Source organism: Vibrio sp. 1F255, from assembly GCF_041439145.1.
Lineage (GTDB): Bacteria > Pseudomonadota > Gammaproteobacteria > Enterobacterales > Vibrionaceae > Vibrio > Vibrio crassostreae_C.
Map to the genome: position 1 here is coordinate 1 of NZ_JBGONQ010000039.1, position 40383 is coordinate 40383.

General features: G+C 44.4%; 33 protein-coding genes. 22 read left to right on the forward strand and 11 right to left on the reverse strand.

What is annotated here, in order from left to right:
- Positions 1-1330 precede the first annotated feature (1330 nt).
- The 3 genes from ACED41_RS18705 (at position 1331) to nspC (ending at position 6871) form a co-directional block, all read left to right on the forward strand.
- A complete protein-coding gene (locus tag ACED41_RS18705) occupies positions 1331-4270 on the forward strand; it encodes a pyridoxal phosphate-dependent class III aminotransferase (RefSeq protein WP_371725451.1) in 2940 nt (979 codons plus the stop codon).
- Positions 4271-4278: 8 nt separating this feature from the next.
- Positions 4279-5532, forward strand: coding sequence for a carboxynorspermidine synthase (locus ACED41_RS18710; RefSeq protein ID WP_017061002.1), 1254 nt, complete (start codon positions 4279-4281; stop codon positions 5530-5532).
- A gap of 199 nt (positions 5533-5731) precedes the next feature.
- A complete protein-coding gene (gene nspC / locus ACED41_RS18715; RefSeq protein ID WP_017063550.1) occupies positions 5732-6871 on the forward strand; it encodes a carboxynorspermidine decarboxylase in 1140 nt (379 codons plus the stop codon).
- A 73-nt stretch (positions 6872-6944) separates the two neighbouring features.
- On the opposite strand, the gene ACED41_RS18720 is transcribed toward nspC, so the two are convergent.
- Positions 6945-7457 (reverse strand): glycine cleavage system protein R, encoded by a 513-nt coding sequence (locus tag ACED41_RS18720; protein ID WP_017061000.1) that lies wholly within the window; start codon positions 7455-7457, stop codon positions 6945-6947.
- A gap of 267 nt (positions 7458-7724) precedes the next feature.
- Positions 7725-8633: a DUF3943 domain-containing protein gene (locus ACED41_RS18725; protein WP_017069173.1), complete on the reverse strand. Its 909-nt coding sequence runs from the start codon at positions 8631-8633 to the stop codon at positions 7725-7727.
- Between the two features lie 210 nt (positions 8634-8843).
- On the opposite strand from ACED41_RS18725, the gene ACED41_RS18730 reads away from it, so the two are divergent.
- Entirely contained in the window at positions 8844-10082 is a 1239-nt protein-coding gene (locus ACED41_RS18730; protein WP_017069172.1) for a CinA family nicotinamide mononucleotide deamidase-related protein, read from the forward strand.
- Between the two features lie 174 nt (positions 10083-10256).
- On the opposite strand, the gene ACED41_RS18735 is transcribed toward ACED41_RS18730, so the two are convergent.
- From ACED41_RS18735 to ACED41_RS18745, 3 genes are read right to left on the reverse strand one after another with little or no spacing between them, the layout of a single operon-like run.
- Positions 10257-11102, reverse strand: coding sequence for a DmsC/YnfH family molybdoenzyme membrane anchor subunit (locus ACED41_RS18735; protein WP_017060997.1), 846 nt, complete (start codon positions 11100-11102; stop codon positions 10257-10259).
- A gap of 1 nt (position 11103) precedes the next feature.
- Entirely contained in the window at positions 11104-11724 is a 621-nt protein-coding gene (locus ACED41_RS18740; RefSeq protein WP_004733360.1) for a DMSO/selenate family reductase complex B subunit, read from the reverse strand.
- 11 nt (positions 11725-11735) lie between these two features.
- Positions 11736-14174: a DmsA/YnfE/YnfF family dimethyl sulfoxide reductase gene (locus ACED41_RS18745; protein ID WP_102333643.1), complete on the reverse strand. Its 2439-nt coding sequence runs from the start codon at positions 14172-14174 to the stop codon at positions 11736-11738.
- Between the two features lie 198 nt (positions 14175-14372).
- On the opposite strand from ACED41_RS18745, the gene ACED41_RS18750 reads away from it, so the two are divergent.
- Both ACED41_RS18750 and napF read left to right on the forward strand, forming a co-directional pair.
- Positions 14373-14939: a molecular chaperone TorD family protein gene (locus tag ACED41_RS18750; protein ID WP_371725452.1), complete on the forward strand. Its 567-nt coding sequence runs from the start codon at positions 14373-14375 to the stop codon at positions 14937-14939.
- On the forward strand, positions 14939-15454 hold the full coding sequence (gene napF / locus ACED41_RS18755; protein ID WP_017060994.1) for a ferredoxin-type protein NapF: 516 nt from the start codon (positions 14939-14941) through the stop codon (positions 15452-15454). Before ACED41_RS18750 ends, napF begins: the two co-directional genes overlap by 1 nt.
- A 172-nt stretch (positions 15455-15626) precedes the next feature.
- Here napF and yfaE read toward each other — a convergent pair whose 3' ends face one another.
- From yfaE to ubiG, 4 genes are all read right to left on the reverse strand, one after another.
- Positions 15627-15905, reverse strand: a complete 279-nt coding sequence (yfaE, locus tag ACED41_RS18760; protein WP_010438115.1) for a class I ribonucleotide reductase maintenance protein YfaE — start codon at positions 15903-15905, stop codon at positions 15627-15629.
- Positions 15905-17038, reverse strand: coding sequence for a class Ia ribonucleoside-diphosphate reductase subunit beta (gene nrdB / locus ACED41_RS18765; RefSeq protein WP_017063554.1), 1134 nt, complete (start codon positions 17036-17038; stop codon positions 15905-15907). Before nrdB ends, yfaE begins: the two co-directional genes overlap by 1 nt.
- A gap of 103 nt (positions 17039-17141) precedes the next feature.
- Positions 17142-19424 carry a class 1a ribonucleoside-diphosphate reductase subunit alpha gene (gene nrdA, locus ACED41_RS18770; RefSeq protein WP_017060992.1) on the reverse strand — a complete coding sequence of 761 codons (2283 nt, stop codon included), beginning with the start codon at positions 19422-19424 and terminating at the stop codon, positions 17142-17144.
- Positions 19425-19932: 508 nt separating this feature from the next.
- Positions 19933-20676, reverse strand: a complete 744-nt coding sequence (gene ubiG / locus ACED41_RS18775; RefSeq protein ID WP_017063556.1) for a bifunctional 2-polyprenyl-6-hydroxyphenol methylase/3-demethylubiquinol 3-O-methyltransferase UbiG — start codon at positions 20674-20676, stop codon at positions 19933-19935.
- A 258-nt stretch (positions 20677-20934) separates the two neighbouring features.
- Here ubiG and gyrA point away from each other — a divergent pair, with 258 nt between their 5' ends.
- Together gyrA and ACED41_RS18785 are read left to right on the forward strand one after the other, a co-directional pair.
- Complete coding sequence (gene gyrA / locus ACED41_RS18780) at positions 20935-23577, forward strand: DNA topoisomerase (ATP-hydrolyzing) subunit A (RefSeq protein ID WP_017072500.1); 2643 nt, start codon at positions 20935-20937, stop codon at positions 23575-23577.
- A 169-nt stretch (positions 23578-23746) separates the two neighbouring features.
- Entirely contained in the window at positions 23747-24376 is a 630-nt protein-coding gene (locus ACED41_RS18785; protein WP_017066842.1) for a tetratricopeptide repeat protein, read from the forward strand.
- A gap of 25 nt (positions 24377-24401) precedes the next feature.
- Here the strand turns inward: ACED41_RS18785 and ACED41_RS18790 are convergent, their stop codons facing one another.
- Both ACED41_RS18790 and nrfA read right to left on the reverse strand, forming a co-directional pair.
- Positions 24402-24746, reverse strand: a complete 345-nt coding sequence (locus ACED41_RS18790) for a rhodanese-like domain-containing protein (protein ID WP_017063559.1) — start codon at positions 24744-24746, stop codon at positions 24402-24404.
- A 125-nt stretch (positions 24747-24871) separates the two neighbouring features.
- On the reverse strand, positions 24872-26302 hold the full coding sequence (gene nrfA, locus ACED41_RS18795; protein ID WP_029235145.1) for an ammonia-forming nitrite reductase cytochrome c552 subunit: 1431 nt from the start codon (positions 26300-26302) through the stop codon (positions 24872-24874).
- 482 nt (positions 26303-26784) lie between these two features.
- Here nrfA and nrfB point away from each other — a divergent pair, with 482 nt between their 5' ends.
- From nrfB to ACED41_RS18865, 14 genes are all read left to right on the forward strand, one after another.
- A complete protein-coding gene (nrfB, locus tag ACED41_RS18800; RefSeq protein ID WP_371725453.1) occupies positions 26785-27369 on the forward strand; it encodes a cytochrome c nitrite reductase pentaheme subunit in 585 nt (194 codons plus the stop codon).
- Between the two features lie 3 nt (positions 27370-27372).
- Positions 27373-28059, forward strand: a complete 687-nt coding sequence (gene nrfC / locus ACED41_RS18805; protein WP_371725454.1) for a cytochrome c nitrite reductase Fe-S protein — start codon at positions 27373-27375, stop codon at positions 28057-28059.
- 2 nt (positions 28060-28061) lie between these two features.
- The gene (nrfD, locus tag ACED41_RS18810; RefSeq protein ID WP_371725455.1) at positions 28062-29036 is read left to right on the forward strand and encodes a cytochrome c nitrite reductase subunit NrfD; all 975 of its coding nucleotides are present in this window, start codon (positions 28062-28064) and stop codon (positions 29034-29036) included.
- 167 nt (positions 29037-29203) lie between these two features.
- On the forward strand, positions 29204-31108 hold the full coding sequence (locus ACED41_RS18815) for a heme lyase CcmF/NrfE family subunit (protein ID WP_371725456.1): 1905 nt from the start codon (positions 29204-29206) through the stop codon (positions 31106-31108).
- Positions 31101-31655 carry a DsbE family thiol:disulfide interchange protein gene (locus tag ACED41_RS18820; protein WP_102332079.1) on the forward strand — a complete coding sequence of 185 codons (555 nt, stop codon included), beginning with the start codon at positions 31101-31103 and terminating at the stop codon, positions 31653-31655. Before ACED41_RS18815 ends, ACED41_RS18820 begins: the two co-directional genes overlap by 8 nt.
- Entirely contained in the window at positions 31652-32092 is a 441-nt protein-coding gene (gene nrfF, locus ACED41_RS18825) for a heme lyase NrfEFG subunit NrfF (protein WP_017063564.1), read from the forward strand. The genes ACED41_RS18820 and nrfF overlap by 4 nt, the downstream gene beginning before the upstream one ends.
- An 89-nt stretch (positions 32093-32181) precedes the next feature.
- On the forward strand, positions 32182-32358 hold the full coding sequence (locus ACED41_RS18830; RefSeq protein WP_017063565.1) for a hypothetical protein: 177 nt from the start codon (positions 32182-32184) through the stop codon (positions 32356-32358).
- A gap of 249 nt (positions 32359-32607) precedes the next feature.
- Entirely contained in the window at positions 32608-33204 is a 597-nt protein-coding gene (ribA, locus tag ACED41_RS18835) for a GTP cyclohydrolase II (protein WP_009848836.1), read from the forward strand.
- 176 nt (positions 33205-33380) lie between these two features.
- Positions 33381-34640, forward strand: a complete 1260-nt coding sequence (locus tag ACED41_RS18840; RefSeq protein ID WP_371725457.1) for an imelysin family protein — start codon at positions 33381-33383, stop codon at positions 34638-34640.
- A 110-nt stretch (positions 34641-34750) separates the two neighbouring features.
- Positions 34751-36139, forward strand: a complete 1389-nt coding sequence (locus ACED41_RS18845) for a di-heme oxidoredictase family protein (protein ID WP_371725458.1) — start codon at positions 34751-34753, stop codon at positions 36137-36139.
- Between the two features lie 158 nt (positions 36140-36297).
- Entirely contained in the window at positions 36298-37359 is a 1062-nt protein-coding gene (locus ACED41_RS18850) for an imelysin family protein (RefSeq protein ID WP_243583450.1), read from the forward strand.
- The gene (locus ACED41_RS18855) at positions 37349-38437 is read left to right on the forward strand and encodes a DUF1513 domain-containing protein (RefSeq protein ID WP_371725459.1); all 1089 of its coding nucleotides are present in this window, start codon (positions 37349-37351) and stop codon (positions 38435-38437) included. Before ACED41_RS18850 ends, ACED41_RS18855 begins: the two co-directional genes overlap by 11 nt.
- A gap of 80 nt (positions 38438-38517) precedes the next feature.
- Positions 38518-40056 (forward strand): murein L,D-transpeptidase, encoded by a 1539-nt coding sequence (locus ACED41_RS18860; protein ID WP_371725460.1) that lies wholly within the window; start codon positions 38518-38520, stop codon positions 40054-40056.
- Positions 40057-40209: 153 nt separating this feature from the next.
- A partial coding sequence (locus tag ACED41_RS18865; RefSeq protein WP_371725461.1) for a twin-arginine translocation signal domain-containing protein occupies positions 40210-40383 on the forward strand: 174 nt, incomplete at its 3' end.

Consider the following 40383-nt stretch of genomic DNA (forward strand, 5'->3'; position numbering starts at 1 on the left):
GCAACCTTGCCAAGGTTGAGGTCATCGGTTCGAACCCGATGTATCGCTCCAAATTAAGAAGCCCGAACAGAAATGTTCGGGCTTTTTGGTTTCTGACGTTTAGCTTTTACGTTTAAGAACTCTTCTTGTTCGAATCCGCACTCAACATTCATTTCTATCTCTGTTTCAAATTTTGCAATCAAGTTAGTTTTTAAAAGCGAGATTCCCTATGAACTTGTTCCTCGTGCTAGGGAATGACGGAAAGACGGTATGACCTCAAAGTCTCTCTAGTAACGTTTATAAATCCACGTCGTCATCCTCGGGCGTGAGGAACGAGCGAACCGGGGAGCTCTTGCCGCTTGCTGATTAACTTCAGTTTAATCTATTGCATCAGATAGTTTCTGAATAAAACAATACATCGACATGTTGTAAGGGACTCCCAATGAACTCATTCTTCAGGCTAAGGAATGACGGAAAGGCGCCACAGCCTCAAAGCCATCACTAACACCGCCTGTACACCCACGTCGTCATCCTCGGGTGTGAGGAACGAATGAACCGGGGATCTCTTGCCGCTTGCTGATTAACTTCAGTTTAATCTATTGCATCAGATAGTTTCTTGAATAAAGCAATACAATGACATGTTGTAAGGGGTTCTCTATGAATTCATACCTCGCTCTAGGGAGTGACGCCATGACCTAAAAGCTTCTCTAGCAACGTTTATAACCCCACGTCGTCATCCTCGGGTATGAGGAACGAATGAACCGGGGATCTCTTTCCCAAACGATAGTGTGACGATATTTACAGCAATTGCTTAGCCACCGCTGCTATTTATCAAGCTATTACTAAAAACTATTGATCGTTCATTTCACTTTATGTTACTTTCCCGCGCAATCTCGGAATGAAAATGTTCAAGAAGAGCAACGATTGCTTCTGGGGGATACGCGTAGTGACCATTCTTGCTGATTGGGACATTACGTAGGGTAGGTATTGGCTAGTCCTTTAGCTGATAGACGGGATACTTATGGCGCAGTTCGTCATGTTAATGGGAAACCCAACATTGAACACACTAATTACAACATTGCTAATCAGCTCTGCATTTCCAAAGGGACCAGCTCCTCATAGCTGCCCGATCCTGCAAAAATGTCCAATTCTTCAAAACAGTAGCATTACTGAACCTTGAGCTCACGCTAACAATTTATCGCTGTCTTAAGACGGCTTAATTTCGTATTCGTCATTTGACTTATGCGAGCGTACAGCTATATCTCATTTCTAGACAATACGTGTACTTCACTATGAACTCTCTCCAAATTTAACGAGAGTTGGTGGGTAATTGCGTCTGATGGAGGTGAGTATGAACACATTCAAGGGGACTTTTATGACTACCGCCTTTGAAGTCGATATCAATACTATCGCAAATTCATTTTCAACTATGGTTCCTATCTTAGAGGGAACGTACGACCTAACACCTGACGCTATTTTGCTAGAGCAAGAACAGCATGAGTCGGATGTTCGCTCTTACCCAAGACGCCTGCCTATTGCTATTAAACGAGCATGTGGCGCTTTAGTTGAAGATACTCGTGGCCAACTCTTTCTCGATTGCTTAGCCGGTGCAGGTACACTTTCTCTGGGTTACAATCACCCTGAGATTAACCAAGCACTTAAAGACCAACTCGATTCTGGTTTGCCATACCAAACACTTGATATCACGACTCAAGCAAAAGAGACGTTTATCAAGCGAGTTAAAGCTTTTCTTCCTCAAGACTTTTCAAATAACTCGGTTCTTCAATTCTGTGGCCCATCTGGCGCTGACGCTGTGGAAGCGGCGATCAAGCTCGCCAAGCAAACCACAGGTCGCAACACCATGTTTGCTTTCCGTGGTGCTTACCATGGTATGACGAACGGCACCATGGGTATGATGGGTAACCTCGGCACTAAAGAGCGTCGTAGCGGCTTGATGTCTGATGTGCACTTCATGCCTTTCCCATACAACCTACGCTGCCCGTTTGGTATTGGTGGTGAAGCGGGTGCTAACGCGAGCATTCGTTACATCGAACGTATGTTGAATGATGACGAGTCTGGCATCATGAAACCGGCGGCGATGATCGTTGAGCCTGTGCAAGGTGAGGGCGGTGTGATTCCTGCTCCAGCATCTTGGTTACAAGGCCTACGTCGCATCTGTGATGAGCACGGCATCCTACTGATTTTTGATGAGATTCAGTGTGGTGTGGGCAAAACTGGCCATCGATTTGCGTTTGAAGAGTCTGGTGTTAATCCAGATATCTTATGTTTATCTAAAGCGATTGGTGGCGGACTGCCTATGTCGCTGCTTGTGTTCGATAAGAGCATTGATACATGGAAAGCGGGTGAGCACACCGGTACATTCCGTGGTAACCAATTAGCAATGGTCTCTGGCGCTAAGGCGTTGGAGATCATCGAACGAGATGGCTTAGTTGAGCACGCGAACATCGCAGGCCAATATTTACGTCACGGGCTTGAGAAGATTCAATCACGCGTTAGCTGTATTGCTGAAGTTCGTGGTAAAGGCCTGATGCTCGGTGCTGAGATCAAACAACCAAATGGTGAGCTTAACAAGTTTGGCGAACCACAATCAGACGGCGAACTAACCCTAGCGATTCAACGAGCAGCGTTAGAGCGTGGCTTGATGGTTGAAAAGGGTGGTCGTGATGGCTCGGTAATTCGTTTCCTTCCGCCAATGATTATCTCTTTTGAGCAGATTGACTTTGCACTCCGCGTAATGGAAGAAGCGATCATCGCAGCTGGTGGTGGCTTACAACAAGACCCAACTTCAAGCGAACAAGCAAACCAAGAATGGAACAAGCATTTCATCCATACAGGTTTAGGCGGTAGCGACGAATTTGCTAACGTGATGAACCAAACCACTCAAGCGATGAAAGCGGTTTTTGAACAGGTTGAAACCCCTTATTCGGGTTTAGATCCAAAAGTGCTAGAAGCAGCTATCAATGCTGTCGACCTTGATAACAATCAACACGCTTTGGTTGATGTTGTAGATAGTACTGCAGACCTTGTCGCTGAAAACTCCATCTTCGTGCAACACCCAGATTGCATTGCACACCTTCACACTCCTCCTCTTATGGCTTCGGTAGCAGCGGAATCGATTATCGCGGCGTTGAATCAATCAATGGATTCATGGGACCAAGCATCGGCTGCGACTTATGTTGAGCAGCGCGTTGTGGATTGGATGTGTGACAAATACCAACTTGGCGCACAAGCTGACGGTGTTTTCACTAGCGGAGGCACGCAAAGTAACCTAATGGGTTTATTGCTTGCGAGAGACTGGGTTGCGGATAAGCACAATGGTCATTCTATCCAAAAGCTTGGCTTACCAGAATACGCGAGCAAGCTGCGTATCTTATGTTCAAAGAAATCTCACTTCACGGTTCAAAAGTCAGCCTCTCTACTAGGGCTAGGCGAAGCGGCAGTGTGCTGTGTTGATACCAATGCAAACGGCACTATCAAGCCTGACTTGCTAGACGCAGAAGTGAAAGCACTGAAAGCACAAGGTCTGATTCCTTTTGCTGTGATTGGTACTGCGGGCACAACCGATCATGGTGCTATCGATGACCTTGATGCGATTGCAGAAATCGCAAGTCAGCAAGATCTTTGGTTCCATGTCGACAGTGCATACGGTGGCGCGCTTATCTTGAGTAGCCACAAGGCTCGCTTACAAGGCATCGAAAAAGCGGACTCTGTGAGTGTCGATTTCCACAAATTGTTCTATCAAACAATCAGCTGCGGCGCGGTATTGTTGAAAGACAAAGCGAACTTTAAGTACCTTCTACATCACGCAGATTACCTAAACCGCGAACACGATGAACTGCCAAATCTAGTCGATAAGTCTATTGCGACCACCAAGCGTTTCGATGCATTGAAAGTCTTCATGACGATGCAAAGCGTTGGACCAAAGCAGTTGGGTGATATGTACGACCATCTTCTTGAGCAAACGCTAGAAGTGGCAGACCTGATTCAAAACCAAGCCGACTTAGAGCTACTCGCAGAGCCGTCACTATCAACAGTGCTGTTCCGATCTAAGCCGTCAGCAAACGGCGAGCTAGATTTAGACAAATTGAATCAAACGCTAAGACTGGAAGCGCTGACTCGTGGTGTTGCAGTACTCGGTGAAACGGTCGTGGATGGTAAGAGTGCGCTTAAATTCACTATCTTGAATCCGTGCCTAAAGACATCAGATTTCAAATCTCTAATTAACAAAATTCAAACTCTAGCCACTGAGCTAGCAGAACAACAAGGGTAATTAATACTATGGCTATTCTACAAATTGGTGCAGGCGGCGTTGGTTGGGTTGTTGCACACAAAGCAGCACAAAATAACGAAGTACTGGGTGATATCACAATCGCTTCTCGCACAATCGCGAAGTGTGAAAAAATCATCGAATCTATCAAGGGCAAAAACAACCTTAAAGATTCAACTAAGAAACTAGAAGCACGTTCAGTAGACGCTGATGATGTTGATGCGCTTGTTGCTTTGATTAAAGAAGTTCAGCCGGATCTAGTGATCAACGCTGGTCCTCCTTGGGTAAACATGGCAATCATGGAAGCATGTTACCAATCTAAAGTTTCTTATTTAGATACATCGGTAGCGGTTGACCTATGTTCTGAAGGCCAACAAGTACCACAAGCTTACGATTGGCAGTGGGGCTACCGTGAGAAGTTCGCTGAAGCAGGCATCACAGGTATTCTTGGTGCTGGTTTCGATCCAGGTGTGGTATCAATCTTTGCTGCATACGCGGTTAAGCACTTGTTCGATGAGATTGACTCAATTGATGTAATGGATGTGAATGCTGGTGACCACGGCAAGAAGTTTGCGACAAACTTTGACCCAGAAACCAACATGCTTGAGATCCAAGGCGATTCTTTCTACTGGGAAAATGAAGAGTGGAAACAAGTACCTTGTCACTCTCGTATGCTTGAGTTTGAATTCCCGAACTGTGGTTCTCACAAAGTTTACTCAATGGCGCATGATGAAGTTCGTTCAATGAAAGAGTTCATCCCAGCTAAGCGTATCGAATTTTGGATGGGCTTTGGTGATGCATACTTGAACTACTTCAACTGCATGCGTGATATCGGTCTTCTTAGCCCAGATCCGCTAACACTGCACGATGGTACTGTGGTTCAGCCTCTGCATGTTCTTAAAGCACTACTACCGGATCCAACATCTCTAGCTCCGGGTTACACTGGTTTAACGTGTATCGGTACTTGGGTTCAAGGTAAGAAAGATGGTAAAGAGCGTAGCGTATTCATCTACAATAACGCAGACCACGAAGTGGCTTACGAAGACGTAGAGCACCAAGCGATCTCTTACACAACTGGTGTTCCAGCGATTACCGCTGCACTTCAGTTCTTCCGTGGCGAATGGGCTGATAAAGGCGTGTTCAACATGGAACAGCTAAATCCAGATCCGTTCCTAGCAACTATGCCGGAAATTGGTCTAGATTGGCATGTTCAAGAGCTTGAAGCAGGCCAAGGTCTTCCAGTGATTCATGAGCTGAAAAAATAAGAACTGATTTCTTGTTTTGATTGCTAATTAAAGGGGACATGGATTGTTCCCTTTTCGATGATGATAGCCTTGAAGCTTTGGTATCATTTATTTTGATTTTGTAACTCACTGCGCTCGGACAGGACAAAATCAAAATAAATCACACCAAAATTGTTAATTTACCTTTCCATCTATAGATGCTGCTTGAGTGTTTACAAAAATGACGTTTAAGAAAGAAGAACTAAAAACCCCATATTTCATGATCAACGAAGACAAGTTGATTGCGAACTTAGAAAAAGCCAAGCAACTGAAAGAGATTTCAGGTGTGAAATTGGTACTTGCGCTTAAGTGCTTCTCGACTTGGGGCGTGTTTGACATCATCAAACCGTACCTAGACGGTACTACTAGTTCTGGCCCTTATGAAGTGAAATTAGGTCACGAAACTTTTGGCGGTGAAACTCATGCTTACAGTGTGGGCTACAGTGAAGATGACGTGAGAGAGGTTGCTGACATCTGCGACAAGATGATCTTCAACTCTCAAAGCCAACTTGCTGCTTACCGTCATATTGTTGAAGGTAAAGCTTCACTGGGTTTACGTTTAAATCCGGGCGTGAGCTACGCAGGGCAAGACTTGGCGAATCCAGCACGTCAATTCTCGCGTTTGGGCGTGCAAGCTGACCACATCAAACCAGAAATTTTCGATGAGATTAATGGTGTGATGTTCCACATGAACTGTGAGAACAAAGACGTCGATGCGTTTATCGGCCTGCTTGATTCAATCTCAGAACAGTTTGGTGAGCACTTAGATAAGTTGGACTGGGTGAGCATGGGCGGAGGTGTGTTCTTCACATGGCCTGGCTATGACATCGAAAAACTCGGTCTTGCGCTGAAAGCCTTCTCTGAAAAGCACGGTGTGCAGATGTATCTTGAGCCGGGTGAAGCGATCATCACTAAAACAACCGACCTAGTTGTGACAGTGGTCGATATTGTTGAGAACGTGAAGAAAACAGCGATTGTGGATTCAGCGACTGAGGCGCACCGCCTTGACACGCTTATCTACAATGAGCCCGCATCAGTATTGGAAGCATCAGAAACAGGCAGCCATGACTACGTGATTGGTTCGTGTTCATGTCTTGCGGGCGATCAGTTCTGCGAAGCGAGCTTTGATGAGCCACTTAAGATTGGTCAAAAGCTGCATCTGTTAGACAGCGCGGGTTACACAATGGTGAAATTGAACTGGTTCAATGGCCTTAAAATGCCTTCAATCTACTGTGAACGTAGCAGTGGTGAAGTTCAGAAGCTAAATGAATTCGGCTATGAAGACTTCAAACGCTCATTATCACAATGGTCAGTTAAGTAACTGAATCACAAGTTCAGAGCAATACAAAGAGCAGCTAATGAGCTGCTCTTTTTTGTTCTTTAATTTTGTTTATTTAGCTTTCAATCATCACACGAGTATCTTCACTGAGCGTTTCGAGTTCATTAACTACGTCGTCGATCTGTACTTCGATTGGCAGCTTAACGGCGATTTTTGATGTGAATAGACTTGAGCTAACACCGCCGCCACCAGCGATAAAGACGCGGTGACAATCCATATCGAGAATACTGATTCCTTGTCTATCCAATACATGAGTCACTTCGTTGACGATACCTGCTCGGTCGTTAGAGTCGAGTCTCAAGTGATGGACCGTGTCTTGAACATTGTGTGTATGATCGGAATCGACAAACTGCACGATGAGATCTGGATTGGCGCTGAACGCTTCTTTTACAATCGATTCGTTGATGGCTGGAAGTTGAACCTTTAGTACGCCTGCGACTTGGTCTTCAATAAAGTTCACTTTACTGATGAGCCATTTGCCGTCGTTTTCGTGAGTAACCGCAGCAAGCTGTTTGATTGTTGCTGGTGATGCTTTTCCGATAAAGTTTACGATAAATGTACTGTTCATATCAGCCCCCAAGGTTTCAATTATTCTTTGCTAATTAAATGTTTGATATCACGCGATAAAGTTCTTTAATTTCAGTGTAGAAGGTTACATCGAACAATGTTTGACCTAGGTCAATTTTTGAAACTAAGCTTCGATGCAAAAAAAGAGAATGAAGAGTAGGGCACAAAAAAAGCGGCTAGAGAGCCGCTTTTTAGAAGAGTTGTCACTGTGATTGATGATTCAGCAACTTATATTCAATAACTTATATTGAGTAGTACTAGAGACGAATTAGAACGTTACTTTGAAGTTCATACCAACAAACTGAGAGTCGTATGGTGCGCCAGCATCGTAAGCAAAACGTGCAGCGTCTTGGTTATCCCACCAAGGGTTAGTATTCAGGTTAACTTCTGCATCACCGCCCCATGCGTCACTTACCCAGTAGTGAATGTGTCCAACAGGGTTAAGGAAGAATAGCGAGACATCACCCATGGTTTGAGAGCCCATCACTTCGCCACCTGAAGCAATGATATCCTGCTCTGCTTCTAGCATCATTTCACCGACAACCGCACCGAAGAAAGGTGTGATGAAGAGATCTTGCCATGAAGGTACTTCTGCAAACGCTTCTACGCCGTATTCCCAGAAGAACGTCGACATAGTCCAAGAGTATAAGAATGACTCAAACTCGTCGTAACCTGCGTGTCGAGCTGCGGTGTAGTAAACACCACCGAAATATGGGTGCATTACGTAGTTTAGGAAGTGTTCGTCACGGTCCCATGTTGGACCAGCAGAAACGTTATCTTTCCACTTTTTACCTAATGAGCTGATATCACGTTGGTCATCATCCCACTTAGTAATACTTTCAGGGAGCAGAGTCATTAGACCCACTGTCGCGACACTCAAGCCAAGAATGGTGTAGGTTTGACCCATTAGGTAATCCCAATCTTTCTCCTGACTCACCAACATGTGTTTTGGTTGTTGGATTGAGAAGTCGTACTCATCACTCGATTCGCTCAGTGCGTAATTGGTACTAGGCTTGTAGGTGTACAAGTTGTCATTAAAACAGTAATCTTGAGCACATTCATCCGAGTAAGAAAGGTTGATTGGCTGGTCGAAGTCGTATTGGCTTGCAACCGAGTTAACTGACATTAGCATTGAAAATGCGGCAGTAACCTTTGCTAGTAACGGTGATTTGGCCACAAGGGTCTCCATGAGAAAGTTTGGAATTGATCAGGATCACAATTATCTATTAAATGCCTGATTTAGGGAACTAATAATTTATAGCTTTTCCTAAGAAAACCTTAGGTTTAACATTATTAATATTAGTGAAAAGGCGAATTGCTCCAAATTCAACCATAGACCAGTTTGTAAATAATGCAGTGTCTTTTTATGACAACAAGGGATAGAAATATGACGAAAATCGCAATGTTAAGCACAGGTGAAGAAGTTCTTCATGGAGACATTGTAGATACAAACGCAGCTTGGATGTCTGCTGAGTTTTATCAGCATGGTTTTGCGCTTGCTAAGCGCTCAACTGTGGGTGATCAAATGAATGCTCTTGTTGAAGAATTGCTGATGCTGAGCTTTAACTATGATGTGGTTATCGTTAATGGTGGTTTAGGCCCGACAACCGATGATATGAGTGCTGCCGCCGCTGCAGCTGCTTCCGAGCAGAAACTCGTCATGTTCCCTGAATGGCTTGCTCGTATGGAAGAGATGTTCTCTGGACGTGGCATGCCAATGCCAGACAGCAACCTTAAACAAGCTTTGTTACCTGCGAGTTCAGAGATTGTCGATAACCCTGTGGGGACGGCTTGTGGCTTCAAACTGAAAATTAACGATGCGACTTTCTATTTCACGCCGGGTGTACCAAGTGAATTCAAGCGCATGGTGACGTTTGAGATTCTTCCTGACTTGTCGTGTACCTACCCTCAAGTGGTTGCCTCTGAATGCAGTCGACTGTTTACGTTTGGTTTGTCTGAGTCCGGTATCTCTGATGTTTTGGATCAACTAAAGCTGCCAGAAGGTTATGAACTTGGTTATCGCTCTTATCTGCCGTTCATTGAGGTCAAACTGTTTGGTCCTAAGGCAGACTTAGAAACTCGCGTTAAGCTTCTGCAGATGGTTTACAAGCTGCTAGAGAGTAATGTCGTTAGTGTTGATGAGCCGATGATTGACCATATTGGACACATCATGGCGGAAAAAAAGAAGACGTTATCTGTGTCTGAAGTGTCGACCAAAGGTTCACTGTCAGCGTGGCTGCAATTGAATGAGCAGATAGAAGATTGCTTCGGACACTCATGGGTGATGGCTGAGCCAAAAGAGAGCGAACTTGAAAAGAGCGATCCATTAGCCGCGACCTTTGCGCTGGCTGGAGCAACAAGAGATAAGTGCGGAACTGAATTGGCTTTGGTGACTGGTAAGCTGGAAGGCAACACATTCAGCGTTGCATTGTCGACTGAAGCAGGCGAGTGGGGGCAGGTACTTGAGTTTTATCGTCAGTACTCGCGTGAAGACCAACGCAACGTGATTAAGACCGTTGCCGCCGATATGCTGAGAAGGCATTTAGATAACAAACCGATGTTTGGTACTTATTCTTCGGTTAAGCGATTAAAAGACATGTTTATTCCAGCGGCTATCATTAAGTAGCTATGTAAGCTAACGATGTAAGCGAACTCGCTAAGTCTGTATTAAAAACGCTAGAAAAAACGAAATAAAAAGGCCCAACATCTAAATAGGTGTTGGGCCTTTTGTTTATCTAGCCTTCTAGATAACCAAACAAGCAGCGATGTTTACACGCAACTTATGTCTGTAAGAACTCGATTACAAACCGCTTGTCATATGTAGGCTGTAGAACAAACCACGGCCGATTAACTCTGAAGCCAAGAACAATACTAGTGCTAAGCCAAGGTTAACTGGGTTCACTTTTGCTTTGTTCAGCATAGGTAGAATCCAAATCAACAAGCTTGCCATTAGCAGTGCCACTTGAAGAATCACATAGCTACCTAAACCATCGACTAACTCAGACGCTTTTGCCGCTGAAGTTTGGATGTCTCCGATTAGGTTCAGTTTTCCTACTGTCACAAGCAAGCTGATAGCAACAGCGATAACAGCCAACATGGTGATGTTACGGTCAACCGTAAAGCGGCTGTCGTTTGCGAATACAATCACGAACTGAGATAACAGCAAGCCACCCACAACCATCGTCATGATGAAGCTCAGTGGTGTGTAGATGTTGTCCCACGTCGGTACTGTGTTGATCATGTATACGTTGATCATCGCGTACATGAAGATAACACCCAGTACCATCGCGCCAACCATCAGTGCTTTCTGGATAGCAACGCCACCTTTCTTGACTACCGACAGTAACCATTGCAGGCCACCGACAGCGAAGAATGCCGCACCGAAGAACACTTCGTTAGACAACCAAGCCGAACCTAGCTGATTAAAAGCGTTAAACGCGCGCAGTGGAGAGCCAAGGTGCGTTGTCGAGAACATGAAGCCAAGACCCATCAGTACCCATAGGATAAACATTGGAACCTTGTAGCTGTTCAGCTTCTCTTCGTCATGACCAAGTACCAGTGCACGTGCGCCAATCAGTAAGTAACCACCAACCGCAGTTTGCGCCAGCACCGTAAAGAAGATTAAAGACCACTCATGAAAAATCATCTTACACCTCCTTCGGGTTTGCTAGGTGACCGCTGGTATCGCCAGTCGGCTTCGCGTTTTTGTTCAGCTTAATCACGATGTTTGGTAGCGTTTCTGTTGAAGATGGCAGTGGAGCCACATCCGCACCAGAGCCGTACTTCTCACGAAGTGTATTGATTTCACCAAACTCCAATGCACGAAGTGGGCAAGACTCAACACAGATAGGCTGTTTGCCTTCAGAAACACGTTGGTAACAACCATCGCATTTCGTCATATGACCTTTCTTAGCATTGTATTGTGGTGCGCCGTAAGGACACGCATTGCTACAGTGCTGACAACCAATACATACGCTCTCATCAACCACAACCAAACCGTCTTCATCACGTTTGTGCATTGCGCCCGAAGGACACACTTTCACACACGCTGGGTTAGTACAGTGGTTACAAGCGATAGATAGGTAGTAAGAAAAGACATCTTTCTGAACCCAGGTATCACCATCTTGAGTGAAGCCACCACCGGCATATTCGTATACGCGACGGTAGTTCGTTTTGATGTCTAGATCGTTATAATCTTTACAAGCAAGCTGACAGGTTTTACAACCCGTGCATTTACTTGAATCAATGTAAAAGCCGTATTGTTTCATTCCAACCTACCTTATGCTTTCTTTAGCGCTTTGATTTGAACTAGGTTTGTATGCTGAGGGTTACCCTTAGCAAGTGGGCTCGGGCGCTGAGTCGTCAGCACGTTGATAGAGCCTGCATGGTCGATCTTCTGACCATCTGGTGCGTACCATGCACCTTCGCCTAGTGCGACAACTCGAGGAAGAATCCTAGGTGTCACTTTCGCTGGAATATGTACTTCGCCACGGTCGTTGAAAATACTCACCATGTCGCCGCTATCAATACCACGTTCTTTTGCATCGATTGGGTTGATCCACAACTCTTGCGGTGCTGCTGCTTTGATTTCTGCAACGTTGCCGTAAGTCGAGTGAGTACGAGCCTTGTAGTGGAAACCGGTTAGCTGAAGTGGGTACTTCTCTGCTAGTGGGTCGTTATGACCTTCGAAAGAGTCCGCGTAAATCGGAAGTGGGTGAATCACTTCGTCTTCTTTCAGCTTCCAAGTCTTCGCGATATCAGCCAGTTGCTCTGAGTAGATCTCGATCTTGCCACTTGGTGTGGTCAGTGGGTTCGCTTCAGGATCTTTACGGAAATCTTCATAAGCGATGTAGTGGTGGTCGTAGCTACGTTTGTAGATACCCAGCTCTTTCATCTCTTCGAAGGTTGGCAGTGTTGGATCGTTCTTACGAGTTTCTGCGTAAAGGTGCTCAATCCATTGCTCTTGAGTACGGCCTTCGGTGAACTCTTTTTCTACGCCCATTCGTTTCGCAAGCTGAGTACACATCTCGTAGATAGATTTTGCTTCAAACTGAGGCTCAATCGCTTTCTGCGCGTAGATGAAGTAAGGCATGTTCGCCGCTTTACCGTCCATACACCAGTCGTCTTGCTCAGACGTTGTTAAGTCTGGCAGGATGATATCGGCGTATTTCGCTGAAGAAGTCATATGGTTATCAACCACGACAATCATTTCACACGCACTTTCATCTTGAAGAATCGCGTGAGTCTTGTTGATGTCTGAGTGTTGGTTGATGATGCAGTTACCTGCGTAGTTCCAGATCATCTTGATTGGGTTCTTAAGGCGCTCTGCACCACGAACACCATCAGTGATGTCGGTCATTTCATGGTGACGGTAAATTGCATCTGTCCACATGAACATTGAAATTGAAGTTTCAACTGGGTTTGGCACAGTAGGGAAGCGAACAAACGGAATGTTGATGTCACTTTCACGAGCACCTGTTGAACCGCCAGATACACCCACAGAACCGGTGAGTAATGACAGCATTGCGATTGCACGACACGCTAGCTCACCATTCGCAGTGCGTTGTAAGCCCCAGCCTTGGTGAATCGCACATGGTTTCGCCGTACCCATCTCGCGACCAAGCTTGACGATAGTATCAACGGGAATACCGGTGATCTTAGAAGCCCATTCTGGCGTTTTCTCTACGCCATCTTCACCTAAACCTAGGATGTAAGATTTGTAGTCGCTGTTTTTAGGCGCCGATGCCGGCAGTGTCTTCTCGTCGTAACCGACGCAGTATTTGTCTAGGAACGGTTGATCGACAAGGTCTTCAGTGATCATCACGTGCGCAAGACCCGCTACCAATGCCGCATCTGTAGAAGGACGGATTGGGATCCATTGATCTTCACGACCACCGGCAGTATCGGTGTAGCGAGGGTCGATGATGATCGTTCTTGCGTTCGATTTGTTTTTGCTCTCTACGTAGTGGTGGATCAGACCGCCACCAGACATACGTGTCTCAGCAGGGTTGTTACCAAACTGAATGTTAAGTTTAGTGTTCTCTAAATCAGAGAAAGAGTTGTTGTTTGCCCAACCACCGTAGGTGTAGCTCAAGCCTTTCGCGATTTGCGCTGTTGAGTAGTCACCGTAATGGTTTAGGTAACCACCACTTAAGTTCATTAGACGAGCAATCAGCGTTTGAGCTGGTGGCCAAGACTTAGTTACTGTACCGCCCAGCGTACCAGTACCGTAGTTTAGGTAGATGGTGTCGTTACCGTAGTCTTTGATAAGGCGTTGCATGGTGCCAGCGACTTCATCATAAGCCTCTTCCCAGCTAATACGCTTAAACTTACCTTCACCACGTTTACCCACACGTTTCATTGGGTACTTTAGGCGATCTGGGTTATAAACACGGCGGCGCATCGAGCGACCACGTAGACACGCACGAACTTGGTGATGACCGTATTCGTCAGTGCCTGTGTTGTCTGTTTCTACGTATTTGATTTCACCGTTTTGTACATGCATACGCAGTGGGCAGCGAGAGCCACAGTTTACTGTACATGCACTCCACACGATTTTCTCATCCACATTCTCAGCAACCGCAGCCGCTACTGGTTTGGATTTGAAAGGTAAAGCGATACCGCCCGCAAGTGCAGCTGCACTACCTACTGCAGAGGAAGCTTTCATGAAGCCTCTTCGAGTAAGATTCATTACCCCAGATTCTTTCTTATTCGTCATTCTAAGATGCCTTTTACTATTGATAGCTAGCACTTTATAGGTAGTTTGTTCTTTATGTATTTATTTCGAATTATTGATTGATTGGCATCAAATAAGTGTGGAATTTAAAGTTTATGAATTGAATGTATAAAATAGATCAAAGAATGAAATGAGTTAATTAATATAATTATCTTTAAACCTATAACGGTATAAATAATAATGATTATCGATACGCATAAATTATTGGGTTCGCTATTTTATCAAGCGACAAGTAAAGAACAGTTAATCACCATTGTCGAAGCTTTGGTTGAGAGCGAAGTACTCTCTGAAGAATGCTTGCAGGCATTAAGAAGCGAAGACGAAGATGCGCTCGCAGCAGAATTCAGCCGCCTGTTTGAAGGCGTTGGAGACATGCCAGCTCCGCCTTGGGGTTCTGTGTACCTAGATAAAGACCGCGTTGTGTTTGGTGCTTCTACGGTTGAGTATCGCCAGTTTTTAGAATTGAATCAGATTGAATTAGACACTGGGTTAAGAGAGCCGGAAGATCAATTTGGTTTAATGTTATTCGCTCATGCGTATTTGTTAGAAAATAATAATATTAATTCGGCTGGTGAATTACTTGATGGTCACTTATTAACTTGGTCTTCTGTTTATTTAGAAAAACTAAATAAAGCATCAGAGTTATCTTTTTATAAAAAGCTATCGGTTGATGTAATAGATTGGTTTAAGTACTTAATATCTGAATATAATTTAAACGTTGCTACTAAAAAGTTATATATCGACTAATGTCTGAACAAATAAATTCAAATAGACGCGGTTTCTTAACTCGACTTTCTAAACCGGTTAAAGCAGCCGCGAATTATGAAGAGATATCACAGCGCTTGCATGCAAGACCGCCAAGAGCGGTCGATGAGGTGCTGTTTGAGCGTCTTTGCGACGGTTGTGGATTGTGTGAACAATCGTGTCCAAATAGCGTTATTGAGATGCTAGAGGGCAGTGCGCTGCTGAATTTGGATTACAACAGTTGTTCTATGTGTAACAAATGCACTGAAGTGTGTCCGACCGGCGCACTTCATCCAACGGTCACGCCTTATATCGACCTCAAGCCGAGCTTTGCGGATAGCTGCAATAATTACATGCAAATGGACTGTTCAGCATGCCAAACGGCGTGTTCAGCTGGTGCAATACACATCGAAGTAGGAGAGTTGCCTACAGTGGACAAAGATAAGTGTAACGGCTGTGGAGAGTGCCGAAGCGCTTGTTATATTGGCTCTGTGACTCTTAACCTGACTCAGCAATAAACGTTTGGCTTTGTATGACACAAGCCAACAGGAAGATTTGGTTGAGTGATAGACGAGTCGCTTTAGATACCTAAAGACATAAATAGAAAAGGGTCCGCATTCCTAAAGGAAGCGGACCCTTTTTTGATTCTTATTGACGATATTCGAACAAAGTGACCTAAAGCCAGCTGGCTTATGCGCGTTTTTGCTTGTTTCTATGAATAACGTTACTCAGCGATAGCTCAGTCTTTGCTTTACAGATACAAGGCAATATCTCATTACCTTGCGTGTAAGCCATAGCAAAACCAACGTACTCGACCTCACCAGAATCCAACGTGCAGCGGCAAGCGCCACAGTGACCATCTCGGCAGTTGTATTCTGGCTCTAACCCAGCTTGTTCCATTGTTTCCAACAGAGTGTTTGAAGGGTTAGATTCAATTGAAGTCAGTTTGTTGATTTTGATTGTTGGCATTACAGCTCAAATCCTTCAAAGTCGTCAGCTTTTACTTCGTTGTCGATTTGGCCAACTAGGTAAGAACTGATTTCTGCTTCTTGTGGAGCAACTTGAACGTTATCTGAAGACAACCAAGCGTTGATCCATGGAATTGGGTTCGACGTTGCTGCTGGGTAAGCCGTACCTAGGCCAACCGCTTGCATACGAATGTTGGTAATGTACTCAACGTATTGGCAAAGAATATCTTTGTTCAGACCAATCATAGAGCCGTCTTTGAATAGGTATTCTGCCCACTCTTTCTCTTGCTCTGCCGCTTCTTTGAATAGATCGAAACACTCTTGCTTACACTCTTCAGCGATCTGCATGAATTCGAAATCATCTTGACCGTTACGTAGCAAGTTGATCATGTGCTGTGTACCAGTAAGGTGAAGTGCTTCATCACGAGCGATTAGCTTGATGATCTTCGCGTTACCTTCCATTAGCTCACGTTCAGCGAATGCGAATGAACATGCAAAACTCACGTAGAAACGAATCGCTTCTAGTGCGTTTACAGACATTAGACATAGGTAAAGTTTCTTCTTCAGGTCGTGAAGTGAAATCTTAACGTCTTCGCCGTTGATGCTGTGGTTGCCTTCACCGTAGCGGTGGTAGTCAGCCGTTAGCTTGATCAAATCATCGTAGTAAAACGCGATGTCTTTAGCACGCTTCAGAATCTCTTCATTTTCAACGATGTCGTCGAATACTACGCCTGGATCATTCACGATGTTACGGATGATGTGCGTGTAAGAACGAGAGTGAATCGTTTCAGAGAAAGACCAAGTTTCAATCCAAGTTTCAACTTCTGGTAGAGATACCAATGGAAGTAGGGCAACGTTAGGGCTGCGGCCTTGGATTGAATCTAGAAGCGTTTGGTACTTCAAGTTAGAGATGAAGATGTGCTTTTCATGCTCAGGAAGCTTGTTGTAGTCGATACGGTCGCTAGACACGTCTACTTCTTCTGGACGCCAGAAGAAAGAAAGCTGCTTCTCGATAAGCTTTTCGAAGATTTCGAATTTTTGTTGGTCGTAACGTGCAACGTTTACCGACTGACCCAAGAACATTGGTTCTTTTAGTTGGTCATTTTTTTGCTGAGAAAAAGTACTGTAAGCCATAAATGCCTCAAATCCTTTAAAGACCCGTAATAAAACGGACCCTGTTAATGCTTTAAACCCAGAGAAGATAACTCTTCTCTGGGGTCTTAATGTTTATTGCGGTTTAGATCTTACAACCGCCGCCTTCACAATCTTCTTCCGGCACTTGAACTGCATCGCCTTGGTCGTCTTTAGCACCATCACGAGTGTTATGGTAGTAAAGCGTCTTAACACCGTACTTGTACGCTGTTAGTAGGTCTTGAAGCAGCTTCTTCATTGGTACTTTACCGCTGTCGTAAACACTTGGGTCATAGTTAGTGTTTGCAGAGATAGCTTGGTCAACGAATTTTTGCATGATACCCACTAGGTGTAGGTAACCGTCGTTAGAACCAATGTTCCAAAGTAGCTCGTAGTTCTCTTTAAGATTTAGGAAATCTGGAACCACTTGCTTAAGGATGCCGTCTTTCGATGCTTTCACTGATACGTAACCACGTGGTGGCTCGATACCGTTAGTCGCGTTCGAGATTTGAGACGATGTCTCAGAAGGCATAAGCGCTGTTAGCGTAGAGTTACGCAGACCGTGCTCCATGATCTCTTCACGTAGAGAATCCCAATCGTAGTGCAGTGGCTCTTCACATACTAAGTCGATATCTTTTTTGTAAGTATCGATTGGCAGTAGGCCTTTCGCGTAGTTGGTCTCGTGGAAAGATGGGCAACGGCCTTGCTCTTTCGCTAGTTCAACAGATGCTTTTAGCAAGTGGTATTGAATTGCTTCAAAAGTACGGTGAGTCAGGCCATTCGCGCTGCCATCAGAGTACTTAACACCATTCTTCGCTAGGTAGTATGCGTAGTTGATTACACCTACACCTAAAGTACGACGGTTCATTGTCGACTTGTATGCAGCTGGAAGCGGGTAGTCTTGGTAATCAAGCAGTGCATCTAGAGCACGAACAACCAGCTCAGAAAGCTCTGCTAGGTCGTCCAGTTCATTGATTGCGCCAAGGTTGAATGCTGAAAGCGTACATAGTGCAATTTCGCCTTCGTCATCTTCTACGTTAGAAAGTGGCTTAGTAGGAAGCGCGATTTCTAGACATAGGTTCGATTGACGAACAGGTGCTACTTCAGAATCAAACGGGCTGTGTGTATTACAGTGGTCAACATTCTGAATGTAGATACGACCAGTAGAAGCACGCTCTTGCATTAGCAGAGAGAAAAGCTCAACGGCTTTAACCGTTTCACGCTTCACTGAAGGATCGTTTTCGTACTTAACGTATAGCTCTTCAAAACGGTCTTGGTTTTCGAAGAACGCATCGTAAAGGCCAGGTACGTCTGAAGGTGAGAACAGGCTGATGTTGCCACCCTGAACTAGGCGAGAGTACATAAGCTTGTTCAGCTGTACGCCGTAATCCATGTGACGAACTCGGTTCTCTTCAACGCCGCGGTTGTTTTTCAGTACTAATAGAGACTGAACTTCACCGTGCCATAGTGGGTAGAATACCGTTGCTGCACCGCCACGAACACCACCTTGAGAACAACATTTTACTGCTGTTTGGAAGTATTTGTAGAAAGGGATACAGCCTGTGTGGAACGCTTCACCATTACGGATTTCAGAACCAAGCGCACGGATACGACCTGCGTTGATACCAATACCAGCACGTTGAGATACGTAACGAACAATTGAGCTTGCTGTCGCGTTGATTGAATCAAGGCTGTCACCACACTCGATCAGTACACAAGAACTGAATTGACGAGTAGGCGTACGTACACCAGACATGATCGGTGTAGGTAGAGAAATCTTAAACGTAGACGATGCGTCGTAAAAACGTTTGATGTAGTCAAGACGAGTCGATTTCGGGTATTTAGCGAATAGACACGCAGCAACTAAAATGTAAAGGAACTGAGCACTCTCGTAGATTTCTTTCGTTACACGGTTTTGCACGAAGTATTTACCTTCGAGCTGCTTAACCGCTGCGTAAGAGAAGTCTAAGTCACGTTTGTGGTCGATGTACTCGTCAAGCTCTTCGAATTCAGCTTTCGTGTAATCTTCCATAAGGTGGCTATCGTATTTACCCATATCAACCAGTTTTGCAACGTGGTCATACAGTGCAGGCGGCTCGTATTCGCCGTACGCTTTTTTACGTAGGTGGAATACAGACAGACGTGCTGCTAGATATTGGTAATCAGGAGTCTCTTCAGAGATTAAATCCGCTGCTGACTTGATGATAGTTTCATGAATGTCAGTAGTGGTGATGCCATCGTAAAACTGAATGTGAGCTTTCAATTCTACTTGTGATACAGAAACATTGTGCAAGCCTTCAGCTGCCCATGTAATCACGCGATGGATCTTCTCTAGATCGATCGTTTCTTTGCGCCCGTTACGCTTGGTAACAGTAAGTTGTTGGTTCATTCTGCTTAATTTCCCTAACAAAACTGAACAAGGCCGTGTTTTTGTGTATTTCTGTGTAATTTTTGTAAATTACGTTTCGGCTTTGTGATCTTGGTCTACCCATACATTGTAGTTCAAACACAACATATAGGGGTCATTTGTTTGTTGGGTTACAAGATAGTGCTACAACTGATATTTTTCAAGGTAAAGAAATGGGGTTGCTTGTGGATAAGTGGTGGATTGAAAAAAAACTGTAAGTGACCACTAACTGATGAGGTTATATGTGACTTGATTGTATAAAAGTCGGCTTTTAATGATGCTTTATTTTTGCACGCCCATAAAAAAAAATTCCTTGATCTTTGGCCAAAATGGGCGATTGATTTTAGGCGATTAAATTTAAATCGAGGTGGTCAAAATGGAAGCTAGCGCACGAAATTTAGACTGAAAAAAGTCGCAAAGTTATGGTAATTGCAACTCTTTTCATTCGTCTTTTTTACAAAAGGTTTTACGGTAGGGCTACCGATATTTTTTAGCCAAAGTTTTGCGTGTGGACGATGTAGTTTACGTCTACATTTGTGCCTAAACGATAAGTGTCCGTAAGAGGATTGTAGTGCAGCCCTGTAATCCCTAGTTCTTGCAGCGGAGTGTTATCGACCATCTTGATAAGTTCTGCAGGGCGAATGAACTTCTCGTGCTCATGAGTGCCCTCAGGAACAATCTTAAGTAGCTTTTCTGCACCAACAATAGCGAACAGGTAAGATTTGAAGTTACGGTTCAAGGTAGAGAAGAACACGTGACCACCCGGTTTCACTAATTTTGAACATGCACTAATCACAGATTGTGGATCAGGAACGTGCTCTAGCATTTCCATACATGTCACCACATCGTAAGTTTGTGGATTCTGTTCTGCATGGTCTTCGATGGTGCTCTGGATATAATCGAGCTTGGTGCCAGTTTCCAATGCGTGAAGACGTGCCACTTCTAGCGGTTCTTTACCCATATCTAGGCCAGTGACTACTGCGCCCTCAACAGCCATGCTTTCAGCCAAAATGCCGCCACCGCAGCCAACATCGAGGACTTTCTTACCAAATAAACCTTCGGTCTTTTCTAGCACGTAATTTAGGCGCAGTGGGTTGATTTGATGTAGTGGCTTAAATTCGCCTTCTAGATCCCACCAGCGCGACGCCATGTCTTCGAATTTTTTGATTTCTGCTGGGTCTACGTTCTGTGATTTAGTCATAATCGGCATTTCCAAGTTAAATAATGCATCCATGAAATTGCAGGCATTATAACTTGCCTTTTCGCTCTGACCAGAAGATCTACAATTTTGCTAGTTTATTGGATGTAAAGTGACCATGTTTCAGCAAGATATGATGCGGAGGTGCAATTTCTCATCAATTGATTGGCTACAAGGGTCACAAGATGGTAAAAGGAGAGGGAAAGTGATGCCTCCGTAGGTAAATTTGTGTTATATTTTTCGGTCTTATACGTATTCAAAAATACGATCTGACTATAGAGGGAAAATGGCTCTATGAGCGATCTAGCGAAAGAGATCACGCCCGTAAATATTGAAGATGAGCTTAGAGGTTCATACCTAGACTACGCGATGTCCGTCATCGTTGGTCGTGCCCTTCCAGATGTGCGTGATGGCCTAAAACCTGTACACCGCCGCGTTTTGTTCGCGATGAATGTACTAGGTAATGATTGGAACAAACCATATAAAAAGTCTGCTCGTGTAGTAGGTGATGTAATCGGTAAATACCACCCACATGGTGATAGTGCTGTATACGATACTATTGTTCGTATGGCGCAACCGTTCTCACTGCGTTACATGCTAGTTGATGGCCAAGGTAACTTTGGTTCTATCGATGGCGACTCCGCGGCTGCAATGCGTTATACCGAAGTTCGTATGGCGAAAATTGCTCACGAGCTCCTGGCTGACCTTGATAAGGAAACTGTGGATTACGTACCGAACTACGATGGTACAGAACAAATTCCAGCAGTACTTCCTACAAAAATTCCTAACCTATTGGTAAACGGTGCTTCTGGTATCGCAGTAGGTATGGCTACCAACATCCCACCACATAACCTTGGTGAAGTTGTTGATGGCTGTTTAGCATTTATCAATAATGAAGATATCACTATTGATGAGCTAATGGACTATATCCCTGGTCCTGACTTCCCAACAGCAGCACTTATCAGTGGTCGTAAAGGCATCGTAGATGCTTACAAGACTGGCCGCGGTAAGGTTTACATGCGTTCAAAAGCGGATATCGAAGTAGAGAAGAATGGTAAAGAAACCATTATCGTTACTGAGATCCCTTACCAAGTAAACAAAGCTCGTTTGATCGAGAAGATTGCTGAACTGGTTAAAGATAAGAAAGTAGAAGGCATCAGTGCACTGCGTGACGAGTCTGATAAAGACGGTATGCGTATTGTTATTGAATGTAAGCGTGATGCAGTAGGCGAAGTGGTTCTTAACAACCTATACGCTCAAACTCAACTGCAAACGACTTTCGGTATCAACATGGTTGCGTTGAATAACGGTCAACCACAGTTGTTCAACATCAAAGACATGCTTAAGTGCTTCGTAGACCACCGTCGCGAAGTTGTGACTCGTCGTACTATCTTCGAATTGAAGAAAGCACGCGACCGTGCACACATCCTTGAAGCATTGTCTCTAGCACTTGCTAACATTGATGAAATCATTGAACTGATCAAGAGCGCGCCAACACCAGCAGAAGCTAAAGTTGGTTTAGTGTCTCGTGGTTGGGATCTTGGTAACGTTGCTTCAATGCTTGAGCGTGCAGGTACTGATGCGGCTCGTCCTGATTGGTTGGAAGACCAATACGGCATCCGCGATGGTCAATACTTCCTAACGGAAACACAAGCACAAGCAATTCTAGAACTTCGTCTTCACCGCCTAACTGGCCTAGAGCACGAGAAGATTCTAGACGAGTACAAAGCCCTTCTAGAAGAAATCGCTGAGCTAATGCACATTCTTGCAAGCACTGAGCGTTTGATGGAAGTTATCCGTGAAGAACTTGAAGCAGTACGTGAAATCTATGGCGACGAGCGTCGTACAGAAATCACAGCGGCAGTTCATGACATCGACATGGAAGAGCTGATTGCTCAAGAAGACGTTGTAGTAACGCTTTCTAACGCAGGTTACGTTAAGTACCAAATCCTAAGCGACTACGAAGCTCAGCGTCGTGGTGGTAAAGGTAAGAGTGCAACTAAGATGAAAGATGAGGATTACATTGAGCGTCTGCTTGTTGCTAATACTCACGATAACATCCTATGTTTCTCTACTCGTGGTAAGACATACCGTCTGAAAGTTTACCAACTGCCATTAGCAAGTCGTACTGCTCGTGGTAAGCCTATCGTTAACATTCTTCCTCTAGAAGAAGGTGAGCGTATCACGGCTATCCTGCCTGTTTCTGAGTTCTCTAACGAGAAATTCATCTTCATGGCAACGGGTGACGGTACTGTTAAGAAGACATCACTGGATCAGTTCGCAAACGTACGTGCTAACGGCCTAATTGCAGTTAACCTACGTGACGATGATTCACTGATTGGCGTTGACATCACTAACGGTGATAGCGACATCATGCTGTTCTCTAAATCGGGCAAAGTTGTTCGCTTTAACGAGGACAAAGTACGTGCAATGGGCCGTACTGCCTCTGGTGTTCGTGGTATGAAGCTTCCAGAAGACGATCAAGTAGTATCGTTGATTGTTCCTTCTAACGAAGGCGATATCCTAACTGTGACTCAAAACGGTTACGGTAAGCGTACTGAACTAGCTGAATACCCAACGAAAGGCCGTGCAACGCAAGGTGTGGTTTCTATCAAAGTCTCTGAACGTAATGGCCCAGTTGTTGGCGCTGTTCAAGTTGAAGAAGGCGACGAAATGATGATGATCACCGACGCAGGTACGCTAGTACGTACTCGCGTTGCGGAAGTGAGCCAAGTTGGTCGTAACACTCAAGGTGTAACACTGATTCGTACTTCTGACGACGAGAACGTTGTAGGTCTACAACGTATCGACGAAGTAGAAGAAGCTGAGGTTGTTGAAGGCGAAGCTGAAGTAGCAAACGCTGAAGCAGCAGTCGTTTCTGAATCAAGTGAAGAGCAAGCATCAGACGCTTCTGATAGCGAGCAAGACACTGAGTAATCTTTCACTTCTATAAATAGAAGTTGAGACAAAAAGCCGAGCCATTGTGCTCGGTTTTTTATTACCTAGAATTTGGCTGTGACTTGTTTAAAAGCCAATAGCTAAACCTCGATCAATATTGTTTTAGTGAGAAAAAGGTACAGTAAAGCGTCAATGAAAGGAGAATGGAATGGATATCTGGTTACTGATTGCTTTGCTGCTAATGAGCCTATTTCTAGTGGCAATCGTGATCGCATCAAACAGAAAAACCAGTCATCTTAAAGGCAACCTCCTTATTTCATGTGTGGCGATATTAGCCAGCATTCTGGTTTGGTCTCAGATGAAACAAGAAGCCCCTCAACTTACTTCAAGTGACGACAGCAGCTATACAGCAACAGATTTCCAAAATGAACTTCAGCAGAGCCTGGAGCAAGACCCTAATCAATCAGACCTTTGGTTTAAGCTTGGTGGCGTTTATATGCAGAAAGGGGAGTTTGATGCTGCATTTACCTGTTACGACTATGCGATTCGTTTAGACCCACAGGCGCCTTCAGGGCTTTATGCAGCTAAAGCGAGCGCCTTGTATTACCTAAGTTCACAGGCGATGAGTGATGATGTGAAAGTGCTCTTAAATCAATCCATGGAGCTTGATCCCAACGATCGTACGGCATTGATGTTGATAGCGACCGATCACTTCATCAGTATGCGCTACCAACAAGCGATCGATGCTTGGACTCAAATTCTCGATTCTAACCAGAAAGGCATTGATCGTGTCTCTATCATCCATTCGATCAACCAAGCTAAGCAAATGATCCGTTAAACGGGCACTATCTGTAATTTCGAGATTATTTGCTTTCTTGCATCTCAATTAAACCGCCAGCGTTGTGGATCTGTGTAAACCCTTGAGCTTTCAAATACTGGTAAGCTTGTCCTGAGCGGTTACCACTGCGGCAATACAAAACGATAGGTTGAGCTTTGTCTATGCTGGCAAAGTGCGTAGCGACTTCAGAAAGAGGGTAGTTAATCGCATTGTCCAGATGACCTTGCTTGAACTCTCCTGGTGTCCTGACATCAACGACCAGCGCACCTTCCTCAATCATTTCCCACCCTGTTTCTGCTCGTTCTGAGGCGTGAAGTCCTGAACTTGTTAATGCGATGCATAATGCCGAAAGCGAAAGTAAGTGCTTCATTCTTTGTTCCTTGAATTAGCTAAAAGGTAATGTGAAATTGGGACGGTTGAGTGCGCCCAAATCTAAAAAACCAGCCACACCTTTACAGTGTGACTGGTTTTATCTTATTGGTCTATTTGAAGGAACTAGTATTCGTAGTTAGCTTCACGCTTTTCAGCTTGCTCTTCCCACTTAGGAACCACGGTGTCTAAGAAGTGTTGCTTCTCAGCATTCATCTTATCCATGTCCATTCCTAGCGCTTTCTGAGCGGCTTCTTTGGTTGAGATATCTGGAATCTCGATTGGATCGGTAATGCCTTTCTTCGCAAGTAGACGAACAATCTTAGTTCGCGCGTCTGCTGCGCGGTCAACCGCCGTTCCAAGAACCTCTAGGGCTACTTCAGGCGCGTGCATGTGAACACCATGAGATGCGATAGCGTAGTCCCAACGCCATTGCGCATGACGAATATCTTGTAAGATAGGTGCCATCTCTTGTTCTGTTGCGCCTGCTTCCCATGCTGCGCCTGCTTCAAAGTGAGCGGCTACGATTTGTTTCTCAGCGGTCAGCTTCATGTTTAGTACTTGAGCTTTGCGGCTTGAAACGATGTTACGCATGGTCTCTTTAGATTGAGTATGGCAGTTAGCACAAGTGTCTTCGAAGCGGTCAAACGGGTTACCTACTTTATGGTCGGTGTAAACGGTACCGTCTTCTTTCGTCACTTTAGGCATGTGGCAGTCAACACAAGCGACGTTGTTCTTACCGTGAATACCTTCACGCCAAGTTTCGTAACCTGGGTGCTGAGCCTTTAGCATTGGTGCTTTAGAGACTTTATGTGTCCAATCTTTAAAACCAATCTGATCGTAGTACTCTTCCATCTGTTCAACACGCGTCCCTTTATCCCAAGGGAATTTCACACCTTTTGTTGGACCCGTGAAGTAGTATTCCACGTGACACTGAGCACACACAGAGGCTTGCTGATCAAAGCGACCTTGCTCTTCGAAGTTCTTCCCAATCGCATCGAACGCACGTTCAACATAAGGACGAGTGATCTTTAGTGCAGGTTCGCCATTTTTAAAGCCTTCACTTTGAGTATCGTGACAGTCGGCACAACCAATTGGATTGACTATCTCGCTGCCAAGACGAGCCCATTTACCTTCAAAGTAGCCGTCTTCACCACGCTCTTCAATAACGCGTGCTACGTCTGGGCTTTTACAGCTCCAGCACGCCATTGGCATTGGGCCTGAATTTTCGTCGGTTGGTCCGCCAGTACGCAGGGTTTGTCTTACATCATCAACCGCATAAAAGTGGCCGCGGGCTTTGTTGTAGTCTTTCGCGAAACCGTAGCCCGCCCATAGAATAACCATGTTTGGATCTTCTTTTAGTGCGTCTTCAATGGCTTCGCTCTCTGACGTTTGTCTCCATGAATGGTATTGATCTGGGTGGTTTTGCTCGAACTGGTCGTTACGAGGATCACCAATTTCTTTTTGTTCAGACGCAGCAAAACTGGTCGCGCTTACTAGTGATGCGCTAACCATTAATAATGCTGTGACGGAATTACGTATCCAATGCTTTTTCACAGTGATATCTCCAATATACTGATTTTTATACCAAGCGTTGTGAGTTTGCTATTCAAATTAAGAACTGGAGAATTGCTGTTTATATTAATTCATAAATAAACACATTTTGTTACGTGTCGGATGTTTGCTTGTTTTAGATCAATTAATGACAGTGACTTCAATCACGTTGAAGTTTATATAGCCCTAAAGGGGTATGTGGACATCAAGTTAGACTGGTCTTATTGAGAATTATTATCATATATAACAAATAATTACCCGACATGCCCTCACTATAAATAGGGTGATTGTGTTCACATATTACCCTTTGTATATTTCGCTTTACCTAATTAGGGGTATATTCTAAATATAGAAAGCGTTGTGGCTTATCCAAAATAAGAATTGATATCATTTAAGCGGTAATAATATCGTTTAAGGGTACTTTTGTTTAACCGGAATATTATTTAGTTGAGAGTTAAATAATGCCGGTATAAGGAAAGGATAAAATGGGCAATATTAAATTGGCCATAGTCATAATGCTTAAATCCCTTCTAGCATTCTGCCTCTATGGTTATTCCATTCATGCTGTTGCAGAGCCTGCTGTTACGCCAGTAGGAGAGTCAACAAGACATGAAGTCGAATTAATACGTGACAAAGATTACAAGTGTGTCCAATGCCATAAAGATTCTAAAGAAACGGTATTTGGTTCACATGGTGAGAGTGCGCACGCTTTGCTTGGCCGTGAAGTGAATTGCACAGATTGTCATAGTTCTATTGGCCCCGATCACCGTGATGGTGCACCTGAGGTGGTGAAGTATCGCGCGGCTCAATCACAACCCGGAACCGAAAAGGTTTTCCTCGATCCTAGCTTAATCCTAGATGCCAACAGCCAATGTATAGATTGTCATAAGCCTGATGATCTGAGCGAAGCGAGCTGGACTCACGATGTTCACGCACAGAACTTAACATGTTCAAACTGCCATGATGTTCATGCGACAGAAGCTAAGGTGCTGAGCTTAGATAAAAAGCAAACCATCAAGCTGTGTGTGGATTGCCATTCAGACTTCAACCAGAAGAAAGAAGGGGAGTAATCTATGAGCTGCTCAAGAAGAAACTTTTTAGCTGGCGCGGGTGCCGTTATTTTCACAACTGGTGTTGCAGGTACTGCAGCGGTTACAAGCCGCAAAACGCTGGCTAATGTTCAGGAAGATGGCACCAAGCGTTACGGAATGGTTCATGACGAAACCGCTTGTATTGGCTGTACTGCTTGTACTGAGGCGTGTCGTGAAGTAAACAAAGTGCCTGAAGGCGTATCGCGCTTAGAAATCATAAAGAGCGAACCTCAAGGTGAATATCCAAATGTTGATTACCGTTTCACTCGTAACTCTTGTCAACATTGTGATAATGCACCTTGTGTGATGGTTTGCCCAACAGGCGCGGCCTACAAAGATGAAAAAACCGGCATTGTCGACGTTCATCAAGAGAAGTGTGTCGGTTGTGGCTATTGTCTATTGGCTTGCCCATATCAAGTGCGCTTTTTCCATCCTGAGAACAAGTCCGCAGATAAATGTAACTTCTGTCGTGATACCAATCTTGCACAAGGGAAGTTGCCTGCTTGTGTCGAATCTTGCCCGACCAATGCGCTGGTCTTTGGCGATCTAAATGACCCTGAGAGTGAGATAAACCAGGTACTTCAATCTGAGGTGGTTTACAGAGATAAAGCTTATCTAGGTACTCAGCCAAAACTCTATAAAGTGCCACACCAAAAAGGGGAGATTTGATTATGAGTGCATGGGACGCAGCTTTTCAGTCTGGTACGGTGGTATGGGACTGGATTATAGCAATCTATCTATTTCTCGCGGGGATGTCGGCGGGTGCCGTAATGATCTCCATTTACCTAAAGCGTAAGGTTATTGAAGGCGATCCTGCTCATAATGGTGTGTTAAAGGCCACGGCTTTTCTTGCGCCATTTGGGATCATTTCAGGTCTGCTTATCTTGGTTTTCCACCTGACAAAACCGTTATCCTTTTGGAAGATCATGATCTTCTATAATCCAACGTCTGTGATGTCGATGGGTGTGATCTTATTCCAAGTATATATGGTGATCTTATTCCTTTGGATCGGCATTATATTTAGAGACCAAATAGTCGTGTTCTTGAATGATCAAGCATGGCTAAAAGGGCGACTTGATTTTGTCGGTAATTGGATTGGCAAATTAGAAGTGTTTGAGAATGCTCTGGAAATATTCTTAGCTGTTCTTGCTCTGATGCTTGCTGCTTATACCGGATTCTTGCTTTCAGCTTTAAATACTTTCCCACTATTGAATAACCCAGTGCTGCCGATTTTGTTCTTATTCTCGAGCTTATCTTCGGGAGCGGCGGCGTGTATTTTATTTGGTGTGCTGGTCTTTAAGGAGTCTCCGCATAGTGCGAGTATTTCTTGGATCCACGGCTTCGAACGTCCTGTTGTTATGTTTGAACTGTTTGTCCTTGTTACTTTCTTCACTGGGTTGATATTTGCTGGTGGTCAAAGTGAGCAGGCAGTATGGAACGCGATTGGCGGTGGTTTCTGGGCAAGTTGGTTCTGGTATGGCGTAATTGGTGTGGGTATGGTTTTACCCTTGTTGCTTAACGCCGTGACACCAGCATCGGTTCGCCATAGTACTGTGTATATTTTCTCTGTTACTTCATTGAGTCTGATGGGCGTATTAATGCTAAGAACGTTTGTCCTTTATGCAGGACAATTAACGTTAGCTTAATTTCGCTCAAGGTTATAAGTGAGTGGATGTTGGATACTAAACATCTGCTCACTAAATTTCTTTTCGCTGAGTAGCAATAGCTAGTTGAGTTACATCAGCTAGTTGAGCAATCAATGCCAATAATGGTTTAACTTGGTTCTGCTTAGGTAGAGCCTGATTGAGGTGATATGGTCGGTTCTTTGGGGCTGTTTAGTTTAATTTTGGTCGCTGTTCTCAGCAGCATTATCGCTGTGTATTCGATGTATCAAATGCTAACTAAACAAGCACAAAATGTGGCTTTAATTCGCAGTTTCTCCCTCTCTAGCGCTTTGTTTTCCATTGGCGCTATCGTTTTACTTGGCTATGCCTTTGTAGGTGACGACTTTTCCATCCTCTATGTTGCAGAACACTCCAATACTCAATTACCCACCTTCTTCAAAATGGCCGCTGTGTGGGCTGGACATGAAGGCTCATTGCTATTTTGGGTCTTAACCATTAGCTGTTGGTCGGGTGTGATTGCCCTACAAAAGCAATATTCTTCTGAGTATCAGAGCCGCGTATTGTGGGTGATGAATGTGTTACTCGCGATATTTGCATGGTTTACCTTATTTGCTTCGAACCCATTTGAACTGAATTCGACCTTGCCACTTGAAGGGCGTGACCTTAACCCAATGCTGCAAGACGTTGGTTTGATATTCCATCCGCCTCTGTTGTATTTGGGTTATGTTGGTTTCTCTGTGGTCTTGGCATTTGCTGTGGCCGCTTTGCTGGTGGATCCGATTGAGTTCGATTGGGTCGCTCATTGTCGCAGTTGTTGTTTGGTCGCTTGGATCTTTTTAACCGCAGGGATCATTCTTGGTTCTTGGTGGGCATATTACGAGTTGGGCTGGGGCGGCTGGTGGTTCTGGGATCCGGTTGAAAATGCAAGTTTGTTGCCGTGGCTTACTTCGACCGCTTTACTGCACAGCCTAGGCGTTGCTAAGGGCAAACAACAGTTACTGAAATGGTCTCTCAGTCTCGCTTTCATTACGTTTTGTTTGAGTATCTTAGGCACCTTCATTGTTCGTTCTGGTGTACTCACATCGGTACACGCTTTTGCCGTCGACCCAACCAAAGGTATCGCACTGCTTCTTATATTAGTTCTGGTACTGGTGAGTTCATTTTCTCTGCTTATCGTCAGAGGGGAATCTTTTGAATCAAGCCCGATTACCAGCTTCGCCAGCAAAAGCTTTTTGAGCTTAGTTGCGGTACTCATCTTTGTATTGGCCACAATCGTGGTTGTGTTCGGCACGTTTTATCCCATGATATTTGAACTGCTTGGACTGGGAAATATCTCGGTCGGTGCGCCTTACTTTAACCTCTTGATTGCACCTTTGGCTTTGCTTGCGTTGGCTGTCGTCGGCCTTGCCCCATTGCTGAGTATTAAGCCTCAAGCATCGAAAGGCGTTATTACGTTGATCGCTCTAGCATCTATTGGTCTCGGGTTCGCCTGTTACGTTTTGCAAGTAGAGAAGATTCAAGTGATGGCTCTGATGACATGGTCACTCGCATTTTGGGTTTTACTCACTCATGTGTATGGCTTGGTGGTAACACGCAGTTCCAAGTTCCAACGCAAAGTCTGGGTGATGACCTTTGCCCATGTTGGGGTTTCAGTGTTAGCGGTAGGTGCCGCGATGAATAGCTACCACTCGTTTGAGCGCAGCTATAAGTTAAGCCCGGGTGTAGAAGTCGAATTCATGGATTGGACGCTTTCTCATCGTGATACGGAGTTGTATGTCGCTTCAAACTTTACTGCAGAAAAAGCGATACTCAGCCTAGAGTCTGGCGAGCAGTGCTTTCCTATTTCGCCGGAAAGAAGACACTACCAAGTTCGTGTTATGAACATGAGTGAGCCTGCAATGAAGTGGTTCTGGCATGGCGATGTTTATATCACCATGGGCGAGAAAGTCGATTCCACCGCTTACGCATTTCGTGTTCAGTATAAGGCGTATGCGCGCTGGATCTGGTTTGGTGGGCTGTTCTCCATTATCGGCGCTTTGCTCTCATTGACTCATCGTAAAAAGAAAACCGTCAAGGTGTCACAGTATGCATAACAGCGTTCGTAACAAGCTAATTACTCTAATTGCCTTAGCATTGATTGTGGTGCTGGGATTTGTCTTTGCGCTTGATAATAAGCAGCAATCGACCATGGTGTCTGAACAACAAAGGGCATTTCCAGAATTTACATCGAGTGCGTTAGTGAATAGTGAAGGCGTCAGTGGTCAGCAGAAAGTTACGCTTACTGATGTCACGCAGCACCCTTATCAACTGGTTAATGTATGGGCATCTTGGTGCGGGATATGTAAAACCGAACATTCATTTTTGCTTCAACTTCACGATAAAGGCATTCCCATCGTTGGGCTCAATTATCGAGATAACTCTGGGGCTGCGATTAACGTGTTATCGAACGATGGCAACCCGTACTTAACCGTGATCAGTGACCCTCAAGGCAAGTTAGCGTTAGAGTTGGGCGTAATCGGCACACCTGAAACGTATTTGGTTGATGCCAATGGCCAGATCATTAAAAAGCTATTGGGCGTGATTAATGAAATGGTATGGAAAGATGAGCTTGCGATGTATTTTGATGGTGTGAATGGATGATGAAGTCTCTAATACAAACCTTGTTTATGCTGTCAGCTCTTTTAGTGATTAGCCTTTCAACCATGGCTGAAGATCTGTTTACTGCCAGTAATACAGAGACGAGTATTCAAGTTGAACTGTTTGAGTTTGAAAACCCAGAACAACAGCAACGTGCTATTAGCTTGGCGAAAACGTTACGCTGCCCACAATGTCAAAACCAAAATCTGATTGAATCCAACTCACCAATAGCAAAAGACTTACGCCTTGTTGTGTTCAATATGGTGAAAGCAGGGAAGAGTAATAATGAGATTACTCGATATATGACGGAAAGATTTGGTGAATTTGTACTTTATAAGCCGGCGATGAAGGTTTCAAATCTATTACTTTGGTTGCTACCGAGCCTATTATTTCTCTTATTTATATATTTATCAGTAAAAAGTGTTAGGAAGAGCTCATAAAAATTGTGTATTACTGTTTACCAATTGACCTGTATTTTGTAACATTGACCGATTATAAAGGCTAAGCACTGCTATATAAGGATGTATCTGTGGATAACGTAATCTCAAATTTAAAGAAAGAGTTCCATACTCATGTCCGATCTGATAAATGGGCAGAAAAATACAGTGCAAAGTCGAGCATTTCTACGCTTACTCAAGAAGAGTTAACCGAATTAGAGAACGCTTGGGTTCAGCTTGTCATCTGGAAGCAAACTCAAGTAAGTTGATCGTTCTGTAAAAAATCGTAGTCTTAGCCGCAACTGATTAATTTATAACCCCATGTTGGTCATCCCAATGTGGGGTTTTTTCTTATGTGAAAAATAATTGTTATATTATAACAATTTGTACGAGGTCGACCTTGAAAAAAATTGTTAACAGCCTCATAGTGTCTATCATTAGATAGTTAGCTACAAAATATTGCCTAGACATATAATGTAGTGTTGTTAAATACATCGAATTTTCAAGTGAGTATAGCTATGGCGGAAGTGCGTGCCAGAATAGATTTCAAAGTAGGGGTAACAAGCAGTATTGATGCTGAACTTCTGTCTTTTCATGGATTGAAAACAGATAAAGAGCATGTTGCTGTGATATTTAAATCAGCAGACAAGACACAAGACATACCTCTTGTTCGTATGCACTCTGAGTGCCTGACTGGTGATGTTTTCCATTCCTCTCGCTGTGACTGTGGTGAGCAGCTAGACGAAACCATTAGAATTATGGGTGAGACGGGTGGAGTGATTCTTTACTTACGCCAAGAAGGTCGTGGTATTGGTTTATACAATAAAATCGATGCATACCGCCTGCAAAGCGAAGGCATGAACACCTATGAAGCCAACAACCACCTAGGTTTTGGCGATGACCTACGCGATTTTACTGAAGCTGCTGAAATGCTACGCGCCTTAGGTACTACAAAAATCCGCTTAGTCACCAACAACCCTAAGAAGATCAATGAGCTAAAATCTTTTGGTATTGAGATTGAAGAAGTGGTGAATACCTCTGCTCATATCAAATCGGGTAATGAAAGCTACCTGAAGGCAAAAGTCTCACACGGTAAGCATAATCTGGATATCTGATTAGCCTCTTTGTTACGCTTAACATAAAAATGTTTAAAGACCTCACATATGTGAGGTTTTTTTGTATTTATCTTGCAATAAAATTGTAAGTTTGTATTATTTCAATCCGTAGTGCAAATGATAATGGTTTGCACTATTACTACGAATAATAATTTAAAGCTCAACAAGGATGCTTCATGACCATTAAATCTTTAGTGACAAAAGCCGTAACTTCGTCACTCATTTTTGCCTCTGCTTCTTCTTTCGCAGCAGTAACTCAAGATCAAGTTGTAGAACATTACGCAGATATTGCGCATGCAGTGTTTGCAGATTCAGTAATTACAGCAAAAGCGTTGAACTCTTCTATTGATACCTTCTTAGCTTCTCCTTCTGCTGGCAACTTCGAACAAGTAAAACAAGCTTGGCTTGAGTCTCGCGTACCATACCAACAGTCAGAAGTTTTCCGCTTCGGCAACGCTGTTGTTGATGATTGGGAAGGCCAACTGAACGCATGGCCACTAGATGAAGGCCTGATTGATTATGTTTCGACTGATTACCAATATGAACTTGGTAACGAAGGCGCTAGCGCAAACATCGTGGCTAACAAGACTTTCCAAATTGGTCAGACTACCGTTGATGCAACCAACATCACCCCTGAGCTAATCGCAGACTTGAACGAGATCGGTGGTTCTGAAGCGAACGTAGCGTCTGGCTACCACGCAATTGAATTCCTACTTTGGGGCCAAGATTTAAACGGTACAAACAGCGGTGCAGGTGAGCGTGCTTACACTGATTTCGTTGTTGGCGCTGAGTGTACTAATGGTAACTGTGACCGTCGTGGCGCATACCTAAAAGCATCAGCTGAACTTCTTATCCAAGATCTAGAATGGATGGAAAAACAGTGGGCTGAAGGCGAGAAAGGTAACTACCGTCAAGAGCTTCTTTCTGAATCTAGCGACAACGGCTTACGTAAAATGCTATTTGGCATGGGTTCACTGTCTCTAGGTGAACTAGCGGGTGAGCGTATGAAGGTTGCACTAGAAGCAAACTCTACTGAAGACGAGCACGATTGTTTCTCTGATAACACGCACAATTCTCACTACTACAACGAGCAAGGCATCTACAACGTTTACACGGGTCTATATAAGCGTGAAGACGGTACTCTGCTTTCAGGTCCAAGCCTGTTTGACCTAGTAGAGCAAAAAGATGAGCAAGCTGCGAAAGAGATCCAAAAGCAGTTTGACCTAGCACGTGCACAAGTTGGTCAACTAGTAACGTCTGCTGAGAAAAACAACCAGCACTTCGATCAGCTAATTGCTGCTGACAACTCTGCGGGTAACGCACTAGTAAACAAAACGATTGTTGCGCTAGTGTCTCAAACCGCTGCGATTGAGCGTGCCGCTGGTGTTATTGGTATTGATAGCCTTAACCCAGACACGGCTGATCACGAGTTCTAAGAACCCGAGACGAAAACAATTAAGGGCTCTCATTGAGCCCTTAATTGTTTGTTATTCAAAAAAGTTACTCCCACATAAAAACTAAAATCAAAAACACCGCAAGGCAATGTATGAAGTCGTATCTATCAGCCTCACTATTAACCGCACTGTTTTTCTTATCGCCATTACATGCCCATGAAACTTACTCTGGTGGTAAAACGACTGTGAAGAAAGAGGGAGCGAATGCTTTTTCTCTTCCTGCAGCCAATCTACCAATGAGCAAACGCTTGGATTTCAGTGTTGGTAACAGTTTCTTCAGAAACCCTTGGGTACCTGCACCCTCATCAACCGATGCGCGTGATGGGTTAGGCCCACTATTCAACACCAACGGTTGTCAAAACTGCCATATTAAAGATGGTCGTGGTCATGCGCCTGAAAAAGGCGATGAGAACGCGGTTTCCATGCTGGTTCGCTTGAGTATTCCTGCTGAAACACCAGAGCAGAGACAAGCCTTTATTCGCGATGGTGGCATTCCAGAACCGACTTACGGTGGACAGCTACAAGATTTCGCGCTTCAAGGTGTGAAACCAGAGGGTAAAGTGAACATCAGTTACACCGATGTTCCTGTTGAATTCAAAGACGGCACGGTTGTTACTCTACGTAAACCAACATTAAAAATCACTGAACTCGCGTTTGGTAAAATGCACCCTAAAACAGAATTTTCGGCTCGTGTTGCGCCACCAATGATCGGCCTAGGTCTGCTTGAGAGCATCCCACAAGAAACGATTCTTGGCTTCGCGAAGCAACAAGCTGCGGACAGCCAAGGCGTAACAGGCAAAGCCAATTATGTTCTCGATGTTCAAACCAACGAAATGGCTCTAGGCCGTTTTGGTTGGAAAGCTGGGCAGCCAAACTTAATGCAACAAAATGCGGCGGCGTTTAACGGTGATTTGGGCTTAACGAGTCGCTTATTCCCGAATGAAAACTGCACATCAGCGCAATCAACTTGTGATGATTTTCCAAATGGTGGCAAACCAGAAGTCAGCGACAACATTCTAGATTTTGTTGAGTTTTATTCTCAGCATCTAGCGGTACCTATTCGTCGTAATGTCGACAATCCAGTCGTTGTTCAGGGTAAAAAGCTGTTTAAAGACGCGGGTTGTCAAAGTTGTCACCAAGCTGAATTCCGCACGGCAGAGCGTGAAGGTTTGCCTGCGTTGTCTAAGCAATTAATTAGCCCATATACCGATATGTTGCTGCACGATATGGGTGAAGGCTTAGCGGATAACCGTCCTGAGTATCTTGCGAATGGCCAAGAATGGCGCACAACACCTTTATGGGGATTAGGCTATACCAAAGAAGTGAATTGCCACACGTTCTTACTTCATGATGGTCGTGCGAGAAATGTTATGGAAGCTGTGCTTTGGCATGGCGGCGAAGCAGAAATGGCGAAACAAAACGTTTTAGCTCTTAGTAGCAGCGAGCGTGAAGCGCTATTGGCGTTCTTAAACTCGTTATAGGCTGAGTTGAATTCAGTTTAGTTAACGGCTAATGACTTAAGAAAGTCGCTATCAAACCACTTAGCACCGCTGAACTTGTAGGAATACGAGGCCAGCGGTCGTTTCGTATTTAATGAACTCATATAATTAAAAGAAAAATTAGGAAGTAAGGTAACAGCATGACACATAAATTTTTGTTAATGCCTTTGTCGGTATTAATCATGGCAGGCTGCCAATCATCGGGTGAGCAAGCCGCTTCATCTGAGGTTAACGGTGTGTCTTATCAAGCAGACACGACCGACCACATCAGTCGCAGTGTCTATCAACAAGAGTTTGATTCTGCAGTCCTATTCGCCAAGCAAGCCAACGAGCTAGAAGTCTTGATGCAGGGTTACTGCCAAACTAATGATGTTGAGTTAGGTGCTTTGAAAAGTCAGTGGCAGCTCACCATGAACAGCTGGATGGCACTACAAGGCCAAGAAAGAGGCCCAACAGCAGCGCTTGAAGAGAGCTGGAATGTTCAATTCTGGCCAGACAAAAAGAACACGACGGGTCTTAAGATGCGTCAGCTAACTCAGCAGAAAAAAGCTTGGACTCAAGACGAAATCGCGCAGCAGAGTGTGACCGTTCAAGGGCTAGGTGCGTTGGAATGGTCGCTTTATGACGAGCAATCGCCACTGCTTCAAGACAAAGCGCTAGGTTGTCAATCATCACAAGCGATTACTGAAAACTTAGCGATTAAGTCATCTTCGATTGCACAGGCATGGCAGGTTAACCCTTGGTTAGCGCTAGACGAGACTCGCTGGGAGTCTGAATACATCGCTTTATTGACCAACCAACTTGATTACAGCATGAAAAAGCTGAGTCGCCCGATGGCAAAAATTGGTCATCCGCGTCCTTACTTCTCAGAATCATGGCGTGCACAAACCTCGATGACTCAACTAAAAGCGAATGTAGCAGCACTTCAGAATTTGTACCTTGCCGATGGCAATGGCCTAGACGGCTTGTTGAGAGAGAAGGGCTTAAACGACCTAGCTGATCGCGTTGCTGACCAGTTCACATTGACGCTAGATACTTGGCCTACAGACTCAAGCTTGTTTGAGTTATTGCAGAGCAAAGAGGGCTATCGAGATGTGCTGACTCAATACAACAAACTAGAACGTTTGAAGTACCTGATTCATGAAGAAGTGGCGATAGAGCTTGGCGTGGTAATAGGATTTAATGCTACCGATGGTGACTGATACTACGCGAAGAACGCTACTCAAGGCTGCACTGGGTTGTGCAGCTGTTCCAATGCTTCCGTTTGGCTGCGCTAGTCGCTCTGGTGCTGTGAGCTCATCTAGTGAGCCTCAATTAATCGGTTGTGCGCTGAGCGGGCGAGGCCAATATTCAGCGGTTGTGGCTGACGAATATGGAATGCCATTGAGTCAACTGCCGATCCCAGATCGTGGTCATGGCGTCGCGATTTGCCCAACCTCATCACATGCGGTGGTTTTTGCTCGTCGTCCTGGTGACTATTTTATGGTGTTTGACTATAAAAACGGTCAGCAGATCAAAATGGTCGTGAAAGGTAAGAACCGTCACTTCTATGGTCATGGCGTTTACTCATTAGATGGCAAGTTACTGTATGCCACTGAAGGGAAAACGGACAGCAGCCAAGGTGTGATTGGCGTTTACGATGTCGCGCAAGGCTATCGTAAGGTCGAAGAGTTCAGCGGTTTTGGTATTGGGCCTCATGAAGTGATCATCATGCCGGATAGTAATCTCGCGATCGGCGTTGGTGGCGTTCATACTGATGGTAGAACACCGAAAAACCTCGATTCGATGCAGCCGAGCTTGAGTTATGTTTCTCCTGAAGGTGTGTTACTTGATCAGGTTGAATTGTTGGATAAGAAGCTGAGCATTCGACACTTAGCCCATGATGGTGCTGAAACCGTGCTTTGTGGCCAGCAATATCGTGGTGAACCAGATGAGTATCCTTCGCTATTGGCGATGCATACTAAAGGAGGCCAGTTTGAATCACTTAACGCAGAGCCAGAGCAATGGGCAAGGTTCAATCACTATATCGCCAGTATTGCGGCGTCAGACGATTGGATTATTGCGACTTCGCCAAGAGGCAACTGCTACGGTATTTGGTCTAAAGAAACCAAAGAATTAGTAGAACTGTCTGCATTATCTGACGCTTCTGGTGCTGTGCTGCTTGATGGTGAGTTTCGATTAAGCTCTGGGGCGGGAAGTGTGGTAAGCCAGAGCAAGCCTTATGAGAAATCAACTCAGCAATCATCGGTCCAGTGGGATAACCATTGGAGTTCAATCTGATTTATAAAGCCTCTTAAAAATAACATGCTTACTCCGATTTCTTTGCCATACTTATGAGATGGTTGGTGATGGAGTTAAGCATGTTCGCAAAATACTTCTGTGGATTATTAGTTCTAGTTTCTGTGCACGCATGGAGCTATACGAGTTCTGACGAGAGCCGATTTCTTCCGGCTGATTCGGAGCTTTCTTTTATGCTGATTTATCCAGAGCTTACCCAGAGTATTTATCAAGACTCGTCTCTGCCTATTCTTTGGGATTCACCTGAACTGGTTAAGGCGTTTGAATTTCAATTGTCGCTTCTCGAACAAGCTCAAATGGCACCACTCTTCGAGCGACAACTCAAGCAAATTCGTCACTATCAATCTCATGCTCAATGGCAAGAGTTGGACATATTACTCACCGATACCTTTATCTACTACCTGAGCTACGTTGAAAATGCGCCGCTTGCCGGTAAAGATTGGTACTTCTCGGGCAAGTTGCATTCCAAATTACCCGCGCCTTCTCCGCATATTCTGATGAGATTGAAAAGCAGCGTCGCCAATGATTACTTATTGGAAATGGTGTTGTCTTACGCGCCGCCTGTTGGGGATTTTGACCAATTCAAAGCAACCTATTCGGTGTTAGAAACCGCCTCTGAACTCAATATTGAACGATATAGACAGAAAGGTTTGAAGCGCTTGGGTGACGAGCTTTCAGACAAGACGGTTCTTGTTGAGCGCATTGCTTTGGTTGGTGTTGATACCTCGATGATCGCGGTCGATTTTCCCAAGTTCGATCGAGATCTGCAAAAGGCGATTAAATCTTTCCAACGCATGCACGGTCTTACGGATGATGGGATCATCGGGTCAGACACGATCAAATGGATCAATATGGGCTTTGATGATCGACTTACTTCCCTAGCATTGAACGCCGAGCGTGCCCGCTTATGGCCAAGAAATAGAGACTCACTGATTGTGGTGAATGTACCTAGTTTTGATATGAAGTATTGGGAAGATGGGGAAGAGGTTTTTGAATCTAAAGTTGTGGTTGGGAGAAAATCGAGAAAAACACCACTCTTAGAGATAAAGCTTGATTCGGTTATCTTAAATCCGACTTGGAACGTGCCATGGAAAATCATGGTTAAAGATATCTTGCCTAAAGTAAAAGCCGACGAGAGTTATCTTGAAACACACAATTTTCAAGTGATCGATGGTTGGCGTTCGATGGAAACTGTCGATACTACCGAGATAGATTGGCAAACGATTAACTTTAACTCTTTTCCTTATCGAATGCGCCAGCAAGCAGGCTCTAGTAACGCATTGGGTTTGTATAAGTTCAATACGCCCAACAAGCGAGCCATCTATCTCCATGACACCCCAAGTAAAAGCTTGTTTAACGATGACTTCCGCGCCTATAGCTCTGGTTGTATTCGTGTTGAGCATGCCGAGGAACTCGCGGAGTTGTTATTTGCGACTAAGGTAAAGAAAGTGCCGAATCAGGATGATGAACTTGCGCCCAATACTAAGGTTCGTCTCAAGAAACGAATTCCAGTGCATATCATTTATCAAACCGTGTTGTTTGAAGAAGGAGGCATACAATACCGCGGTGATATCTACCAATATGATAAAGAGGGCGGTTGATTGAAATATGGTCAAGAAAGGTGATCTTGACTGAAAAATGACAACCAAGCTTCTATTGATAAAATTATAATGAGTATCAATAACTAACCGTGCAAAGGTTACAAATACTAACGTTTTGCACGGTTTTTGTACGTTGACGCAGCAAATTCCATTATGTATCGTGCATTTTTTGTTCGATCTAATTGGTTTTTTTGCTGTATGTCTCAAAGTTTATTTTCACGCCGTCAGTTTCTGACTTACGCTGGTGGTACTGCTGTAGTCGCCTCTCTTACTCCTTCTATCGCTTTCGCTTCATACCCGGATCAACCAAGAACGATTAGCATGAAC

Excerpts from the sequence above, each read along its gene's own strand:
- nrfD (WP_371725455.1), top strand. The coding sequence starts at position 28,062 with ATGAGTGCATGGGACGCAGCTTTTCAGTCTGGTACGGTGGTATGGGAC.
- ACED41_RS18720 (WP_017061000.1), bottom strand. The coding sequence starts at position 7,457 with ATGAACAGTACATTTATCGTAAACTTTATCGGAAAAGCATCACCAGCA.
- ACED41_RS18840 (WP_371725457.1), top strand. The coding sequence starts at position 33,381 with ATGACCATTAAATCTTTAGTGACAAAAGCCGTAACTTCGTCACTCATT.
- nrfB (WP_371725453.1), top strand. The coding sequence starts at position 26,785 with ATGGGCAATATTAAATTGGCCATAGTCATAATGCTTAAATCCCTTCTA.
- ACED41_RS18745 (WP_102333643.1), bottom strand. The coding sequence starts at position 14,174 with ATGACGAATAAGAAAGAATCTGGGGTAATGAATCTTACTCGAAGAGGC.
- ACED41_RS18785 (WP_017066842.1), top strand. The coding sequence starts at position 23,747 with ATGGATATCTGGTTACTGATTGCTTTGCTGCTAATGAGCCTATTTCTA.
- ACED41_RS18855 (WP_371725459.1), top strand. The coding sequence starts at position 37,349 with ATGGTGACTGATACTACGCGAAGAACGCTACTCAAGGCTGCACTGGGT.
- ACED41_RS18860 (WP_371725460.1), top strand. The coding sequence starts at position 38,518 with ATGTTCGCAAAATACTTCTGTGGATTATTAGTTCTAGTTTCTGTGCAC.
- ACED41_RS18750 (WP_371725452.1), top strand. The coding sequence starts at position 14,373 with ATGATTATCGATACGCATAAATTATTGGGTTCGCTATTTTATCAAGCG.
- ACED41_RS18710 (WP_017061002.1), top strand. The coding sequence starts at position 4,279 with ATGGCTATTCTACAAATTGGTGCAGGCGGCGTTGGTTGGGTTGTTGCA.
- ACED41_RS18850 (WP_243583450.1), top strand. The coding sequence starts at position 36,298 with ATGACACATAAATTTTTGTTAATGCCTTTGTCGGTATTAATCATGGCA.
- gyrA (WP_017072500.1), top strand. The coding sequence starts at position 20,935 with ATGAGCGATCTAGCGAAAGAGATCACGCCCGTAAATATTGAAGATGAG.
- ACED41_RS18815 (WP_371725456.1), top strand. The coding sequence starts at position 29,204 with ATGGTCGGTTCTTTGGGGCTGTTTAGTTTAATTTTGGTCGCTGTTCTC.
- yfaE (WP_010438115.1), bottom strand. The coding sequence starts at position 15,905 with ATGCCAACAATCAAAATCAACAAACTGACTTCAATTGAATCTAACCCT.
- ribA (WP_009848836.1), top strand. The coding sequence starts at position 32,608 with ATGGCGGAAGTGCGTGCCAGAATAGATTTCAAAGTAGGGGTAACAAGC.
- nrdB (WP_017063554.1), bottom strand. The coding sequence starts at position 17,038 with ATGGCTTACAGTACTTTTTCTCAGCAAAAAAATGACCAACTAAAAGAA.
- ACED41_RS18820 (WP_102332079.1), top strand. The coding sequence starts at position 31,101 with ATGCATAACAGCGTTCGTAACAAGCTAATTACTCTAATTGCCTTAGCA.
- nrfF (WP_017063564.1), top strand. The coding sequence starts at position 31,652 with ATGATGAAGTCTCTAATACAAACCTTGTTTATGCTGTCAGCTCTTTTA.
- ACED41_RS18845 (WP_371725458.1), top strand. The coding sequence starts at position 34,751 with ATGAAGTCGTATCTATCAGCCTCACTATTAACCGCACTGTTTTTCTTA.
- ubiG (WP_017063556.1), bottom strand. The coding sequence starts at position 20,676 with ATGGATGCATTATTTAACTTGGAAATGCCGATTATGACTAAATCACAG.
- ACED41_RS18790 (WP_017063559.1), bottom strand. The coding sequence starts at position 24,746 with ATGAAGCACTTACTTTCGCTTTCGGCATTATGCATCGCATTAACAAGT.
- nrfC (WP_371725454.1), top strand. The coding sequence starts at position 27,373 with ATGAGCTGCTCAAGAAGAAACTTTTTAGCTGGCGCGGGTGCCGTTATT.
- ACED41_RS18705 (WP_371725451.1), top strand. The coding sequence starts at position 1,331 with ATGAACACATTCAAGGGGACTTTTATGACTACCGCCTTTGAAGTCGAT.
- ACED41_RS18735 (WP_017060997.1), bottom strand. The coding sequence starts at position 11,102 with ATGATTTTTCATGAGTGGTCTTTAATCTTCTTTACGGTGCTGGCGCAA.
- ACED41_RS18740 (WP_004733360.1), bottom strand. The coding sequence starts at position 11,724 with ATGAAACAATACGGCTTTTACATTGATTCAAGTAAATGCACGGGTTGT.
- ACED41_RS18730 (WP_017069172.1), top strand. The coding sequence starts at position 8,844 with ATGACGAAAATCGCAATGTTAAGCACAGGTGAAGAAGTTCTTCATGGA.
- nrdA (WP_017060992.1), bottom strand. The coding sequence starts at position 19,424 with ATGAACCAACAACTTACTGTTACCAAGCGTAACGGGCGCAAAGAAACG.
- nspC (WP_017063550.1), top strand. The coding sequence starts at position 5,732 with ATGACGTTTAAGAAAGAAGAACTAAAAACCCCATATTTCATGATCAAC.
- napF (WP_017060994.1), top strand. The coding sequence starts at position 14,939 with ATGTCTGAACAAATAAATTCAAATAGACGCGGTTTCTTAACTCGACTT.